Consider the following 54,678-nt stretch of genomic DNA (forward strand, 5'->3'; position numbering starts at 1 on the left):
CGGCCTGGCCGTGCTGCGCGCGCTGCGCGACGGCGGGCCGGCCGTCCAGGCGCTCGTCGACCTCACCCACGAACTGGCCCGGCTGCTGCGCGAGGACGTGGTGGTGCGGGCCGGCGTGCTGCTCGGCCTCGGCGGCCGGCCCGCGGGCTGCGCGGACGGCGCGGTGGTGGCCCCGGCCGGCTCGCCGCCGGAGCCCTCCACGGACGCCTGGCGGAGCCTGACCGCCGTCTTCCGCGCCCTGCTCGACCGGGCCTCGGCGGCCGGCGAACTGCGCCCCGGGCTCGACCGGGAGCAGACGGCCGGGCTGCTCACCACCCTGGCGGCCGGGCTGGTCCTGTTCGCCGCCGAGTCCACCGGCCGGCTCGCCCCGGCCGCGATCAGCGGCCTGTGGTCGGCCGCCCTCCCGTCCCTCGTCCCGGCCGACCGCCTGGCGGACTACCGGGTCTAGGGCGTGTCCGACCAAGCGCGCCGCACGCCCGGCGGGAACGGTCAGACACGCCCGAGGCCGAGCGGGCGCCCGGCGCAGCGGTCGACGGTGTCCAGACGGGTGAGGGTGGGCGGGGCGACCAGGCCGGGCAGCAGCAGGGCCCAGAGGTCGGCCATCCGCGGCAGCAGGTCCTCGCGGTCCGTCAGCACCTGCGAGCTGAGCTGGATACCGGTCACCGCGCCGGTGATCACCCCGGCGGCGGCCGCCGGCCGCACCCCCGGGCGGAGCTCGTCGGCCTCCAGCGCGCGCTCCAGCAGCTCGCGCGCCGCGTCCGTCCAGCCCTGGTAGGCGCCGATCTGCGGCTGGGTGAAGCTGCCGTGCTCGATGGTCAGCCGGATCGCGCCGCGCAGCAGCGGGTCGTCCAGCAGCGCGTGCGCGAAGGCGTAGCCGAGGTCGATGACGGTCTGCATCGGGCTCTCGGAGGCCGGCTGCCAGGTGGCCAGCCAGGCCTCCTGGCCCTCGATCACGGCGAGCGCCAGCTCCTCCTTGGAGGGGAAGTGGAAGTAGAGCGCGCCCTTGGTGACGCCGGCCCGTTCCAGGATCTCGGCCATGGTGGCGCCCGCGTAGCCGCGTTCGTCGAACACCTCGGCCGCGGCGCACAGCACCGTCTGGCGGGTCGCCAGCGCCCGGGCCTGCCTGGGCATCGCAGCCTCCCTGATCTCTGTCGTCGGCAGCTGCTGGATCCTACGGCGGCGGGCCGGGCGGCGGCCCCCGTACCGCGCGGTAGCGATCCTTTCGAGCCGCGCCGGGCGCCGGTGCGCGCCCGGCGCGCGCGGACGGCCGCCGGGGGAGGAACGCCGCCGGCCGGCCACCCCTGTGCGGGGGTGGCCGGCCGGCGGTCGGACGGGTGTCGTCCGGGTCCTCGGGCGAGCCGTCAGGCGGCCCACTGCCAGCTGACCGGCGAGTAGTACGCCGGGCGGCGCTCCAGGCGCTGCCAGTTGGCGATCGGCTCGACCGGCGAGGCGGCCGCCGCCGCCTGCTGGGCGGCCGCGGCGCGGGCCATCAGCACGGCGGTCAGGGCGGCGAGCTCCTCGTCGGAGAGCGAGCCGCGGACGATGCGGACGAGTGGTTCGGCGGAAGCGGTCATGGTCCGGTTCTCTCCCGGCGGATGGTGGTGGTCGGTCGTCGTCGGCGTGCCCGGCGGTGCGGTGCCCGGCCGGGCGGCGTTGCTACATCGGCGGGTTGCCGTGCTTGCGGCTCGGCAGGTCCGCGTGCTTGGTGCGCAGCATGGCCAGCGAGGACGCCAGGACCTGGCGGGTCTCGGCGGGGTCGATGACGTCGTCCACGAGGCCGCGCTCGGCCGCGTAGTACGGGTGCATCAGCTCGCTCTTGTATTCCTTGATCTTCTGGGCGCGCATCGCGTCCGGGTCGTCGGCGGCGTTGATGTCCCGGCGGAAGATGACGTTGGCGGCGCCCTCGGCACCCATGACGGCGATCTCGTTGGTCGGCCAGGCGAAGGAGAGGTCGGCGCCGATCGAGCGCGAGTCCATGACGATGTAGGCACCGCCGTAGGCCTTGCGCAGGATCAGCTGGATCCGCGGCACGGTCGCGTTGCAGTAGGCGTAGAGGAGCTTCGCGCCGTGCCGGATGATGCCGTCGTGCTCCTGGTCGACGCCGGGCAGGAAGCCGGGCACGTCGAGCATGGTGACCAGCGGGATGTTGAAGGCGTCGCACATCTGGACGAAGCGCGCGGCCTTCTCGCTGGCGTTGATGTCCAGGACGCCGGCCAGCGACTGCGGCTGGTTGGCGATGATGCCGGTGACGTGGCCGTCGATCCGGGCGAGCACGCAGAGCACATTGGTGGCCCAGCGCTCGTGGACCTCCAGGTACTCGCCGTGGTCGACGATCTCCTCGATCACCTTGCGCATGTCGTACGGCCGGTTGCCGTCGGCCGGCACCAGGTCGAGCAGCGACTCGTTGCGGCGGTCCACCGGGTCGTCGTTGACGGCCGCCGGCGGCATCTCGCGGTTGTTCTGCGGCAGCAGCGACAGGAGGTAGCGGACCTCCTCGATGCAGGACTGCTCGTCGTCGTAGACGAAGTGCGAGACGCCGGAGACCCCGGCGTGCACGTCGGCGCCGCCGAGCCCGTTCTGGCTGATCTTCTCGCCGGTGACGGCCTGGACGACGTCCGGGCCGGTGATGAACATCTGCGAGGTCTCGCGGACCATGAAGACGAAGTCGGTCAGGGCCGGCGAGTAGGCCGCGCCGCCGGCGCACGGGCCGAGCATCACGGAGATCTGCGGGATGACGCCGGAGGCCCTGGTGTTGCGCTGGAAGATGCCGCCGTAGCCGGCCAGCGCGGTGACGCCCTCCTGGATGCGGGCGCCGGCGCCGTCGTTGAGGGAGACCAGCGGGGCACCGGCCGCGATGGCCATGTCCATGATCTTGTGGATCTTCTGGGCGTGGGCCTCGCCGAGCGCGCCGCCGAAGATCCGGAAGTCGTGGGCGTAGGTGAAGACCGTCCGGCCGTGCACGGTGCCCCAGCCGACGACGACGCCGTCGGTGTGCGGCTTCTTCGCCTCCAGGCCGAAGCCGGTGGCCCGGTGCCGGCGCAGCGGCTCGACCTCGCGGAACGAGCCCTCGTCGAGCAGCAGGTCGATGCGCTCGCGGGCGGTCAGCTTGCCCTTGGCGTGCTGGGCCTCGGTGGCCTTCTCGCTCGGGCCGCGCCGGACCTGCTCGCGCAGTTCGTGCAGTTCCGCGACCTTGCCCCGGACGTCCGCGGGGACGTCGGGGACGTCCGGGGCGTCGTCGTCGACCGGCGCCTGGTGCACAACCGTCATCTCGAACCACTCCAAAGGTGAGGGAACTGTCCGACAGCCAACGTCTGCGATGCCCCCGGCTGCGAATCACTTCTTCACTTATGACTGTACGAGGGGCCGCACGCTGGTTTCGGCGTCGATTCCGTACAAGGTCACGTCCGTTTAGATGTCAGGGCTGCACAGAAACCGAAGCGTTTCGGCCCGTGCGCCCGGTAGCCGTTCGATTACCCCGAGCTGTCGCCCGGATGACCCCAAGGTGAGCTGAACATGAGGAAACGCGCAGGTCAGGGCTGTCTCGGTGAATGCTGCCAGGCGTGGCTCAAGGGGCGCTCAAGTGATGCTTGGTGCGGTGGTGAAGACCGTGCCGACGGGCCGGTGCCGCCCTCCCAGTCGTAGGGATGCACCAAAAACACCGCAGCCCACCCGGTGGATGCCGGGTGGGCTGTCCGAGCGATCCGGGGTCAGGCCCGCCGTCCCTCGTCCGGGTCCTCCTTGCCGCGCAGCTCGTTCTCGCGGCGGCGCAAATCCGCCTCCCACTGCTTGAGCATGTCCTCGTGCTCGTTGGTGTGCTTCTTCAGCGAGGCGAGGAACTCGGGATCGTCGTCCGGGGCGAGCGGGCGGCCGTCGCGGCGGCGGTCGTGCGCCGGGCCGCTCGCGCCCTGGCCGCCGGCCGGGGCGGTGCGGACGACGCGCTGCTTGCCGGCCACCAGCCAGGCGATCGAGCCGACGAGCGGGAAGAGCAGCACGATGATCACCCAGACCACCTTCGGGAGGTGCTTCACCTCCTCCTCGGGGGTGGTCAGGCAGTCGATGAAGGCCCACACCCACAGGGCGAGCGGGAGCACGAAGGTCAGGATCCTCAGCACGGCGGCGTTCTCCCCCGGGCGGCGTCGGTGGCGGTCGGGCCCCTCGACGCGGGCGGCCGCTGGTGGTGCGCCGCTTCGAGGGGGCCCTTGACACAGGTCAGGCTATCGGGTGGCGGATACTGACAGGCATGGCATACGACGATCTCCGCTCGTTCCTGCGGGCCCTCGACCGCGAAGGCGACCTCAAGCGCATCAAGGCGGAGGTGGACCCCTATCTGGAGATCGGCGAGATCGTCGACCGGGTGCAGAAGGCCAAGGGCCCGGCCCTGCTGTTCGAGAACGTCAAGGGCTCCACGATGCCGCTGGCGATGAACGTCTTCGGCACCGAGCGCCGGCTCGCCAAGGCGCTCGGCCTCAAGGGCCCGGAGGAGATCGGCGACAAGATCTCCGGCTTGCTGAAGCCGGAGCTGCCGCAGGGCTTCACCGGCTTCCGGGACGCCTTCGGCAAGCTCGCCTCGATGGCCCACGTGCCGCCGAAGCACGTGAAGGCCGGCGACGCCCCCGTGCAGGAGGTGGTGCTCACCGGCGAGGACGTCAACCTGGACGAGCTGCCGGCGCTGTTCACCTGGCCGCTGGACGGCGGTTCCTTCTTCAACCTGGGCCTGACCCACACCAAGGACCCGGACAGCGGCATCCGCAACCTCGGCCTGTACCGGCTGCAGCGGCACGACCGCCGCACCATCGGCATGCACTGGCAGATCCACAAGGACAGCCGCAACCACGCCGCGGTGGCCGCCCGGCGCGGCGAGAAGCTGCCGGTCGCGATCGCCTTCGGCTGCCCGCCGGCCGTCACCTACGCGGCCACCGCGCCGCTGCCGGGCGACATCGACGAGTACCTGTTCGCCGGCTTCGTCGCGGGCGAGCGGGTGCGGATGGTCGACTGCAAGACCGTCCCGCTGCAGGTCCCGGCCGACGCCGAGGTGGTCCTGGAGGGCTGGCTGGAGCCGGGCGAGCTGCTGCCCGAGGGGCCGTTCGGCGACCACACCGGCTTCTACACGCCGCAGGAGCCGTTCCCGGCGCTGACGATCGACTGCGTGACGATGCGCCGCCGGCCGATCCTGCAGTCCATCGTGGTCGGCCGCCCGCCGACGGAGGACGGCCCGCTGGGCAAGTTCACCGAGCGCTTCTTCCTGCCGCTGCTGAAGATCATCATTCCGGACATCGTCGACTACGACCTGCCCGAGGCCGGCGGCTTCCACAACTGTGTGATCGTCTCGATCGACAAGAAGTACCCGAAGCACGCGCAGAAGACCATGCACGCCATCTGGGGCGCGCACATGATGTCGCTGACCAAGCTGATCATCGTGGTGGACTCCGACTGCGACGTCCACGACTACCAGGAGGTCGCCTGGCGGGCCTTCGGCAACGTCGACTACAGCCGCGACCTCACCGTGGTGGAGGGCCCGGTCGACCACCTCGACCACGCCTCCTACCAGCAGTTCTGGGGCGGCAAGGCGGGCATCGACGCGACCCGCAAGCTGCCCGAGGAGGGCTACACCCGCGACGGCGGCTGGCCCGAGATGGTCAGCTCCGACCCGGCGACCGCCGCCCTGGTGGACCGGCGCTGGAAGGAGTACGGGCTGTGAGCACCGCCGCCGCGCTCCCCGAGGTCCCGCCCGGCAGGGTCAGATCCTTCCTGCGGCTGGTGATGATCGAGCACTCGGTCTTCGCCCTGCCGTTCGCCTACATCGCGGCGCTGACGGCGATGTTCCTGGCCGACGGACGGGTGCACTGGGGCGAGCTGTTCATCGTCACCGTGTGCATGGTCGGGCTGCGGACCTTCGCGATGGCCGCCAACCGGATCATCGACCGTGAGATCGACGCCCGCAACCCCCGTACGGCCGGGCGCGAACTCGTCACCGGCGCCGTCTCGCTGAAGACGGCGTACGTCGGCTCGGCGATCGCCCTGGTGGTCTTCCTCGGCGCCGCGGCGCTGCTCAACCCGCTCTGCCTGGCGCTCGCGCCGGTGGCCGTGGTGCCGATGGTGGTCTACCCGTACGGCAAGCGGTTCACCGACTTCCCGCAGGCGATCCTGGGCCTGGCCCAGGCGATGGGCCCGGTGGGCGCCTGGCTGGCCGTCACCGGCACCTGGTCCTGGGACGCGGTCGTGCTCGGCGCGGCCGTCGGCATCTGGATCGGCGGCTTCGACCTCGTCTACGCCTGCCAGGACGTCGCCTCCGACCGGGCGGACGGCGTGCGTTCGGTGCCGGCGCGCTTCGGCGTCCCGGCCGCGATCCGCGGCGCCCGTGCCTGCCACGTGATCACCACGCTGCTGCTCGGCTGGTACGCGGTCCTCACCGACGCGGGTGCCGCGTTCTGGATCGGCCTGGCGGTGGTGGCGGGCGCGTTCGTCTACGAGCACACCATCGTCAAGCCGAACGACCTGTCGCGGCTGAACCGGGCGTTCTTCCAGACCAACGGCTTCGTCGGCATCTCGCTGTTCTTCTTCGCGCTGGTGGACCTGATGGTGCGCGGCCTCGGCGTCTGAGGCCGCGCCCCGCCCGGCCCCTACTTCCCGCCCTCGTCGAGCGTGTGCTTGACGAGGGCGTTCGCGTGCCCGTGGCCGAGGCCGTGCTCGGCCTTGAGCCAGGCGACCAGTTCCATGTGCCTGGTCAGCGGGGAGGAGCGGATCAGCTCCTTCCAGTGGGCGATCGGGTGCCCGTACTTCTTCTCGATGGAGGGGAAGTAGCCGGCGGGGCCGTTGGCGGGGGTGGCGGTCATGGGGGCTCTCCTTCGTTCGCTGCTCATAGGACCGGGCCCGGCACGGAAACCCATCGGCCTTCGAAGGTGATCCGCGTCACGGCCTCCTGGGGGGGCTCTGCGCCGACCGGGCCGGGGGCTCGGATCCGGCCAGTCCGAACGGTCCGTCGGCCCGTGCGGCCGCCCGACTCGTGGCTCGACGTCCCTTCGCTCCCCGGCTGCCGGTTCGTTCCGGCCGGAACCGCCGCAGGTCGGCCGCGTGGAGGGCGGCGCGCGTGGGAGGTGGCTGAAAATCTCATGCAATATAACCTGTGACATTGTTCTCATCACCGGCCGGTGACAGGATCCACGCCACATCTCCTTCCTTCAGTCCGACCCCACGTCGGGCTGCCCCCACTCGACGAAGGATTCGGCGTGCTCCTGCGCACCAGACTCTCCATGCTCGCGGCAGGCGTCGTCGCCTGTTGCGCCACGGCCACCGCCGTGCTGCCGACCCAGGCCTTCGCGGCGCCGCCCGCCGCTGCCGCCACCCCGACCCCGACGGCGCCCGCCGCCGCACCGGCTGGTCCGGTCGGACCCGCCGCCCCGACCCCGGCCGAGACGGGCTCCGAGGAACCCGCCGAGCCCGCCGCCCCGCGCTCCCCGGCGCTGATCGGCGCGACGCGCCTGCTGGAGGAGCCGGCCGACGCGGCCGGGGCGGGCGCCCCCGCCCAGTTCAAGTCCCTCGCCGTACAGAGCTGCGCCCCGGCCGACTTCGCGGCCCTCACCGGGGCCGACCTGGTCGCCTTCATCCGCAGTTCGACCCCGGAGTGCGTCAACTCGCTGTACGACAGCGCCGGCGCCGACCCGACCATCTTCAACCAGGCCCGGATGCTGTCCGTCGCGGCCGCCCTCAAGGGCCTGGCGGCGAACTACGCCGGCGACAACACGACCGGCATCGCGCAGCTGGTGAAGTACCTGCAGGTGGGCTACTACATCCAGTTCAAGCACCCCGTCACGACCGGCGAGTACACGTCCGAGCTCGCCACCGCCGTCTCCACCGCCCTGGACACGTTCTTCGCCGGCCCCCGCTGGCGCGACGTCACGGAGAACAACGGCCGCATCCTCAAGGAGGTGGTGTGGCTCACTGACAGCGCCAACCTCCAGGCCCGCTACATCGGCGCCTACAAGCGGATACTGGACGAGTACGACAACACCTACAACCAGTTCCCGCAGATGCGCAGCGCGGTCAACTCGGTGCTGTACTACCCGCTCTGGTTCGGCTACCGGAACGCCGGCTTCGTCCAGGCGCTCGCGGCCGACCCGGGCCTCGTCAACTCGCTCGCCGACTTCGCGATCAAGCACCGGGACCTGCTCAGCGGGCCCTACACCACCCTCGACACCAACGCGGGCAACGACCTGGCCAAGTTCGCCGGAATGAGCTCCGCCGCCGAGGCCGTGGCCAAGCCGCTGGTCAAGAAGGTGCTGGACTCCGCGCCGCTGGTCTCGTCCTTCTCGTCGCTGTACCTGTACACGGCCCGCCAGGCCGAGTACTTCAACAACGGCCAGTGCTCGTACTACGGCATCTGCGACCTGAACAACAAGCTCATCTCGGTGATCCTGCCGAACCAGCTGGTCTGCGACAACCGCATCCTCCAGGCCCAGGCCCTGTCGGCCGCCGAGCTGGCCGCCGTCTGTGAGAGCCTGCGCAGCCAGGACGCGCTCTTCCACAGCGTGTCCAAGGACAACGGGCCCATCCCGAACCAGTACGCGAAGACCGTCACCTTCGGGATCTTCGCCAACAAGGCCGAGTACAACGCCTACTCGTGGGCGATCTACGGCAACGGCACCGACAACGGCGGCCAGACCGTCATGGACGCGACCGACCCGAACCGGCGGGCCGTGACCGTGATGTACCAGAAGGCCTGGAACGTCAACGACACGGCCCGGGTGTGGAACCTCAACCACGAGTACACCCACTACCTCGACAGCATCTACAACCTGAAGGGCGACTACGACACCCAGTCGTCCGTCCCGAACAAGTGGTGGGTCGAGGGCCTCGCCGAGTACGTCTCGTTCCGCCACCGCGGCGCCACCGACGTCGACGCGATGAACCAGGCGGCCAAGCACACCTACAAGCTCAGCACCCTCTTCCAGAACACCTACGCCAACTCGGACTCGACCCGCATCTACCCGTGGGGCTACCTGTCCGTCCGGTACATGCTGGAGAAGCACCCGGCCGACGTCCAGGCCATGCTGGAGCGCTTCCGCGCCGGTGACTACCCGGGCGGCTACGCGGTCTACAACAACCTCGGCACCTCCTACGACGCCGACTTCGACGCCTGGCTGGACGCCTGCACCGCCGGCGCCTGCTACGTGGACGGTCCGACCGCCCGGTTCGACAACTCGGTGAACGGATCGACCGTCAACCTGACCGAGCGGTCCGTGCAGACCGGCCCGGGCCGGATCACCGGCTGGCACTGGAACTTCGGCGACGGCACCACCTCGGACGAGCGCAACCCGAGCCACACCTACACGGTCCCCGGCATCTACGCCGTCGCCCTGACCACCACCGACGACACCGGCCGGACCGGCACCACCTCGGTCAACGTCACCACGACCGCCACCGCCCTGCCGGCCTGCCCCGAGCAGCGCGCCGACGCGATGGGCCGCAACTGCTCGCGCAGCGGCCGCGCCGCGACCGCCGGCAACACCGACTTCCTGTACGTCTACCTGCCGGCCGGGACCACCACGTTGAAGGTCAGCACCTTCGGCGGTACCGGTACCGCGTACCTGTACTACAACGCCGACACCTGGGCCTCGCCGAAGGCCTACACCGCCGCCTCGACGGCCACCGACAGCACCCAGTCCATCACCGTCACCAACCCCACGGCCGGCTACCGCTACCTCGGCCTGTACGCCGCGACCGACTTCAGCGGGGTCACGGTCACCACCGAGTTCTGATCCCCGGAGCAGTGCGACTGGCGCCCGGCCGGGACTCCCCGGCCGGGCGCCGACTCGCTGTGTGCGGGCGGCGACCCGGTGCGGGCGGCCGAACTGGTTGGATCGGATCACCCGATGATCATCTGTCACTAGCATCGGCCCATGACCGACACCAGCGACTGGAAGTCCGACCGCATCGGCAGCGCACTGCGCGGCGAGAACCCCACCGTCATCCGGCGCCTGGACGCCGGGTTCGTGGTGGCCGGGGACGTGCAGTTCCTGCCCGGGTACGCGATCCTGCTCACCGACGAGCCGGGGGTGCAGCGGCTCTCCGACCTGCCCCGCCCCCGCCGGATCGCCTACCTGGAGGACCTCGACCGCCTCGGCGAGGCCGTCGAGCGGGCCTGCCGGGCGGCCGACCCGGCCTTCCGCCGGGTCAACCTGGAGATCCTCGGCAACACCGACCCGATGCTGCACGCCCACGTCTGGCCCCGCTACGACTGGGAGCCCGCCGACCTCGTCCGCCTCCCCGTCTGGCTCTACCCCCGCACCCACTGGACCGACCCGGCCCACACCCTCACCCCCGCCCACGACCCGATCCGCACGGCCATCGGCGCGGAGCTGGATGCGCTGCGGTAAAGGCCGGTGGTGCAGACCACTCGTTCTCGTGAATCCGCTGACCGGGGCCGGGACGGGTGGCCGACTCGCCCCTACGCTGCGGGACATGGACATCGTCATCGCGCTCTTCGACGACTTCGAGCCGCTCGACGCGATCGGCCCGTACCAGGTGCTCGGCCATCTGCCGGGGGCCGCCGTGCGGTTCGTGGCGGCGGGGGAGGCGGGGCCGGTGGCCGACAGCATCGGGGGGATGCGGCTGGACGTGCCCGCCCGGTACGCGGACGTCGAGGCGTGCGATGTGCTGCTCGTCCCGGGCGGGCACGGCACCCGGCCGCTGATGGACGACCAGGCGTTCCTCGACTGGCTGCGCCGGACGCACGCGACCACCCGGTTCACCGCCTCCGTGTGCACCGGCGCGCTGCTGCTCGGGGCCGCCGGGCTGCTCGACGGCCTCGCCGCCACCACGCACTGGGCGGCCGCCGGCGAACTGGCCGCGTTCGGCGCCGCCTACACCCCCGAGCGGGTGGTGCGCCGGGACCGGATCGTCACCGCGGCCGGTATCTCCGCCGGGATCGACATGGCGCTCCACCTCGCCGCCCTCCTCACCGATGAGACCACCGCCCGGGCGATCCAGCTGCACGCCGAGTACGACCCCCGGCCGCCCTTCGACAGCGGCTCCTGGGCGAAGGCCTCGCCCGCCGTGCGGGAGCGGATCAGGGAACTCGGGTAGTACGGGCCCGAGTTCACCTTCGCGCACGCCTTCGAGCGGGAGTTCGGCCTGCCGCCGGGCCGCTACGCGCGCAGGAAGGACTCCAGGGCGGCGGCCAGGGCGAGGGGCGTCTCGTGCATCGGGTAGTGGCCGGAGGCGGGCAGCTGTTCCACCTCGGCGTTGGGGTAGTGGACGAGGAAGGTGCCGCGCATCGCGTCGGCGGTCAGCAGGAGGTCGTGCTCGCCCACGAACACCCGCACCGGCACGGGGTTCCCGGCGATCCGGTCCACCAGGTCGGCGGTGGTCCAGTCCCGTACGTAGCCGCCGAAGGCCTCGCGGGTGGACAGCTCCAGCGAGCGGTCCACCATCCGGTCGAGCCAGACCCGGCCGGCCCGCCGCCCGGTCACCCGGTCGAGGATCTCGTAGCGCTTCGCCCGGTCCTCGGCCGCGCCGTAGAACAGCGCCTCGCCGTCCGTGTCCATCGGGTACGGGCCGGCCGGGACGGGCGCGAGCCCGGCCAGCTTCCGCACCCGGTGCGGCGCCCGGGCGAGCACCTGCTGGACGGCCTTGCCGCCCATCGAGTGCCCGACCAGCGAGAACTCCGGCCAGCCGAGCTGGTCGGCCAGCGCGAGCGCGTCGTCGGCGATCTCGGCCAGCGTGTAGGCGCCGGGCACGTCCTTGCGGTCGCCGTAGCCCCGGTAGTCGAGGAACGCGTAACAGAAGGCGGAGCCGTCCAGGTAGTCGGGGAACGGGCCCCAGCCCGCGCTGGTGCCGAACCAGTCGTGCAGGACCAGGACCTTGTGGGCGCCGGTGCCCACCAAACGGTGAGGGATCGTCATGCGGGGCTTGATGCCCGCTGCGGGCGATCTCCGAACCCGGCACCCGGAGCGCGCGCCGGAAGGCCGGGGGAGACCGTCCGGCTGCTGGTGTACGACGGTGCGCGATGGGCCCCGCGTGCCGACTTCCCGTTGGGCTGAAAACCCTTCGACAGCGGGGCGCCGGCGCGCTGGACTGTCAGGTGTGACATCAGGGACACAGCGGTTCCCGCAGTGGGCCCGCCTGCCGTTGCGGCGGGTCACCCGTCACCAGATCGAGGCGGCGCCCTGCGAGCCGCTCCGGCCCCCCGAAGGAGCTCCGATGATCGGCCGACTGCAGTGCATCGTCCTGGACTGCCCGGACCCGGCCGTGCTGGCCCGGTTCTACGCCGGGCTGCTGGGCGGGGAGGTGGACCGGCCGGATCCGCGCTGGTCGCTGAACGACGACTGGTCCACCCTGCACACCCCGGGTGGCCCGGTGCTCTGCTTCCAGCGCGTCGCCGACCACCGCCCGCCCCGCTGGCCCGACCCGGCGCACCCCCAGCAGGCCCACCTCGACGTCGACGTCCCCGACCTGGCCACCGCCGAACCGGCCGTCCTCGCCCTCGGCGCCACCCTCCTGCGCGACGCCGGCGGCTGGCGCAGCTACGCCGACCCCGCCGGCCACCCTCTCTGCCTCCTGCCGGCCCGCCGCTGAGCGCTCGGGAGGTCAGTCGGTCGGAGCCCAGAAGTCGGTCAGCCGCGCGAGAGAGGGGCCGAGGCTCTGCCAGGGGCCGTCGACAGTGAGGACGGCGACGGCGGCGGTGGGGAATCCGGAGCGCGCCACCCGCTGGGACAGTTCGTCCTCCGCCGCGTCCCGGCCCCGTACCGCGAGGACGTCGACCAGGTCGTGGAGGCTCGGGTTGTGGCCGACCACGACCAGGTCGCCCACTTCCTCCGGCGTCTGCCGCAGGATCGCGATCAGCTCCTCGATCCCGGCCTCACGGCGGTGGATGTCGACGCTGACGTCGTAGATCCGCCGCTCGTGGACGGTTTCGGGGGCCCGGGGGAGCGCCGCGCGGACGCGCTCCCAGGTCTCGCCGGTGCGCCGGGCGCTGGACACGCGGGCGAGAGCGGGGGCGATGCCGGTTGCCGCGAGCCACCGTCCCGCCGACGAGGCCTCGGTGCGGCCCCGCTCGTCCAGACGGCGCTCGTGGTCGACCGCGGTCTCCCGCTCGGCCTGCGCGTGGCGGACCAGGACGAGCCTTCGGACGGCGTCGGCGGTCATGGTGCCCTCTCCTTCCACCGACCGGAACAACCGGACGTGCACGACCCGGTCGGTTCACGGATGCTACCAACGGCCCGTCAGGACACGCTGTCCCGCCCGAGACTCAGGCGATGCGGCGGACACGGCGGATGGCGAGGCCGACGAGGAGGGCGGTCAGGGCGAGGAAGATGCCGGTCTCGATGGCCTGGAAGGTCCAGAAGCGGTCGGCCGGCTGGTACTCCTGCCAGTTGGTGTAGGGACCGGGGCCGAAGCCGTCCTGGACGAAGCGGGCCACGCAGCGTGAGGTGTCGCCGCCGCCGTCGGGTCCGCAGCCGACGCGGGCGTCGGGCAGGACGAGGGTGCCGGCGCCGTTGCGGACGCCCTGCTGGTAGACCCAGTCGCCGGTGAAGCGGTTGGCCATGACCGGGCTGTCGACCGCGTAGGTGAGCGACTTGGCCGGCAGGAACACGGGGCGGGCGAGGAGTTCGACGAGGGCGCGGACGGCGATGAACGCGGCGAGCGAGAGGCCCATCGCGGGCAGCACCCGGCGGGTCAGGGTGCCGGCGAGGATGCCGAGCGCGACCGCGAACAGCGTGTAGCCGATCGGCGCGATGCCCTGGACGTCGAAGAACAGGTAGCGCAGGCGGCCGAGCCCGTTGTCGGCGAGCGGGGTGAGCCACCAGGCGGCGCCGAGCGCGAAGCCGACGGACAGCACCAGCGCGACCGCGCCGACCAGGCCGAACTTGGTGAGGATCCAGCGCCGGCGGCTGATGCCCTGGGTCCAGACCAGCCGGTGGGTGCCGTTCTCGACCTCCCGGGCGACCAGCGGGGCGCCGAGGAAGAGGCCGGCGAGGAGCGGCAGCAGCACGAAGAGGATGGCCAGGAAGGCGGTCGAGTCGTGCTGGTTGGCGAAGCGCTGGCTCAGCGCCTCGCAGCCCTCGCCGCCGACGAATTGGGCGTGGCCCAGGGCACGCAGGCAGGCGCCGAGGCCGGAGTCCTCGAAGGACGAGCGCATGGACAGGCCGGTGGGGACGAGGACGGCGGCGAGCACGGCGAGTGCCACGGCCGTCCACAGGGCCTGCTTGCGGTGCTGGCGCCAGGTCAGCCAGATCACGCGGCCACCTCCGGGAGGGAAACGCCGGCGGAGGCGCCGAGGTGGGCGAGGACGAGGTCCTCCAAAGTGACCTCGTGCACGGCCCAGCGGGTCTCGTCGACCGGCCCGTCGGTGCGCACCAGCAGGGTGGACTGCCGCTCGGTGTGGCTGGCCCGGATCACCGAGGCCACGCCGGGGACGGCGGCGCCGTCGGCGATCCGGGGGCCGATCAGCCGGCAGTGCCCGGCGAGCAACTCCTCCACCGGGGCGGCGAGGTGGACGTGCGAGGTGTGCAGCAGCACCAGGTGGTCGCAGACCCGTTCGAGGTCGGCGAGCAGGTGGGAGGAGAGCAGGACGGTGGTCCCGTACTCGCCCACGGCGCCCATCAGGGCCTGCATGAACTCGTGCCGGGCGAGCGGGTCCAGGGCCGCCACCGGCTCGTCGAGCAGCAGCAGCCGGGGCCGCTTGGCCAGTGCCAGCGCCAGCGCGACCTGGGCGCGCTGGCCGCCGGAGAGCTTGCCGACGGGCTTGTCGGACGGGATGCCGAGCCGGGTGAGCCGGTCCCGGGCGATCGAGTCGTCCCAGGTACCGCGGCGGTTGAGCCGCCCGCCCATGGTGATCAGCTCGGCGCCGGTGAAGTCGGGGTAGAGCGGGGTGTCCTGGGCGACGAAGCCGAGGTCGGCCAGGGCGCCGGGGTCGTGGCGCGGGTCCCGTCCGAAGACCCGGACCTGCCCGGCGTCGGGCTGCAGCAGCCCGACGGCCAGGTGGAGCAGGGTGGACTTGCCGGCGCCGTTGGGCCCGACCAGGGCGGCGATCCGCCCGGCGGGGAGGTCCAGCGAGCAGTCCTGGAGGGCCCAGGCGCGCCCGTAGCGCTTCCCCAACCCCTCGGTGTGCAGAGCGACTTCCGTCATGTGTGTTCCCCCAAGATGACTGTCAGACCGGTTCGGTCCCGCTCGTGGGCGGCCGGTCGGGCGTGGCCCGCAGGGTGGTGTCGAAGAGCGCGGCGATGTCCTCGCGGGCGAGTCCGGCGGCCTGGGCCTTGGCCAGCCAGACGACCAGCTCCTCGCGCAGCTCGGCCTGATGGGCCAGCGAGGGCCCGGCCAGGGTGCGGACCAGGAAGGTCCCCACCCCGGGCCGGCCCTCGGCGAGCCCCTCCAACTCCAGCTCCCGGTAGGCCTTGAGCACGGTGTTGGGGTTGATCGCCAGGGCCTGGGCCACCTCCCGCACCTTGGGGAGCCGGTCCCCCGGTTGCGCCAGGCCGACCCGCAGCGCCTGCTTCACCTGCAGCACCAGCTGCATGTACGTGGCCACGCGTGAGCGGCCGTCGAGCACGAACTCGATCACCAGTTGTTCTCCTGTCTTACGACAGTAAGACAGGATAGTCGTGGGTCAGTCAAGTGCGGAAGGCGAAACGGGATTTGACGGGTGGTGGGGAAGGGTGGTCAGACCAGCGCCAGCGTGTCGCCGACCGCGAGGCGGCCGGGGGCGGCGACCTCGGCGAGGGCGTCCAGACGGGAGTCGTGGAACTGCGCGAGGGCCTTGAGGATCTCCGGGGCGTGCGGCAGTCCGGGCTGGGCGGCGGTGGTCATCGCGCAGCGCTCGCTGGAGCGGACGAAGGCGAGCCGGGCGCCGGAGCGCGCGGAGCCGTGCGCCTCGCGGCCGAACCAGGCGTCCTCGACGAACGGCGGGGTGCCCGGCGGGGTGCGCAGCAGGACGTTCGGGCGGAACCGGCGGACGTCCACCACGGCGGACGGCGCGGCCTCGGCGACCCAGTCCAGGGTGGCGGTGGTGAGCACGCTGACCGGGAGCTGGTCGAAGTGCGAGACGGCGTCCTCGCGGGCGAGTTCGACGTCCTCGCGCTGCAGGTAGGCGCGGAGGAAGGCGGTCGGGTCGACGACCGGCCGGCCGAGCGGGTCGAGCAGCTCGGGGCCGTCGAGCCGGTGGCCGAGCCGGGCGGAGAGGCGGAGCAGGCCGTCCATCCGCCGGAAGCGGCGGGTGTTCTTGCCGGAGCCGAGCCTGCCCGCGCCGTCGCGCACGGCGTAGAGGCGGTCGCCCGCGAGGCCGCGGTCGTCCACCTCGACGGAGTCGAGCCGCTCGCCGCCGGTGGACTTCACGGGGTAGCGCCAGAGCTGCTCGATGACTCCGATGATCTCTGCCATGGCCGGACAGCGTACCGCCGCCCGTCGATGATGGTCTAGACCAAGTAGCCGGTGTGGCAAGGGGGGCGTCCCGGCGGCTCACCCCAGCCGGGCGACCGCCCGCACCGGGGCCCCGTCCGCCGCCACCAGCCGCAGCGGGAAGAGCGACACCTCGACCGGCCGGCCGTCCTCCTGCGCCGCCAGCAGCGGCCGCAGATCGGTCAGGTTCTCCGCGATCACCCCGCCGCCCGGCGCCCCGAGCAGCACCCGGTGGGCCGCAAGCGTGGGCTCCTCGGCGGTCGGCCGGTCGTGCTCGTCGGTGAGGTCGGCGAGCAGCGCGGCGACCGCCGGGTCGCCCGGGCCCGGGTCGGGCGTCGGGTCGACGCTGAGCGCGTCCACCCCGACCGTGCGCACCCCGGCGGCGACGATCGCCTCGGCGGCCCGCGCGGTCAGGCTCGGGTGGGCGAGGTAGGCGTCGGTGCCCCAGTGCCGGGTCCAGCCGGTGGCGAGCAGCAGGACGGTGCCCTCGCCGGCCCGCTCCAGCGCGGGCGCGAGCTGCTCGGCGGTGATCGCGGCGCGCGGCTCCAGTCCGCGCAGGTCGGCGATGACCGCCGCCCCGGTGAACCGCTCCAGCGGCAGGCCGTCCAGCGTCGGCCAGGTGACGTCGACGTGGTACGGCGCGTCCACGTGGGTGCCGGACTGCGAGCCGAGGTGCAGGGCGAGCACGTTCACCCCGGCGGTGGCGGTGGTGAGGGCGGGTTCCAGGAGGACGGCCGGATCGCCGGGGTAGACCGGCATCGCGGTGGTCACCTGGTGGGTGAGGTCGACGAGGGTGGCCATGCCGCCCATCCTCCCAGGGCGGGCCGGGGCGGGGTGAGGGGCGGAGTGGAGATAGAAAGGAGGCACTATGGAAAAGCCTGAGCAGCCTGTCCGCCGTCCCTGGGTCGTGGGGGTCTCCGGCGCGTCCGGCACCCCGTACGCCGCCGCGGTGATCCGCGCTCTCCTCGCCGCGGGCGAGTCGGTCGACCTGGTGGTCAGCCGTGCGGCCCGGCTGACGATCCTCGACGAGACCGGCATCGCCTTCCGGGACGCGCACTGGCGCACCGACCTGGCCGCCTGGCTGGGGCTCGCGTCGAGCGGGTCGGCGAGCGGGTCGGCGGGCGGGCCGGCGGGCACGGCGGGCGTCGCGGCGGACGGGTCCGGGGACGGGCTGGAGGACGTCCGGTACTGGCCGGCGGGGGACTTCGCGGCGGGCCCGTCCAGCGGCTCGTACCCCGCCAAGGGGATGCTGGTGGTACCGGCGACCACCGGCGCGGTGGCCGGGATCGCGCTCGGCCTCAGCAAGGACCTGCTCCAGCGGGTGGCCAGCGTCACCCTCAAGGAGCGGCGTCCGCTGGTCGTCTGCGTCCGCGAGACACCACTCAACGGGGTGACGCTGAAGCACTTGGTGGAGCTGGACGCGCAGGGCGCCGTCGTGCTCCCCGCCTCGCCCGGGTTCTACGCCGGCGGCTCCACCGTCGGCGAGCTGGTCGGTTTCGTCGCCGGACGGGTGCTGGACGCGGTCGGCGTACCGCACACGCTGTACCGCCGCTGGGAGGGCGAGTTGGGTGCGGCGGCGCGCGCGACCGAACGGTCGGCCTGAGGGGGAGTGAGATACCGCAGGACGGGAGAGTATGTTCTCTGCGATATCCGGGTTGGTCCGCGCACGGCGCCTTTGAATCCGGATAATGATCTGTGGGTCTGGTGAGGTTCGGAAGGACGCGGACGGTATATGGACACGGTGGACAGACAGCTCATCCAGGCGCTGCGGGAGAACGGCCGCGCCTCCTACGCCGAGTTGGGCCGGCTGGTCGGCCTCTCCGGGCCGAGCGTCACGGACCGCATCAACCGGCTGGAGCAGGCCGGTGTCATCACCGGCTACCGGGCGACGGTCAACCCGGCCTCGCTCGGTTTCGGGGTCACGGCGCTGATCGGCCTCCAGCTGACCGACGCGGCGGACCACGAGGACGTCGCGTTCCGGCTGAAGGACCTCGGCGAGGTCGAGGACTGCTGGTTCATCGCCGGTGACGACTCGTACATGCTCAAGGTCCGGGTGCCGGACGTCCAGGGCCTGGAGTCGGCGGTGAAGCGGATCTCGGGCACCAAGGGTGTGGCCCGCACCCGGACGACCGTCGTACTCTCCACGAAGTGGGAGAGCCGGGTCAGCGAGCTGCCGCTCGCCGAGGCCGAGTAGCGCACCGGGGAAGTGACGGCATGGCACTGGTCGGTCTGGAGGAACTGCACGCGGCCCGGCGGCGGATCGCGGGCGTCGCGGTGCGCACCCCGCTGGTCCCCGCCCCCTGGGCGGCGGACGGCGAGCGCCGGCTCTGGCTCAAGCCGGAGAACCTCCAGCCGACCGGCGCGTTCAAGGCCCGCGGGGCGTACAACCGGCTCGCCGCGCTGAGCGGCGACGAGCGCGCCCGCGGCGTGGTCGCCCAGTCCAGCGGCAACCACGCGCAGGCGGTGGCGTACGCCGCGAAGCTGCTCGGGATCAAGGCCGTGATCGTGATGCCGGACACCTCGCCGGCGGTCAAGGTCGAGGCCACCCGGTCGTTCGGCGCCGAGGTGCTGCTGGTCACGCCGGAGGAGCGGGACACCGTGCCCGGCGAACTGGCCGAGCGGCACGGCTACGTCTGGGTGCCGCCGTACGACGACCCGTTCATCATCGCGGGCCAGGGCACGGTCGGCCTGGAGATCGCCGAGGACGCCCCGGCGGAGCTGGACACCGTGCTCGTCCCGGTCAGCGGCGGCGGGCTGATCGGCGGCACCGCGGCCGCGCTCAAGCTGACCCGCCCGGGCATCCGGGTGGTCGGCGTCGAGCCCGAGCTGGCCGCCGACGCGCAGGCCAGCCTGCGGGCCGGCGAGCGGATCACCTGGCCGGTCGCCGACACCTACCGGACGATCGCCGACGGCCTGCGCACCCCCTCGGTGGGCGTGCTGCCGTACGAGCACCTCACCGCCTACGTGGACGACATCGTCACCGTCACCGAGGACGAGATCCGCGCCACGGTGGCCCTGCTGGCCCGGCGCGGGCGGATCGTCGCCGAGCCGTCCGGCGCGGTCGCCCCGGCCGCGTACTTCCACCGGGCCGCCGGGCTCGGCGGGCAGGCCGTGGCGGCCGTGGTGAGCGGCGGAAACATCGAGCCGGCGCTGCTGGCGGAGCTGCTCGCCGGCTGACCCGCGCGGGGGCGGCTGCCCGCGAACCCTCCCCGGCGGGGGCGTACGCTCGTTCCGGCAAGGATTCGAAGTCGGAGGAGGCGGGGCACCGCATGGACGCAGGGCTCAAGCGCGAGCTGGAGGCGAAGGTCTACGCGGGGGAGCGGCTGACCCGGGAGGACGGGATCGCGCTCTACGAGAGCGACGACCTGGCCTGGCTGGGAGGCCTCGCCCACCACGTGCGGACGCGGAAGAACGGCGACGTCGTCCACTTCAACGTCAACCGCCACCTCAACATGACCAACGTGTGCAACGCGTCCTGCGCGTACTGCTCGTTCCAGCGCAAGCCGGGCGAGAAGGACGCCTACACGATGCGCATCGAGGAGGCCGTCCGCCTCGCCAAGGCGATGGAGGTCGACTCCCTCACCGAGCTGCACATCGTCAACGGCCTGCACCCCACCCTGCCGTGGCGCTACTACCCGCGCTCGCTGCGGGAGCTGAAGGCGGCGCTGCCGAACGTCTCGCTCAAGGCCTTCACCGCCACCGAGATCCACTGGTTCGAGCGGATCAGCGGCCTGCCCGCCGACGAGATCCTCGACGAGCTGATCGACGCCGGCCTGGAGTCGCTGACCGGCGGCGGCGCGGAGATCTTCGACTGGGAGGTCCGCCAGCACATCGTCGACCACGACACCCACTGGGAGGACTGGTCGCGGATCCACCGGCTCGCCCACAGCAAGGGCCTCAAGACGCCGGCCACCATGCTGTACGGCCACATCGAGGAGCCCCGCCACCGGGTGGACCACGTGCTGCGGCTGCGCGAGCTGCAGGACGAGACCGGCGGCTTCCAGGTCTTCATCCCGCTGCGCTACCAGCACGACTTCCACGACTCCAAGGACGGCGTGGTGCGCAACAAGCTGATGGCGCGCACCGAGATGGCCACCGGCGCCGAGGCGCTGAAGACCTTCGCGGTCTCCCGGCTGCTGTTCGACAACGTGCCGCACGTCAAGGTCTTCTGGGTGATGCACGGCGTCACCACCGCCCAGCTGGCGCTCAGCCACGGCGCGGACGACATGGACGGCTCGGTGGTCGAGTACAAGATCACCCACGACGCGGACAACTTCGGCACCCCGAACAAGCTGGGCCGCGAGGACCTGCTCGGCCTGATCCGGGACGCCGGCTTCCGCCCGGTGGAGCGCAACACCCGCTACGAGGTCATCCGCGAGTACGACGGCCCCGACCTGAACCGCCGGGAGACCCCGCAGGCGATGCGCCTCTGACCGGTCCCGCGACCGCGGGCCGCCGCCCGGGCCCAGCGCGGCCCGGGCGGCGGCTTCTTCACGGGGCCCGCACAGGACCCCGGCTTTCGCGACCCGTCCTCCGTTTGGCAGGATCGGCCCCATGCCCGGTCACCGTCGCACCTCCCCGTACCCGTCGTACGAGCCGGTGTACGAGGTGCCGCAGCAGTCGTACGCGGTACCGCAGCCGCCCTACGGCGCACCGCAACAGCCGTACGGCGGCCAGCAGGAGGACGACGGCCCGCTGTACGAGGGGCAGGAGCCCGGGTACGGCTACCGGAGCCTGGCCGAGCACGATGTGTACGACCAGCCGTTCCAGGCGCACCCCGCCGGGCCGCAGTTCCCACCGGAGCCGTCGCCGGCGCCGCTGCCGGGTCAGCGGCGCGCCGCCGCCGCCGCGGCCGGGGGCCGCACGGCCGCCCGGGGCCACCGGCGCAAGCCCAAGAAGAAGCGCACCGGCCGCGCCGCCGTCGCCGGCACCGCCCTGCTGCTGGCGGCCGCCGCCGGCTGGTACACCGTCGGCGAGGACGCCGCCAAGCCCGGCGTGACCACCGCCGACGGCCCCGGCCCCGAGGGCGTCGGCACCCCGGACCGCCCCGCCGGGCAGCCGGTGGCCGACCAGGCCTCGCCGACCGCCCCGGCCGCGCAGGCCGCCGACACCCGGCAGACCGAGACCCCCGCGGCGGGTCGCAGCGAGGCCCGCGCCGACGGCTCGGTCGAGGCGATCCCGGGCCTCGGCCCCGGCTTCGCCGGCCGGGTACCCGCCGACACCACCCAGGTGGTGGTGGCCACCGGCGAGGGCAAGGACACCAACCGGACCAGCGTCACGCTGTGGACCCGCACCGCCGAGGGCCACTGGCTGAGCGGCGAGAGCTGGCAGGGCCACAACGCGTTCAAGGGCTGGACCACCGACCACAACGAGGGCGACCTGCGCAGCCCGATCGGCGTCTTCTCGCTGACCGACGCCGGCGGCCGCAAGCCCGACCCGGGCAGCCGGCTGCCCTACGACAAGGACGCCGCCTTCGTGGTCTCCGGGACGGGCTTCGCCGGCGAGCAGCTGGCCGGCTCCTTCGACTACGTCGTCGCGATCGACTACAACCGGGTGCCCGGCAACTCCCCGCTGGACCCGCGCCGTCCGAACGGCTCGACCAAGGGCGGCGGGATCTGGATCCACGTCGACCACGGCGGTCCGACGCACGGCTGCGTGTCCATCCCGGAGGACAAGATGGCGCAGCTGATCCGCACCCTGGACCCGGGCGCCCGCCCGGTGATCGTGATGGGCGACGCGGCCTCGCTGGCGGTCTGACCGGCCCGCCGGGCCGGACAATTCCTTCGAGTTCCGCCTCCGGGCGGATTCCGCCGCCCGTGTGCCGCAACGGCCCTTGTCGGCCTCCTACAGCTTCCTGGCACGGATCCTGTAGCCGGTCGAGACCCGCTGACCAGCGGGTAACCGGGTTGAGTGGCAGTATGAGCGGTTCGCGCATCGTGGCACTCGGCCACTACCAGCCCCCCAAGGTCCTCACCAACGACGACCTGGCGAAGCTGGTCGACACCGACGACGAGTGGATCCGCAGCCGGGTGGGCATCCGGACGCGGCACATCGCGGAGGGCGAGACCGTCGTCGACCTCGCCACCGAGGCGGCGCAGAAGGCGCTGGCCAACAGCGGCCGGTCGGCGTCCGAGGTCGACCTGGTCGTGGTCGCCACCTGCACCGCGGTGGAACGCAGTCCCAACACGGCCGCCGCCGTCGCCGCCCGGCTCGGGGTGCGCGCGCCGGCCGCCTACGACATCAACACGGTCTGCTCGGGCTTCTCGTACGCGCTGGCCACCGCCGACCACGCGATCCGGGCCGGAGCGGCCCGGACGGCGCTGGTGATCGGCGCGGAGCGGATGTCGGACACCCTCGACTGGACCGACCGGTCGACCTGCGTGATCTTCGGCGACGGCGCCGGCGCGGCGCTGGTCGAGGCCCAGGAGGAGGGCGCCGAGCCGGGGATCGGCCCGGTGGTCTGGGGCTCGGAGCCGGAGAAGGGCGACGCCGTGGTGATCAGCGGCTGGGACCCGGTGATCAGCCAGCAGGGCCAGTCGGTGTTCCGCTGGGCGACCACCCAGATCGCCCCGCTGGCCCGGCAGGCCTGCGAGCGGGCCGGGATCGACCCGTCCGAGCTGAAGGGCTTCGTGCCGCACCAGGCCAATCTGCGGATCATCGACGCGATCGCGGCCCGGCTCGGGGTCACCGACGCGGTGGTGGCCCGGGACGTCGTGGACTCCGGCAACACCTCGGCGGCCTCCGTCCCGCTGGCCTTCTCCAAGCTGGTCGAGCGCGGCGAGCTGTCGCCCGGCGACCCGGTGCTGCTGTTCGGCTTCGGCGGCGGCCTGGCGTACGCCGGACAGGTCGTCCGCTGCCCGTGAGGCCCTGCCGGGACCCCGCCGAGGCCCTCCTGGGGGCCTCTGGGGCCCGCTGAGGCCCGCTGGAGCCCCTGTGGGGCTCCGTGCCCGACCGGCTCCTGCCGACATGCCTGTGGGCGGTCACCCTCGACGGGTGACCGCCCACAGGCATGTCGTGGCGCGCTGCGGACCGCCGGCGGACCTCCCCCGAGGACACGGCCGCCGTCCGTCGTACCCCGGACAGGAGGCCGGGGCGCGCGCGAAGCGGAAGGTGGGTCGGAGCGGATCGGTCTACTTGGGCGCCTTCTTGCCGGTGACGCCCAGGTACACCAGGGGAGCGAGGTTGGGCTTGAGGTCCTTGACCTTGACGCCCCAGGAGGTGAAGGCCTTCTGGTGCTCGGCCGCCGAGGCGAGCAGCGAGACCAGCGACCCGGCGACGGCGGCCGGATCCAGCGTTTTGTCGGCCTGGCCCTTCGCCTGGAGTTCCTTGACGGCCTCCGTGAGCGGCTTGGCCACCGCGTTGAGGACGGTCATGCGGATCTTGAAGAACCGCTTGTCCCCTTCGGCGGCACCGAGCGTGACCACACGGAGAATGGCGTCGTTCTTGCGCCAGAAGGCGAGGAATCCGTCGACCAGTTCTTCCGAAGTGGCCGTGCCGGACTTCCCTGCCCAGGACTTTCCGGCCACCAGCTCTTTGAGCGTGTCGGCGTCCTTGGCCATTTCCTCGGCGATTTCGAGGACGGCGCCCTCGACATCCGGGAAGTACTGGTAGAAGGTCGCGGGGGAGGTACCCGCCATACGGGCGACGTCGATGACCTTGACGTCCCGATAGGGCGACGTGCTGAGCATCTCGCGGAGGCAGTCGAGCAGCTTCTGCCGCGTCTCCTGTCCGCGTCGCCCGGCGACGCGACCGTCGACGGTGCGAACTTGTCCTGTCATGCCGTCAGCTTACCGTGGCCCGATCTTGGCGCGATTCGGTGATGTGACAATTACTCCGCACGGGGGTTGGTATAGCCGCTCGGGGCCCTTCGGATGGATATTCATCGACCTCTGCGGCCCCCCTTGACGCCCCCCCGTGCACCGGCGACGCCGCAGGGTGACGAAGCCTTCGCTGAGGGGTTATCGAGTAACGGAGCGTGACCGTCTACGGGGCAGTGTGACCTGCCCCTCGTGGCACTCCCGGGCGTGTCGGGCGCAAGCCGGAGCCGGAGCGGACGTCAGAATCCGGCCGTTCCGGAGCCGCTGATCGGCCAGTGGACCCGCCCGCCGGGCGGACAGCGCTCTGGGCGGGGGAGGTTGGAGATGGGCCGGGCGGCATTGGAGAATCGGGTCCGGCACCACGCGGTGGGTGCGCGGCACCACGCGGGCGGTGCTCAAGACGGGGAGGTGGCAGCGGGTGGACCAGCTGACGGCGCACGATCCGAGGCGGATCGGGCCCTTCGAGGTGCTGGGGCGGCTCGGGGCGGGCGGCATGGGCCTGGTCTACCTGGCGCGGTCCGCGTCCGGCCGGCGGGTGGCGATCAAGACCGTCCGGGGGGAGCTGGCCGAGGACGAGCTGTTCCGGGTCCGGTTCGCGCGGGAGATCGAGGCCGCCAAGACGGTCGGCGGCTTCTACACGGCGGCCGTGGTCGACGCCGACGCCGACGCCCGGGTGCCCTGGCTGGCCACCGCGTACGTCCCGGCGCCGTCCCTGGAGGACCTGGTCACCGAGTGCGGGCCGCTGCCGGCCGGAGCGGTGCGCTGGCTGGTGGCCGGCATCGCCGAGGCCCTGCAGTCCATCCACGCCGCCGGGCTGGTCCACCGCGACCTCAAGCCGTCCAACGTCCTGGTCGTCGAGGACGGCCCCCGGGTGATCGACTTCGGCATCGCCGCCGGGGTCTCCAGCACCCGGCTCACCATGACCAACGTCGCGGTCGGCACGCCGGCGTACATGTCGCCGGAGCAGGCCCGGGACAGCCGGGGCGTCACCGGCGCCAGCGACGTCTTCTCGCTCGGGTCGCTGCTGGTCTTCTGCGCCACCGGCCACCCGCCCTACCGGGGCGCCAACCCGGTGGAGACGGTCTTCCAGCTGCTGCGCGACCAGCCCGACCTCTCCGGTCTGCCGCCGGAGCTGGCCGACCTGGTGCGCGCCTGCATGCGGCCGGCGCCCGAGCACCGGCCGACCCCGGAGCAGATCCAGGTCGAGCTGGCCCCGCACCTGTTCTCCCGGGACGACGCCTCCGGGGAGGCCGGGGACTGGCTGCCGCCCGACGCGCTCGCCCTCATCGAGCGCAAGCGGGGCCGCCGCCAGCCGCCGCCCGCCGTCCCGCCGCAGCCCGTGCCGCACCACCCGCCGCACCCGCCCGCCCCGCACCCGCCCGCTCAGCACCTGCCCGCTCCGCAGCCGCACCCGGGCCAGGACGACCCGCGCACCCGGGCGGTCGCCGGGCACGCCCCGCCGTCCGCCGGGCCGGTGCACCACGCGCCGCCCGGGCCGGACACCGAGGCCGCCACCGAGAAGCTGGCCGCCCCCAGCCGGCACCGCCGGCCGGTCGTCGAGGAGGGCGACGAGGTGCGGCTGCCCGGCGCCTCGGTCCGGATAGGGCCGGGGCCGCGCGCCGAGCAGGCCGGCCCGGGCGCGCCGCCCGCCGAGACCGACTGGGTCCGGCGGATCACCCCGCCCCCGGCCCGCGCGGCCCGCTGGCGCCCCTGGCGGTTCCGGATGTCCAACGACGTCTGGGGCACCCCGGTGGTCGCCGCCGGCACGCTGTTCGTCTCCAGCTTCGAGGTGCACGCCCTGGACATCGCGTCCGGGCAGCGCCGCTACAAGACCCGGGACGTCGCCTGGGCGCTCGCCGTCGACGCCGGCCGGGTGCACGCGGCCGACGGCCCGCACCTGTACACGGTGGACGTCGCGGACGGCACCGAGCGCTGGCGGCACTCGCTGGACGGCTGGGTGTACTCGCTGGACGCGGCCGGCGGGGTGCTCTGCTGCGGCGTCCGGGGCGGCGGCGTCCAGCTGCGCTCGTCGGCCACCGGCGCCGAGCTCTGGCGCGCCGACGACGCCCAGCAGGAGTTCGAGAACCCGCAGTCCGGCCCTGCCCTGGTGGGCGGCGCGGCGTACTACTACGGCGGCGGGCGGCTGCGCTGCGTGGACCCGCGCGGCTCGGGCCTGCGCTGGTCGGTCCAGGTCGGCGAGGACGTGCCCTCCCGCCCGGTCGAGCGCTCCGGCGTGCTCTACGTGACGGCCGGCACCCGGGTGTACGCGCTGGACGCGGCGAGCGGCGCCGAGCGCTGGCGGTTCGAGGCCCCGGTGGTGCTGTTCACCCCTCCGGCGCTGGACGCCGACGCGGTCTACGTCGCCGACTACCTCGGCACCGTCTACGCGCTGGACGCGGCCACCGGCCGGGACCGCTGGCGCGCGGCCACCGGCACCCGGCAGGGCGCCGAGCCGGTGGTGGTCGGGGACGGCATGGTGCTGGTCGGCAGCGGCGAGGTGCTGTACGCGTTCGAGGCGGGCAGCGGCCGCGAGCGCTGGCGGTACACCGCGCGCGGCGAGATCGTCGGCTCCCCGGCGGTCGCCGACGGGCTGGTCCACCTGGGCAGCCGGGACCACTCGCTGCACACCGTGGACCTGGCCAGCGGCCAGCTGCGCTGGGAGCTGGGCACCAAGGGCGAGCTGACCGGCTCGCCGGTGGCGGTCGGCGGGAAGGTCTTCGTCGGCAGCAGGGACCGCTGCGTCTACGCGCTGGACGCCTTCTACGGCACGGCGGTGCCCTCGCACTGAGCGGGAGGGCCGGGGCGGGGCGGGGTCCGTCAGGCCGGGCGGCGGGCCCCGGGACGGCGGGCGCCGGGGTGGCGGGCGCACCAGCCCTCCCAGGCCGAGGCGACCATCTCCTCGACCCCGTGCCGGGCGGTCCAGTCCAGCTCGCGGTGGATCAGCTCGGCCGAGGCGACCACCCGGGCCGGGTCGCCGGGGCGGCGCGCGGTGATCTCGGGGGTGGTGTCGTACCCGGTGACCGCGCCGATCACGTCCAGCATCTCCCGGACGCTGACGCCCTCGCCGCGCCCGATGTTCAGGGTCAGCCGGGTCCGCCCGGCCGGGTCGGCGGCCAGCCGGCGGGCCGCCGCGACGTGCGCCGAGGCGATGTCGGAGACGTGGATGAAGTCGCGGACGCAGGTGCCGTCCGGGGTCGGGTAGTCGGCGCCGAAGACCTGCGGCGCCCGGCCGGCGGTGAGCCGCTCGAAGACCATCGGGATCAGGTTGTGGGCGCCCGCGTCGGAGAGCTCCGGCGAGGCGGCCCCGGCCACGTTGAAGTAGCGCAGCGAGACGGTGGACAGGCCGTGGGCCCGGCCGGCCGAGGAGACCAGCCACTCGCCCGCCAGCTTGGTCTCCCCGTACGGGTTCATCGGCGTGCAGGGGGCCGACTCGGTGACCAGGTCGACGTCCGGCATGCCGTAGACGGCGGCGGAGGAGGAGAGCAGGAAGCGCCGCACCCCGGCCTCGACGGCCGCCTCCAGCACGTTCTGCAGGCCGGTGAGGTTCTCCCGGTAGTAGTGGAACGGGCGCGCGACCGACTCGCCGACCTGCTTCTTGGCGGCGAAGTGCAGCACACCGCGCACCTCGTGCCCGCGCAGCGCCGCGTCGACGGCCGCCCGGTCCAGGGTGGAGCCGACGATCAGCGGGACGCCGTCCGGCAGCCGGGCCCCGGGGGCGGCCGTGCTGAGGTCGTCCAGCACCACGACCCGCTCGCCGGCCGCCACGAGCTGCTGCACCACGTGCCTGCCGATGTATCCGGCACCACCGGTGAGCAACCAAGTCATGGCCGAAATCCTAGGGCCTGCGCGTCGGAGCCGAAGATTCGGACATACAGGTGAAATGCTGACAAAAATCTCTGCGTCGCGTCCGAGCGGCCCGTCGTGGCCGCGCGCTGAGGAATCCGGAGGCCGTCACGGTGAACCGCAAGAAGGAGCCCACCCGTCCGATTCCGGCCGGACCGCGTCCGACCGGGCCCGGGACGTCCGGCGGGCGGCTGCTCGCGCCGGGAGCCGTCGCGGTGCTGACCGCGCTCGCGCTGGCCGGGTGCAGCAGCGGCTCGTCCTCGGACTCGTCCTCGGGGGAGAACGGCCCCCGGGCCGCCTCCGCCTCGGCCGGCGGCAGCCCCACCGCCCAGCCGGGCGGCGGCAACCAGCTCCAGTCCGACTACCAGCGGGTGATCAAGGACGTCCTGCCCTCGGTGGTGCAGATCACCACCGCGAGCGGCCTCGGCTCCGGGATCGTCTACGACGACAAGGGCGACATCGTCACCAACGCCCACGTGGTCGGCACCGCCACCACCTTCACCGTCACCCTGGCCGGCAGCACCAAGCCGCTGGACGCCACGCTGGTCGCCAGCTACCCGGACTCCGACCTCGCGGTGATCAAGCTGAGCAGCACGCCGAACGGTCTCAAGCCGGCCTCCTTCGGCGACTCCACCAAGGTCGAGCTGGGCCAGATCACCCTCGCCATGGGCAGCCCGCTCGGGCTCTCCAGCAGCGTCACCCAGGGCATCGTCTCGGCCACCGGCCGGACCGTCAGCGAGCCGTCCACCCAGGGCTCGCCCGGCGCCGTCATCGGCAACATGGTGCAGACCTCGGCCGCGATCAACCCCGGCAACAGCGGCGGCGCGCTGGTCAACCTGGACAGCCAGGTGATCGGCATCAACACGCTGGCCGCCACCGAGCCGCAGTCCAACGGCGCCGCCGCCCCGGGCATCGGCTTCGCCATCCCGGCGTCCACCGTGACCAGCATCGCCGACCAGCTGATCAAGGACGGCAAGGTCACCAACTCCGGCCGGGCCGCCCTCGGCATCACCGCGCGGACCTTCTTCGACCAGAACTTCCGCCCGGCCGGCGCGGTGGTGGTCGCCGTCTCGCCCGGCGGCCCGGCCGACTCGGCGGGCCTCCAGGTGGGGGACGTGATCACCAGGATCGACGACACCGCGGTCGACTCGCTGAACTCGCTCACCACCGCGCTGGCCTCGCTCGCGCCGGGCAGCAAGGTGACCGTCACCTACACCCGGGACGGCCAGAGCAAGACCGCCGACGTCACCCTCGGCAGCCTCGAAACGCCCTGACCCCACCAGCCCCCGGACGGCGGGCGGCCCGCACAACCGCGCAAGGGTTCCGCGGGGCCGGCCGCCGTCCGGGATCGGGGGGCGCCGTCAGCGGCGGGCGGTGCGGGTCCGCCAGGGGAGCTCGACCGTGACCGTGCTCGGCCCGCCCTCCGGGCTCTCCACCAGGAACACCCCGTCCACCGCGCGGATCCGCTCGGCCAGTCCGGCCAGGCCGCTGCCCGGGTAGGGGGCCGCGCCGCCCTTGCCGTTGTCCTGGACCAGCAGCATCAGCTGGTCGTCGGCCCGCCAGACGTCCACCGTGGCGGAGCGGGCGCCGGAGTGCTTGGAGATGTTGGTCAGCAGCTCGCTGACCGTGAAGTAGGCGATGCCCTCCACCGCCGAGTCCGGCCGGTCGGCGCTGCCGTCCCGGGCCTTCAGGTCGACGTTCACCTTGACCCCCTCCGGCACCGTGCAGCGCGCCGCCACCGAGGAGAGCGCCGCGTCCAGGCCGCGGTCGGTGAGCACCGCCGGGTGGATGCCCCGGGCCAGGTCGCGCAGCTCCTGGAGGGCCAGCTTCACCTCGCCGTGGGCGTTGTCGACCATCTTCGCGGCGGCCGCCACGTCCTCGGGCGTCTCGGTCTCCCGCAGCCGCTCCTTGGCCATGCCGAGGTCCATCGCCAGCGCCACCAGCCGGGCCTGGGCGCCGTCGTGCAGGTCGCGCTCGATCCGGCGCAGGTCGGCGGCGGCGGTGTCGACCACGGTGCCGCGGTCGTCCTCCAGCTCGCGGACCCGCTCGGACAGGGCGCCCGGGTAGAGCAGGATCTCCACCAGCATCCGGTCCACCGCCGACTGGGCGCGGACCGCCCAGGGCAGGAGCGGCCAGCCGACCAGCACGAAGACCGTGGTCAGCGCGAAGCTCAGCACGCCCCAGGGCAGCATCAGCACGTTGTAGAGGGCCGAGCGCCAGGAGAGCGCGTCGGTCAGGTGGGCGATCGCGTAGCCGGTGATGCCCGGCCGGCGGCGCTGCACCGGCTCCGGCTCGTGCACCTCGGCGCCGTACAGCGCCCGGGCCCGGCGGCGGGCGAAGCCGCTCATCGACCGGCAGCCGGCCAGGCCGGCGGCCAGCAGCGGCAGGCCGACGACGGTGACCGAGAGGGCCAGGCCGATCGACAGCGTGGCGACCGTGAAGAGGAAGCCGGCGATGCCGAGCGGCAGGTTCAGCAACAACCGCCCGGCCTGCCGCCACATCCGCGCGCCGTACAGCGAGGTGTGCCCGGCCCCCTCGGCCGTGCCGTCCGTTCGCTTCATCTCGGTCTACCGTCCTTTTCCGGTCGAGCTGTGGTCCTTAGCTTGGCTGGTCACGGGCGGGTGGGGCCATGGGGGTGATACGTCTCCCCGGTCGGGGGTTATCCCCACCCCGGACGGGGCCGCCCGCCGTTGCCCGTCTTCGCCCGTCTTCGCCCGCCGGTGTCCGCGGGGTGACGGCGCGGGGCGCCGGGTGTCCACCGGCTGTCCATCGGGTGTCTTGCGGAGCGGGCAGGATGCGGGGCACCGGTGCCGTGCACTTAGACTCACGCCTTGGCGATGGTTATGAGTGCGTAAAGGATTGTCGTAGAACCTCCTTGAAGGAGGGTTCCGCGGCCGATGTGGAGGCGAGGGCATGGTGGGGCAGCAGGCGGCTTCGGTCGCGGCCGACCCGGCGGCCGGCAGCGGCTACTTCGACGCGTACGCGGCGGTCGGCCTGCTCGCCGTCGTCGGCGTGCTCTTCGTGGCGGTGGCGTTCACCGCGAACCGCCTGCTGCGGCCGGTGGTGTACTCGCCGGAGAAGCTCCTCGCCTACGAGTGCGGCGTGGACCCGGTGGGGGAGGACTGGGCGCACACCCAGGTCCGCTACTACGTCTACGCCTTCCTGTACGTGATCTTCGCGGTCGACGCGATCTACCTGTTCCCGTGGGCGACCGTCTTCGCCTCCGCCGGGTACGGGGCCGGAACGCTGGTCGAGATGTTCGTCTTCATCGGCTTCCTCGCGGTCGGACTGCTCTACGCCTGGAAGAAGGGCGTTCTGGAATGGACGTGACGCACACCCACTCGCACGGGCACGGCGCCTTTGGCGGCCCGGTTCCACTGGGCGTGCCGGACCCGTCGAGCCCCGGTGCCGCCGTCGAGCGGCGCGGCATCGGCCCGCTGGCCCGGCTGGCGCCGGACCCGGTGAAGGTCGTCCTCAACTGGGGGCGGCGCTACAGCCTGTGGTGCTTCAACTTCGGCCTGGCCTGCTGCGCGATCGAGTTCATCGCGGCCTCGATGGCCAAGCACGACTTCATCCGGATGGGCGTCATCCCGTTCGCGCCGGGCCCCCGACAGGCCGATCTGATGATCGTCTCGGGGACGGTGACCGACAAGATGGCGCCCGCCGTCAAGCGCCTCTACGAGCAGATGCCCGAGCCGAAGTACGTCATCTCCTTCGGCGCCTGCTCCAACTCCGGCGGGCCCTACTGGGACTCCTACTCCGTGACCAAGGGCGTCGACCAGATCATCCCGGTCGACGTCTACGTGCCCGGGTGCCCGCCGCGCCCGGAGGCGCTGCTCCAGGGCATCCTCAAGCTCCAGGAGAAGATCGCCGCCGAGTCGCTGCCCGGCCGCTACACCGCGCCCGCGGCGGCGCTGCGGCGTCCGCCGGTGCCCGGGCCCGGTGCCGAGGGCGCCGCCGGTGCCACCGGTGCTGCCGGTGCCGCCGGTTCCGGTTCCGTCGAGGGAGGGGCCTCGTGACCACGGCCGAGCAGTACGCGGCGTCGGTCGGGGAGTGGGCGACCGGCGCCGAGGCGTACGGGCTGATCACCGTCGACGTGCCGGCGGAGCACTGGACCGAGGCGCTCACCGCCGCCCGGGACACCCTGGGCCTCACCTTCTTCGACTGGCTCAGCGCCGTCGACGAGCTCGCCGAGGGCTTCTCGGTGGTCGCCCACCTCGCCGCCGTCGACGCCCCGGGCGTGCGCCACCTGGCGCTGCGCACCCGGGTGCCGCGCGACGCGGCCGCGCTGCCGACCGCCGTCCCCGTGTACGCCGGGGCCGCCTGGCACGAGCGCGAGACGCACGAGATGTTCGGCATCGACTTCACCGGGCACCCCCACCTGATCACCCTGCTGCTGCCGGACGGCTTCGAGGGCCACCCGCTGCGCAAGGAGTTCGTGCTCGCGGCCCGGGTCGCCAAGGCCTGGCCGGGTGCCAAGGAGCCGGGCGAGTCCGACCACGGCGACGGGCCGGCGCGGCGCAAGATGCAGCCGGCCGGGGTGCCGGACCCGAACGAGTGGGGGCCGCTCAAGGGCACCCTGCCGCCGGTCGCCGAGCGGCCGGCGCGCGGGGCCCGGGCGGCCGGGGCCGCCGGTGCGGCCCGCACGCCGCGTGCGGCGGGTGCGGCGGGTGCGGCCGGTGCCGCCGGTGCCGAGGGCGCCGCCGCGGTGCGGGCCGACCGGCCGCGGCGGACCAGGTCGGTCTCCGCGGGGTCGGCGAGCCAGGCGGACGCCGCTGCGGCGGAGGGTGCTCCGGCCGAGGGCGCTGCGGCGGAGGGGACGCCCGCGGTGCGGGCCGACCGGCCGCGGCGGACGCGTTCGGTCTCCGAGGGATCGGTGAGCCAGGCGCCCGACGAGGCCGCCGCGGCGCCCGCCCGGACGCAGTCCTCCGACGCGCCGTGGCACAACCCGGTGCCGGCCCACGACGAGCCCGGGAAGCCGGCCGCCGGGGAACCCGCCGCCGAGGAAGCCCCCGCCGAGGAGCCCCCCGCCGAGGAGAAGACGAGCAAGCCGCCGGCCGAGTCGGCCGGCCAGGACGGAGACGGCGCGTGAACCTGTTCGACACGGTGCTGCGCTGCGTCGCCACGCTGGTCGTCTTCCTCACCCTCCCCCTGGTCATCGGCCAGACCGAGCACAAGGTGATGGCGCACATGCAGGGCCGCCTCGGCCCGATGTACGCCGGCGGTTTCCACGGCTGGGCGCAGCTGATCGCGGACGGCGTGAAGTTCGTCCAGAAGGAGGACATCGTCCCGTCCGGCGCGGACCGGCGGATCTTCCAGCTGGCACCCGCCGTCTCGCTGCTGCCGTACCTGCTGGTGCTGCTGGCGATCCCGGTCGGACCGGGCGGCTTCGTCGGGCAGGCGGTGGACGCCGGCCTGTTCTTCGTGCTGGCCGTCATGGGCGTCGGCGTGATCGGCAAGCTGATGGCCGGCTGGGCCTCGGCCAACAAGTTCTCGCTGCTCGGCGGTCTGCGGACGGCCGCGCAGCTGATGTCCTACGAGCTGCCGATGGTGCTCGCCGCCGCCTCCGTGGCGATGGCCGCCGGAACGCTCTCGCTGCCCGGGATCATGGACGCCTGGCAGTGGTACTGGATCCCGTGGCAGCTGATCGGCGGGTTCGTGTTCTTCACGGCCGGCCTGGCCGAGCTGCAGCGCCCGCCGTTCGACATGCCGATCGCCGACTCCGAGATCATCTTCGGCGCGTACACCGAGTACACCGGTCTGCGCTTCGCGCTGTTCCTGCTCTCCGAGTACGCGGGCATCCTGGTGGTCTCCGCGCTGACCGCGGTGCTGTTCCTCGGCGGCTGGCACGGCCCGCTGCCGGACCAGCTCGGCTGGCTGTGGACCCTGCTGAAGACCTTCGCGCTGGCCTTCGTGGTGATCTGGCTGCGGGTCACCTACCCCCGGCTGCGCGAGGACCAGCTGATGCGCTTCGCGTGGACGGTGCTGATCCCGCTCGCCCTCGTCCAGCTGGCCCTCACCGGCATCATCAAGGTGGCGATCTCATGAGTTTCCCCGGTGCGGGCCTGGCCAAGGGCCTGGCCGTCACCCTGCGGACGATGACGAAGAAGAGCATCACCGCGCAGTACCCCGACGTGCAGCCGGTCCTCCCGCCGCGGTCGCGCGGCGTGATCGCGCTGCTGGAGGAGAACTGCACGGTCTGCATGCTCTGCGCCCGTGAGTGCCCGGACTGGTGCATCTACATCGACTCCCACAAGGAGACGCTGCCGGCCGCCGACCCGAACGCGCGCGCCCGCACCCGCAACGTGCTGGACCGCTTCGCCATCGACTTCTCGCTCTGCATGTACTGCGGGATCTGCATCGAGGTGTGCCCGTTCGACGCGCTGTTCTGGTCGCCCGAGTTCGAGTACGCGGAGACCGACATCCTGGAGCTGACCCACGAGCGGGACCGGCTGCGGGAGTGGATGTGGACGGTGCCGGTGCCGCCGGCGCTGGACCCGGCGGCCGAGGAGCCCAAGGAGGTCGCCACCGCGCGCAAGGCCGCCGACAAGCTGGCCGCCGCGGCCAAGGCGGCGCAGGAAGCGGAGCCGGCGCAGGACGGTGGTGACGCGTGAGGGGCACCGCCACCCTGCTCGCCGCGACCGGGTCGCTGGACCCGGCCGCGCGCTCGTTCCTCTCCCCGACCGGGGTGGAGATCGTCTTCCTGCTGGTCGGCATCGCCGTGCTCGGCTCGGCCCTGGTCGCCGTCACCACCCGGCAGCTGGTGCACGCCGCGCTCTGGCTGGTGGTCGCGCTCGGCGGTCTGGCGGTGGAGTTCCTGCTGCTCACCGCCGAGTTCATCGCCTGGGTGCAGGTGCTGATCTACCTCGGCTCGGTGGTCGTGCTGGTGCTGTTCGGGCTGATGCTCACCAAGGCGCCGATCGGGCGCTCGCCGGACGCCGACTCCAAGAACCGCTGGGTCGCCCTGGTGGTCGCGCTGGCCACGGCCGGAACGCTGGTGACGCTGGTCGTGGACGCCTTCCGGACGTCCTGGATCGACCTCGGCGCGGGCGGCGGCTCGGCGGCGGTGATCGGCGCGAGCCTGTTCCGGACCTGGGTGCTGCCCTTCGAGGCGCTCTCGGTGCTGCTGCTGGCCGCGCTGGTCGGCGCGATCGTGCTGTCGCGCGGCAACGGCCGGCGGGTGCCGGCGCCCCGGGCCGGGCGGATCCGGGCCGGGCGGCCGGTGGGCTCCAACAGCCCGGTCGCCCGGACCGCGCCCAAGGCCGGGCCGGTGGCCGGGCCCGAGGCCTCGCCCGCGCCGACCACCACCGAGCAGGAGGGCTGATGCACCTCGCCTACCCCGTCGTCCTCGCCGCGCTGCTGTTCGGCGTCGGCGTCTACGGCGTGCTCGCCCGGCGCAACGTCATCCTGGTGCTGATGTCCGTCGAGCTGATGCTCAACGCCGTCAACCTCAACCTCGTCGCCTTCGACGCCTGGCTGCGCGACTCGCTGCACGCCGGGCAGGCGCTGACCCTGTTCACCATCACCGTCGCCGCCGCCGAGATCGGCCTCGGGCTCGCCATCGTCCTGCTGCTGTTCCGGGCCCGGGGCACCGCGGACGTCGACCGGGCCACCGCGCTCGGCGATCCGGCCGAGTCCACCGCCGATCCCGAGGAGGCGCCGGCCGGAGCCGAGGCGCTGAAGGGCCGGGCCACCGCATGAACCTCGCCCTGCCCGCCCTCGTTCCCGCGCTGCCCGCGCTCGGCGCGGCGGCCACCCTGGCCGCCGGCCGGCGCGCACCCGGCCTCGCCCGGCCGCTGGCGATCGTGCCGGTGGCCGTCTCGGCGGTGCTCGCGCTGGTCGTCGCGCTCCAGCTCGGCACCGGCCGGACGCTGGACGCCGCCACCCGGCTCACCCCGACCGGCGGCCCGGACATCGCGCTCGCGATCCACCTGGACGGCTTCACCTCGCTGATCTCGGTGCTGGTCGGCCTGGTCGCCACCTGCGTGCAGGTGTACTCGACCGCGTACCTCAAGGACGATCCGCGCTACCCCTCGTACGCGGCGCTGGTCTCGCTGTTCACGGCGGCGATGTTCCTGGTCGTCTACTCCGGCGACCTGGTCGTGCTGCTGGTCGGCTGGGAGGTCATGGGCATCTGCTCGTACTTCCTGATCGGCCACCACTGGGAGACCGAGGACGCCCGCTCCGCCTCGCTCAAGGCCTTCCTGGTCACCAAGCTCGGCGACGTGCCGTTCCTGTTCGGCGTCTTCCTGCTCGGCGCCGACGCCGGGAGCTTCCGGATCGAGGACGTGCTGCGGGCCGCCACCGAGGGGCGGCTCGGCCATCCGACGCTGGTCGCGCTGCTGCTGCTGGCCGGGGTGGCCGGCAAGAGCGCGCAGTTCCCGCTGCACACCTGGCTCCCGGACGCGATGGCCGGCCCGACGCCGGTCTCCGCGCTGATCCACGCCGCCACCATGGTCGCGGCTGGCATCTACCTGGTGGCCCGGCTGCTGCCGGTCTTCCTGCTCTCCGGCGCGGCGCTGGTCGTGCTGGCGGTGATGGCCGCCGTGACGATGATCGGCTCGGCGCTCTGTGCGCTCGCCCAGGACGACCTCAAGCGGGTCCTGGCCTACTCGACCGTCGGCCAGCTCGGCTACATGGCCGGCGCGCTGGCCAGCGGCGACCGTGAGGCGTCGGTCTTCCACCTGGTCAGCCACGGCGCGTTCAAGGCGCTGCTGTTCCTCGCGGCCGGTGTGGTGATCCACGCCGCGCACACCAACTCGATCTCCGCGATGTCCCGGATCCCCGGGCTGCGCAAGCGCGTCCCGGACGCCTACTGGACGATGGGCATCGCGCTGGTCGCCCTGGTCGGCCTGCCGCCGTTCGCCGGCTTCTTCAGCAAGGAGGCGGTGCTGACCGCCGCCGAGCACGCCGCCAACGGCGAGGCGCTGACCAACGGCGTCGGCCCCGCCTCGGCGGTGCCGCAGGCGGCCGGCTGGATCGTGCTGATCTCGGCCGGACTCACCGCGCTGCTCACGGCGGCGTACGCGGCCCGGCTGTTCCTGGTCGCCTTCCACAGCCCGGCGGGCGCGGCCGCGGCGGCGCCCGTGGTGCTGACCGCCGACGACCGGGGCACGGTCGTCGCCGACCACGAGGCCGGCGCGCCGTACTCGCCCGAGCCCGACGAGGCCGACCCGGCCGTCGCCGAGCCGCCCGCGATGCGCTGGCCGCTGTGGGTGCTGGCCGTGCCGACCATGGGCTTCGGCGTCACCGGCCTGCGCTCGGACTGGCTGCCCGCGCTGCTGGACGGCGGCTCGCTGCGGCCCTCCGCGGTCACCGCCGTCATCGGCACCGGCCTCGCCGTGGTCGGCGCGCTGCTGGCCTACGGGGCCTGGCGCTCCGCCACCGCCCGGGTGCCCGGGCAGGCCGAGGCCCCGGCCGCCGAGGTGGCCGTCGCCGACCCCGGACGCGCCCTGCTCGGCCCGCTGTTCGGCCCGGCCCGGCACGGCTTCGGCGTCGACCGGCTCTACGGCGCGCTGTTCGTCCGCCCGGTCGAGGCCGCCGCCGGGCTCGTCCGCTTCCTCGACCGCGAGGTCGTGGAGACGTACGTGCGCGGCGCCGGCGCCGGGGCGGGCCTGCTCGGCCGCGCCGTGCGGCTCGCCCAGACCGGCAACGCGCAGACCTACCTCAGCGCGCTGCTCGCCGGCGTCGTCCTGCTGGCCGTCCTGGTGGCGGTGTAGCCGATGCCGTACCTCCCCTCCCCGTCCGCTGTCGTGGTTGTTGTCAGGGCGTGTCTTGTGGCTCAGCCCGGGGCCGCAGTGTCAGGGCACGCACCTCGCCGCGTTGTCGTCGGTCGCCGATGCTCCGCATGGACTCCCTCCTCCGCCTTGCGATGCACGCACCCTGACGCCGCGGCCTCATCCGACCTGAGCCACAAGACACGCCCTAGGAGCCCCCGATGAACGCGGTCCTCATCGCCCTCCTGGTGCTGCCGCTGCTCGGCGCCGCGCTCACCCTGGCCCCGGTGTTCGGCGCCGACCCGGCCGCCGCCGACCGCCGCGCGCTGCGCTTCAGCACCGTGGTGACCGGCGCCGTCCTGGTGCTCACCGTCGTCCTGGCCGCCGGCTTCGACCACGACGAGCCCGCCCGGATGCAGGCCACCACCGATGTGTCCTGGATCCCGGCCATCGGCGTGCGCCTCCACCTCGGCGTGGACGGCATCTCGCTGCCGCTGATCGTCCTGACCTCGCTGCTCACCTTCCTCTGCGCGCTGTACTCCGAGCGGCGGCTGCCGTCCGGCGCAGGAGTGCCTTCGGCCCGGGCCTTCGTCGGGCTGTTCCTCCTCCTCGAAGTCGGCATGCTCGCCACCTTCGCGGTGCTGGACCTCCTGCTCTTCTTCCTGGCCTTCGAGATCGTGCTGATCCCGATGTACTTCCTGATCGCCCGCTGGGGCAGCGGGGCGAAGGTGCCGGCCGCCAACCGGTTCATCCTGTACACGCTGCTCGGCTCGGCCGTGATGCTGCTCGGCTTCCTGCTGATCGGCGGCAAGGCGGGCACCTTCGACATGCAGGCCCTCGCCGCCGCCCACGGCTCCGGCCTGAGCCACTCCACCCAGGTGATCGCCGCGCTGGCGATCATGGTCGGGCTCGCGGTCAAGGCCCCCGCCTGGCCGCTGCACAGCTGGCTCCCCGACGCGCACACGGCGGCCCCGACCGTCGGCTCCGTGCTGCTCGCCGGCGTGCTGCTGAAGATGGGCACCTACGGCCTGGTCCGCGTCCTCCTCCCGGTCGTCCCCGACGGCACCACGACGCTCGCCCCCTACCTGGGCGCGTTCGCCGCCGTCGGCATCGTCTACGGCTCACTGGCCTGCCTCGCGCTCTCGCGCCGTGGCGCCAAGGGCGACCTCAAGCGCCTGATCGCCTTCTCCTCCGTCGGCCACATGGGCTTCGTCCTGCTGGGCATCGCCTCCCTCACCCCGGTCGGCGTCAACGGCGCGCTGTTCGCCAACATCGCGCACGGCCTGATCACCGGCCTGCTGTTCTTCGTCGTCGGAGCGCTCAAGGACCGCTACGGCACGGCGGACCTCGACACCCTCTCCGGCGCCACCGGCGCCGCCCTCTACGGACGGGCACCCCGGCTCGGCGCGCTGCTCGCCTTCGCCGCCGTCGCCAGCCTCGGCCTGCCCGGCCTGGCCGGCTTCTGGGGCGAGCTGCTCGCGATGTTCGGCGCGTTCGACCCGGCCGACGGCCTCTCGCGCCCCGCGTTCGTCACCTACATGGTCCTGGCCGGCCTCGGCACCCTCCTCACCGCCGCGTACCTGCTGATCGTGGTCAAGCGCGTCTGCATGGGCGACCCGAAGCAGCCCGCCCCGGTGCCCGAGCTCGCCGACCTGCGCCCGTACGAGGCCGTCAGCTGGACGCCGCTGGCCGCCCTCACCCTGCTCGCCGGTCTCTGGCCCGCGTTGCTGCTCGGCCTCTCCGACCCCGCCGTCAAACACCTCCTCGGGGGTGGCTGATCATGCTCGGCACCGCACTCGGACCTCACTCCACGGGGCAGACCACTGTGACCTCCCTCGCCGTCGCCAACCCGGGCAGCCTGATCCAGTCCGTGGACTGGGTGGCGATCGCGCCCCCGCTGATCGCCGCCGTGGCCGCCCTCGCCGTGCTGGTCACCGACCTCTTCCTGCCCGCGCGGCACAAGAAGTGGCTGGGCCGGCTCACCGCGGCCGGACTCGCCCTCGCGCTCATCTCGCTCCTCCCGCTCACCGGTGGATCACCCCGGGCCACCTTCTGTGCGCAGAACGTAACAGGACCCACTGACACTCCCTTGCTCAGCGGCGCTGCCGCGGCGGGCTGCTCGTACGTCGCCGACCACTTCGCCCTGGTCTTCCAGTTGCTCGCGCTCGGCGGCGCGCTGATCGCCGCGCTGCTGTCCGCCCACACCGTCGAGGACGAGAAGCTGCCCGGCGGCGAGTACTGGTTCCTGCTGCTCTCCAGCGCCACCGGCGCCGCCCTGCTGCCCGCCTCCCGCGACCTCGCCACCCTGGTGATCGCCCTGGAGGTGGCCTCGCTGCCCGCCTTCGCCCTGGTCGCGCTGCGCCGGGACGGCCGGGGCGCCGAGGCCGCGCTGAAGTTCTTCCTCTCCTCCGTCACCGCGACCGCCGTGATGCTGCTCGGCATCGGCTTCGTCTACGCGGCGAGCGGCAGCCTGCACCTGGGCGCCGTCGCCACCGGCCTGGAGCACGCGCCCGCGCAGCTGAAGCCGCTGGCCGAGGCGGGCGCCGTGCTCACCCTGGTCGGCTTCGCCTTCAAGGTCGCCGCCGTCCCGTTCCACTTCTGGGTGCCGGACACCTACACCGGCGCCCCGCTGCCGGTGGCCGGCTACCTCTCGGTGGTCGGCAAGGCGGCCGGCCTGGCCGGCCTGGCGCTGGCCACCACGATCGCCTTCCGCCCCTACGCGCACACCTGGGGCCTGGCCCTCGCGGTGCTGGCCGCCGCCACCATGACGGTCGGCAACGTGGGCGCGCTGCGCCAGCGCTTCGACACCCGCCACAGCGCGGTCCGGCTGCTCGCCTGGTCCTCGGTGGGCCAGGCCGGCTACCTGCTGGTACCGCTGGCCGCGGCCGGCTACGCGCCCACCGCGACCGACCCGCTGGGCGCCACCGCCGCGTACGCGCTGATCTACGGTGTGGTGAACCTCGGCGCCTTCGGCGTGGTGGCGGCGGTCGGCCGCAAGGCCGGGACCAGCGTGGACGACTTCCGCGGCCTGTTCGCGCGGAGCCGCTGGACGGCGCTGGCGCTGGCGTTCTTCCTGCTCTGCCTGGCCGGGCTGCCGCCGGGCGTGATCGGCCTGTTCGGCAAGGTGGTGGTGTTCCGCGCCGCCGTCGACGCCGGGCTGGGCTGGCTGGCCGTGGTGATGGCCGTCAATGTGGTCGTCGCCCTGTACTACTACCTGCTCTGGGCCGCCCGGCTGTTCGCCCCGGCGGAGGAGGCCGCCGCGGCCCCCGCCCCCGAGCGGCGCCTGCCGGTGTCGCTGACCGCCACCCTGGGGCTCACCGCCTCGGCCGCGGTGGTGCTCTCGGTGGCCCCGCAGCTGGTCCTCCAGGTGGTCGGCGGCTCGCTGTTCTGAGCCTCCTCCCGGTGTGTGCCGAGGTGGCGGGCGGTGCGGCCGGGGCACCCGGCCGGGTGTCGCGCTGGTCACAAGGGAACAAGGCCCCGGGCCCCGCCCGTTGACCGGGCAGGAGGGACGAGGCAGAAAGGGCTTCCCCACGCACCATTGGAGGGCCACCCGTGCACCGCCGGCACAACGGACTGAGGACCGCCGCCCTGCTCGGCGGCCTCTCGGCGCTGATCCTGGTGATCGGCAGCTTCTTCGGCCGCACGGGCTTCGTGATCGCCCTGCTGGTCGCCCTCGGCACCAACGCCTACGCCTACTGGAACAGCGACAAGCTCGCGCTGCGCGCCATGCGCGCCCGGCCGGTGAGCGAGATCGAGGCCCCGCGGCTGTACCGGATCGTCCGGGAGCTCTCCACCGCGGCCCGCCAGCCGATGCCCCGGCTCTACATCTCGCCGACCCCGGCCCCGAACGCCTTCGCCACCGGCCGCAACCCGCGCAACGCGGCGGTCTGCTGCACCGACGGCATCCTGCAGCTGCTCGACGAGCGCGAGCTGCGCGGCGTCCTCGGCCACGAGCTGAGCCACGTCTACAACCGGGACATCCTGATCTCCTCGGTCGCCGGGGCGCTGGCCTCGGTGGTGATGTTCCTGGTCAACTTCGCCTGGCTGATCCCGTTCGGCCGCAGCGACGACGACGACGGCCCGGGCCTGTTCGGGATGCTCGCGATCATGATCCTCGGCCCGGTCGCGGCCTCGCTGATCCAGCTGGCCGTCAGCCGCTCCCGCGAGTACCAGGCCGACGCCGACGGCGCCCGGATCACCGGCGACCCGCTCGCCCTGGCGAGCGCGCTGCGCAAGCTGGACGCCGGCACCCGGCAGCTGCCGCTGCCGCCGGAGCCGCAGATCCAGACCGCCAGCCACATGATGATCGCCAGCCCGTTCCGGCCGGGCGAGGCCGGCGCGAAGCTCTTCTCCACCCACCCGCCGATGGCCGAGCGGATCGCCAGGCTGGAGCGGATGGCCGGCCACCGGCGGTAGCGCCCGCGCGGCCCGCCGTCAGCCCGTGACCTCCTCGAAGGCCTGCCGCAGGCGGTGGACGCCCTCCGCCACCTGGGCGGAGCTCTCGGCGGCCGCGTAGCTCAGCCGCAGGTGCGGGGCCGGCGGCTCGGCCGCGTGGTACGGGCGGCCCGGGGTCACCTGCACGCGTGCCCGCAGGGCGGCCTCGGTGAGGGCGCCGTCGTCGACGCCGTCCGGGAGCCGCAGCCACAGGTGGTAGCCGCCGGGCCGGTAGGTGGTGAGCAGGCCCGGCAGCTCGCGGTGCAGGGCGGCGACGGCGGCGGTGCGGCGGCCCAGCAGCTCGGCGCCGAGCGCGCGCAGGTGGCGGGCCCAGCCGGGGTCGGCGACCAGCTCCAGCGTCGCCTCCTGCAACGGCCGGGGCACGAAGAAGCTGTCCACCACCTGGGCCGCCCGCAGCCGGGCGAGCGCAGGCCCCCGCGCGGTGAGCGCGCCGACCCGCAGGTTGGGCGAGGCGGCCTTGGTCAGTGAGCGCAGGTGCACCACCACCCCGTCGCGGTCGTCGGCGGCGAGCGGGCGCGGCAGCGCGGGGGCGTCCGCGTGGACCAGCAGCCGGGAGAAGTCGTCCTCGACGACGAACGCGCCCGCCGTCCGGGCGATCCGCAGCACCTCGGCCCGGCGCTCGGGGGAGAGCACCGCGCCGGTCGGGTTCTGGAACAGCGGCTGGCAGACGAACACCCGCGCCCGGGTGGCCGCGAAGGCGTCCGCCAGCAGGTCGGTGCGCACCCCGTCGGCGTCGACCGGCACCGGGACGGGCCGCAGCCCGGCCGCCCGGACGACCGCGAGGATCCCCGGGTACGTCGGCGACTCCACCAGGACCGGCGCGCCGGGCGCGGCGAGCGAGCGCATGGCCACGGTGAGCCCGCCCTGCCCGCCGGAGGTGATCAGGACGTCCCCGGTGGCGATCGGCCCGCCCTGGCCGCCGATGTCGCGGGCGAACCAGCCGCGCAGCTCGGTGAGGCCGTCGGTGGGCGGGCGCTCCCAGGCGCCCGGCCGCCGTCCGGCCCGGCCCAGGGCGGCGGCGAGCAGGCGCTCGGGCAGCAGCGAGGCGTGCGGGTAGCCGCTGTTGAGGTCGACGACGTCGGGCGGCGGTACGCGCAGGGTGGCGAACAGCGGGGCGGCCGGCAGGTCGCGCGGGCCGGTGTCGGCGCTGAGCGCGATCTCCTGCCAGGAGAGGTCGCCCGGGCGGGCGGCGGTGGGTGCGCCGGTGCCCGGGCCGCCCGCGAAGGCCGCCGCCCGGAACACCCCGGCGCCCGGCCGGGAGACCACCAGGCCCTCGGCGGCCAGCACGGCGATGGCGCGGGAGACCGTCCCCGGGCTGACCTGGTGGCGCTCGATCAGGGCCCGGCTCGACGGCAGCTTCCGCCCCTCCGGGTAGCGCTCCACCTCCCGGCGCAGCCTGTCGGCGAGTTCGACCACACTGCTACGCTCGTTCATGAGAGCACAAGATAGCGCTACCCCCTCCCCGGCGGTAGCGGCACGACCCGCTACGGCGCCCGCCCCGTCGGGGGCCCCGGGCACCGTACTGGCCGCCCTGGGCGTCCTCTCCTTCTCCTTCAGCTTCCCCGCGACCGCCTGGGCGCTGACCGGCTTCGGCCCCTGGACGGCCACCGGTCTGCGCGGCCTGCTGGCCGGTGTGCTCGCCGCGCTCTGCCTCGCGGCCGCCCGTGTCCCGCTGCCCGAGCGCCGCCACTGGCCCGGTCTGCTGGTGGTCTCGGCCGGCTGCGTGCTCGGCTTCCCGCTGCTCACCACGCTGGCCCTGCGCACCTCGTCGACCGCGCACTCGGCGGTGGTCATCGGCCTGCTGCCGCCGGCCACCGCCGCCGTCGCCGCGGTGCGCTCGCGCCGGGAGGGGCGCCGTCCGTCGGGGCTGTTCTGGGGCGCGGCGCTGGCCGGGGCGGTCGCGGTGCTCGGGTTCACCCTGGTGCAGAGCCACGGGCGGCCCGGCGTCGCCGACCTCTGCCTGTTCGCGGCGCTGCTGGTCTGCGCGGCCGGGTACGCGGAGGGCGGGCGGATCTCCCGGGAGCTGCCCGGCTGGCAGGTGATCGGCTGGGCGGTGGTCGCCGCGCTGCCGGTCACCGCGCTGACCACGGCGCTCGCGCTGCCCGCCGAGCCGGTGCACCCCGGGGCGAAGGCGGTGGTCGGACTGCTCTACACGGCGGCCGTCTCGCAGTTCGGCGGGTTCGTGGTCTGGTACCGGGGGATGGCGCTGATCGGGGTCCCGAGGGCGAGCCAGCTGCAGCTGGCCCAGCCGCTGATCACGCTCGTCTGGTCGGCGCTGCTGCTCGGCGAGGAGCTGCCGGCCGCCGCGCCCGTGACGGCGGTGGTGGTGCTGTTCAGCATCGCGCTCACCCAGCGGGCCCGGGCCTGACGCCGCGCCGCCCGGTCCCGCCGGGTGGGCACGGGACCGGGCGGCGTCGGCCGGGATCAGTGACCGGCCTCCGCGGGCCGGTGGACGCAGAGGGCCCAGATGATGAAGACGTCCAGCGCGATCACCACGATCGACCAGCCCGGGTAGTACGGCATCGACAGGAAGGCATCGATGGCGCTCACCGCGGTGAGGACGATACCGGCGTACCGGGCCCAGGGGGCGCCCTTGAGGAGGAAGGCGCCGACCAGCGCGACCAGCGCGCCGACGACGATGTGGATCCAGCCCCAGCCGGTGAGGTCGAAGCGGAAGACGTAGCGGTTGGTGGTCAGGAAGACCTCGTCCTCGTGGACCGCCATGATGCCCCGCAGCACCTCCATGATGCCGTTGATCAGCATCAGGACACCCGCGAACACCACGAAGCCGGGCGCCCACTCGCGGAACCCGTGGTGCGAGGCGGGTGGTGGCGGCCGGCCGGTGCCGGAGCGCCAGGGCGGGGGCTCGTCGGGCGGAGGGGTCGACGACGTGCTGCTCATGGATTCCTCCAGGGCCGGGCGCCCGGGGCCGGGCAGGTGTTCCCGGACAGCTGTTGGGGAGTGGCGGTGGGGGGTGACGTACGGACTTCGACCATGACTTCGACCGTCCGGCCCCGGCCGGTGCCCGGCAACCGGGCCGCACCTGTTCGGGTGACCCGCCCCCGGCGCCGCCCGCGCGCCCCCGCCCGGCGCGGCCGGCCGGCCGGTACTGGTGGTCCGACCCCTGTCCCGGACCCGGAAGGCGCAGCGCGTGACCCTCCTGCCGCAGGACACCGCGGAGCAGCAGCCCCCGCACCCGCCGCGCACGATCCGGCCGGAACGCCGCCGCGCTGCCCGCCGCCGGCGCGGCCGGGCCCTGGTCGGCTGGCTCACCACCACCGACCACAAGCGGATCGGCACCCTCTACATCACCACCTCCTTCCTGTTCTTCCTGTTCGGAGGGCTGATGGCGATGCTGATGCGGATCGAGCTGGCCCGCCCGGGGCTGCAACTGCTCTCGCCCGAGCAGTTCAACCAGCTCTTCACCCTGCACGGCACGATCATGCTGCTGATGTTCGCGACCCCGCTGTTCGCCGGGTTCGCCAACTGGATCATGCCGCTCCAGCTGGGCGCGCCCGACGTCGCCTTCCCCCGGCTGAACGCGCTCGCCTACTGGCTGTACCTGTTCGGCTCGCTGATCGTCGTCTACGGCTTCCTCACCCCGGACGGCGCGGCCGACTTCGGCTGGTTCGCCTACGCGCCGCTGAACGGCCTGGACCACTCCCCGGGCATCGGCGCCGACCTGTGGATCATGGGCCTGGCCCTGTCCGGCTTCGGCACCATCCTCGGCTCGGTCAACTTCATCACCACGATCGTCTGCTTCCGCGCGCCCGGGATGACGCTCTTCCGGATGCCGATCTTCGTCTGGAACATCCTGCTGACCGCCGTCCTGGTGCTCTTCGCCTTCCCGGTGCTGGCGGCCGCGCTGCTCTGCCTGGAGTCCGACCGGCGGTTCGGCTCGCACGTCTTCGACGCGGCCAACGGCGGGGCGCTGCTCTGGCAGCACCTGTTCTGGTTCTTCGGGCACCCGGAGGTCTACATCATCGCGCTGCCGTTCTTCGGCATCATCACCGAGATCATCCCGGTGTTCAGCCGCAAGCCGATCTTCGGCTACACCGGGCTGATCGGGGCGACCGTCACCATCACCGGCCTGTCGATCACCGTCTGGGCGCACCACATGTTCGTCACCGGGCAGGTGCTGCTGCCGTTCTTCTCGATCATGACGATGATGATCGCGGTGCCCACCGGGGTGAAGTTCTTCAACTGGATCGGCACCATGTGGCGGGGCTCGCTCAGCTTCGAGACGCCGATGCTGTGGGCCGTCGGCTTCCTGGTCACCTTCCTGTTCGGCGGCCTCACCGGGGTGCTGCTGGCCGCGCCGCCGATCGACTTCCACGTCTCCGACTCGTACTTCGTCGTCGCGCACTTCCACTACGTGGTGTTCGGCACGGTGGTCTTCGCGATGTTCGCCGGCTTCCACTTCTGGTGGCCCAAGTTCACCGGCCGGATGCTCGACGAGCGGCTCGGCCGGATCCACTTCTGGACCCTCTTCGTCGGCTTCCACGCCACCTTCCTGGTCCAGCACTGGCTCGGCGCCGAGGGCATGCCCCGCCGCTACGCCGACTACCTGGCCTCCGACGGCTTCACCACGCTCAACACCGTCTCCAGCATCGGCTCGTTCCTGCTCGGGATCTCCACCCTGCCGTTCCTCTACAACGTCTGGCGCACCGCCCGGTACGGGGAGCGGGTCACCGTCGACGACCCGTGGGGCTACGGCCGCTCGCTGGAGTGGGCCACCTCCTGCCCACCGCCCCGGCACAACTTCGTCACGCTGCCCCGGGTCCGCTCCGAGTCGCCCGCCTTCGACCTCCACCACCCCGAGATCGCCGAGGCCGACCGGCGGCAGAACGCCCGCGCGCCACAACCCTGATTCCCGGTCCTTTACCTTCTCGTTAGGATGACCGGCATGGCAGAGGACACCGCAGAGGGCGCAGAGGACACCAGCACCCCGGTGGCCGGCGACCCGCGGGCCCGGCGGCGCGGCCAGGGCGAGCTGGAGGCGCAGGTGCTGGCGGTGCTCCAGCGGGCACCCGGCCCCGTCACCGCGGGCTGGGTCCAGGAGCGCCTCGACGGCGACCTCGCCTACACCACCGTGATGACCATCCTCTCCCGGCTGCACGCCAAGGACGCCGTCACCCGCACCCGCTCCGGCCGCTCCTACCTCTGGCAGGCCTCCTCGGACGCGGCCGGCCTCGCGGCCCTGCGGATGCGCCGCGTCCTCGACGGCGAACCCGACCGGGACGCCGTGCTCGCCAGCTTCGTCACCGCCCTGCTCCCGCACGACGAGGAGCTGCTGCGCACCCTGCTCGACAGCGCCTGCGCCCCGGCCCCCGACCGCGAAGGCTGACCTCCTCGCCGTGGGCGTCTTCGTCTTCCTCCCCCTCGTCCTGCCGCTGACGGCGCTGCCCATCGCCCGCCTCACCGAGCAGCACCTCCACCCGCGCGGCGCCGCCCGGCTGCTCACCGCGATCAGCATCGTGATGGCCCTGTGCAGTGCGGTCTGCCTCGCGCTGATCGGCGTCGTCGGCACCGCGCAGATCCCCGGCAACCCGCTGCCCGACAGCTGGTCCGACCCCGAGGTCCGGGCCGCCCTGCCGTACCACGAGACCGTCGGCACGGCCGCGCTGCTCGCGCTCGCCGCCGTGCTGTTCGCGGTCGGCCGCACGCTCGCCCGCCACCTGCGGATCCGTGCCCGCGCCCGGCGCGCCCTCGGCCGCGCGCTGCCCGGCCCGCCCGACGTCGCCCTGCTGCCCGACCCGGCCCCGTACGCCTACGCGCTCCCCGGCTCGCCGCGCTCGCCCGGCCGGGTCGTCGTCTCCACCGGCATGCTGGCCGGCCTCGCCGAGGACGAACGCGCCGCCCTGCTGGCCCACGAACGCGCCCACCTGGCCCACCGGCACCACCGCCACCTGCTGGCCACCCAGCTGGCCGGCTGCGTCAACCCGTTCCTGCGCCCGCTGGAGCGCGCCGTCGCCTACAGCGCGGAGCGCTGGGCCGACGAGGAGTCCGCGCAGGCCGTCGGCGACCGCCGGGTCACCGCCCGCGCCGTCGCCCGCGCCGCCCTCGCCTCGCACCGCCCGCCCGCCGCCTACGCGGCCTTCCCCGCTTTCGCCGCCCCGGGCCCCGTCCCCCGCCGCGTCGCCGCCCTCCTCGGCCCCGTCCCCACCACCCGCAACTGGCCCCCCGCCCACACCCCCGCCGGCCTCGCCGCCCTCGTCGCCGCCCTCGGCACCGCCGCCTCCGCGCTCTCCGCCCTCAACGCCGCGGTCGCCCTCCTCCTCGTCCTCAAGGCCGTCACCCCGCTGTAGGGGCACCGCGCCGCCCGGTACGGAGGGTGAGGTGACGCCGGATCACGAACGGCCTCCACCGGTAGCGCTTCGTGCGCGAGCGTGTGCGAATGGTCATGGCCGGCTTTCCTGCCGGGATGAGAATCGATGCCTCGAAAGGCTTCTTCCATGCGCACCATGCACCGCTTCCTCGCCGTCTCCGCCGTCGTCCTCCCGCTCGCCGTCTGTGGCGCCACCTCCGCCTTCGCCGACGCCGAGGGTGAGCCCGTCCCCGTCGCCCACTTCGACAAGGGCGCCTTCACGGCCGGCCCTGAGGGAAGCGCCCTGCACATCGTCGAGGCGAAGTTCGGCCCCGACGGCGCCAGCTTCTTCGAGGGCACCCTGGCCGTCAGTGAGCACGGCGTGTCCGGCTCCTTCGTCGACACCGGCATCGGCATCGAAGGCTGACCGGTTCCGCCCCGCTCCGCGTCGTCCGGGCCTCCCCGGGCGGCGCGGAGCCGCATGTCCGGGCGCCCGCCTCCCCGTTCGCGAGGGTGGCACCGGGCCCGCAGGAGGCGCGGCTCGCCATCACGGCCGAGTGGTGGGACCGGTCTCCTCCGTGAGGAGGGGAAGGACCCGGAGCGGTCCCTGAGGTGTGGCCTCCGAACGCGTAGACACGCAGATCAGCGGGCATCCGGGTCGTAGGGGGCAGTCGTCGCGCGTGAGAGGGTGCCAGGCATGAAGGTGATCGGGTTCGTACTGAACGTGCTCTGGCTGGTCTTCTGCGGGTTCTGGATGGCGATCGGCTATGTGGTCGCCGGCATCATCTGCTGCGTTCTGATCATCACCATCCCCTTCGGCATCGCGTCGTTCCGGCTGGCGGGGTTCGTGATCTGGCCGTTCGGGCGGACGGCCGTCGAGCGGCCGGATGCCGGGGCGCCGTCGTGCGTCGGGAACGTGATCTGGCTGGTCTTCGCCGGGTGGTGGCTGGCGCTGATGCACCTGATCACCAGCATTCCGCTGTTCCTGTCGATCATCGGGATTCCGTTCGGGTGGGCGAACCTCAAGCTGATCCCGGTGTCGCTGATGCCGCTGGGGCGGGAGATCGTGTCGACGGACGAGCCGTGGGGCGGGCGGTAGGAGAAGGCGTAGAAGGGCCGGCGGGCGTTCCCGCCGGCCCTTCCGTGTTTCAGGCGGTCGCGAGGGTGGTCACCGCCGTGCTGGCGGCGGTGAGCGAGGTGGCGGCGAGGTCGCGGCAGGGGGCGAGGGCGGGGATGTCGGCGGCGGAGCTGAGGCTGCTGGACTAGCGCGGCTCGTCGGCGAGCTGGACGATCATCTTGCCGGTGTTGGCGCCGCGCAGCATGCCGAGGAAGGCGTCCACGACGTGCTCGAAGCCCCGGACGACCGTCTCGTCCGAGGTGACGGCGCCGGAGCGCAGCTGCGGGACGAGGAAGTCGTACAGCTCGGGGCGGGCGTCCAGGTGGTCGCGGACCAGGAAGCCCTCCAGCCGCAGGCTCTTGCCGACGACGTCGAACAGGTTGCGCGGCGCGGGCGGCGGTGCCTGGAGGTGGTTGTACTGGGCGACCGCGCCGCACCAGGCGATCCGGCCGTGGTCGCGCAGCGCGCCGATGGCGGCCTCCAGGTGGTCGCCGCCGACGTTGTCGAGGTAGACGTGCAGGCCCTCGGGGGCGGCCTCGCGCAGGCGGTCGGCGAGCGGGGCGTCGTGGTGGTCGAAGGCGGCGTCGAAGCCGAGGTGCCCGGTGAGGTGGGCGACCTTGGCGGCGGACCCGGCGCTGCCGACGATCCGGCCTGCGCCGAGCAGGCGGGCGATCCGGCCGGCCGCGGTGCCGACGCCGCCCGCGGCCGCCGAGATGAAGATCGTCTCGTCGGGCCGGAGCCGGGCGATCCTGGTCAGACCGACCCAGGCGGAGAGCCCGGTGCCGCCGAGGATGCCGAGGTGGGCGCTGAGCGGGACGCCCGCGAAGTCCGGCAGGACGGTGGTCTCGTCGGGGGTGACCACGGAGAGGGTGCGCCAGGCCCGGCGGTGGTGGACGAGGGTGCCGACGGGCAGGGCGGGTGTGCGGGACTCGACGATCCGGCCCAGAGTGCGGCCCTCCAACGGGGCGTGCAGCTGCCAGCCGCCGGTCTCGTCCATCTCCTCGCGCATGTACGGGTCGACGGACTGGTGGATGTTCTCGACCAGCGCCTCGTCGGCGGCGAGCGGCGGGACGGTCTCGTCGAGGAAGGCGAAGTTGCCGGCGGTCGGCTCGCCGTCGGGGCGGGAGACGAGGTGGACGACGCGGGCGGTGGGGCGGGACACGAGGACTCCTGGCGGATGTCGGCGGGCGGTGATGATCACGGTAGGGAGCGGAGCCGGGGCCGGGCAGGGGCCGGCGTCGATGGGTGGGGACGTTCCATGAGCGGGATCGATGGATCCGGTAGCGTCATCCGTATGACCGATCTCGCCCCGCACGAGCTGCGGGTCCTGGTCGCCGTGGCGGAGGAGCGGGGGTTCACGGCCGCCGCCGCGCGCCTGGACAGCAGCCAGTCCGCCGTCTCGCACGCCGTGCGCGCCTGCGAACGGAAGCTCGGCGCGGTGCTGTTCGAGCGCGGGCGCCACGGCGCGCGCCCCACCGAGGCGGGCGAGCGGGCCGTCGCGTACGCCCGGCGGGTCCTGCGGCTGCTGGCGGCGATGGGCCCGGAGGTCCGGGCGGCCGGAGCGGGGGACGCGGCCGGGGAGGTCACCGGTGTGCTGCGGATCGCCGCCTTCCGCAGCGTCGCCGCCCATCTGCTGCCGCCCGTCCTGGCCCGGCTGACCGCCCGCCACCCGGGGCTCACCCCGCAGGTGCGGATCGTCCGCGAGCTCGGCCGGGGCACCGCCGGCGAGGTCGCGGACGGCCGCGCCGACCTGGGCCTCGCCACCCTCGACCCGGCCGCGCCGCCGTCCGTCCCCGGACTGGTCGCCGCCCGGCTGTTCGAGGAGACGTACGCGCTCGCGCACCCGGCCGGCCACCCGGCGCCGCGCGGGCTGCCGCTGGTCGACTGGGACGAGAACTGCGGCTCGTACACCCGCGACTGGTGGGACCGGCAGGACTGGATCCCGCCGTCGACCATCGACGTCGAGGACGACACGGTGGCCGCCTCCCTGGTGTCCCAGGGCCTGGGGATGGCGATCATGCCCCGGACCGCCCTGCTCGGCGCGCCCGCCGGGCTGGAGGTCACCGACCTCGGGCCGCACCCGCCGAGCCGCTGCGTCGGGTACGTGACGACACCGGAGCTGGCGGGGACGGCGGCCGTCCGGGCGCTGATCCGCGAGCTGCGGGAGCTGCGCGGGCGGGGGCTGCCGGAGGGCCTGACGGCGGTCTGAAGCGGCCCCGGCCCCGGCGCGGCCCGGCCTCAGCGCGCGGCCGCGGTGACCGGCCGGGAGCGCAGCGCCCAGGCGGCGGCCGGGGCGGCGCAGACGGCGGCGAGCACCAGCGCGCCGACGCTCACCGCGGCGACCGGGCGCCAGGGGAGGACGAGCGGCGCGGGCACCCGGAGCACGGCCAGCGCGGCGTACAGGGAACCGAGCTGGACGGCCGCGACCAGGCAGCCGAGCACCGCGCCGACCGCCGCCACCAGCACCGATTCGGCGGTCACCAGGCGCACCACCTGACCGCGGGTCGCCCCGGCCAGACGGAGCAGCGCGAGTTCGCGCCGACGGTCGGCGGTGGCCATGAGCAGGGTGTTGGCGAGCGCGATGCCCGCGTAGACGAGGGCCAGGCCGAGCACGAGGGCGATCCGCAGCCACACGGTCCGGGTCGGCGCCCCGGTGGCGAGCCACTCCTCGCGGGTCAGCACGGTGGCGCCGTACGGCAGGGCGGCGGCGCGGACGTCCGCCGCGCGGGCGGCGGGCCCGAGGCGGACCTCGACGCGGTCGACCCGGGCCCCCGGGGCGTTGGCGGCGGTCACGTACAGGCCGTTGTCGCCGAGCCCGTCGCGCAGCACGGCGGCCACCCGCAGGGTCGTCCGGCTGCCGTCGGCGCGCACCACCGGGACCTGCCCGCCGACCGCCGGGTGCCCCCACTCGGCGGGCAGCACGAGGGAGCGGTCGTCGAGCGCGGCCGTCGAGCCGGCCAGCAGGGGCAGCCGGGCGAGGGCGGCGAGACCCGCCGGGTCGGCGGCCATCCGGGCCCCGGCGCGGACCGTTACGCCGTCCGGCTCGACGAGGGCGAGCGCGGTCGGCGCGGTGGGGGAGAGGGCGGCCACGCCCGGGACGGCGCGCAGCGCGGCGAGCAGCGGGCCCTCGTCGTGTCCGGGGGCGGGGACGACGACCAGGTCGGCGGCGGTGCGGGCGCGTGCCTCGGCGGAACGGGCGGCGCCCATCGTCGCCGGTGCGCCAGCCAGGGAACCCGTCAGCGCGACCGAGACCAGCACGGGGGCGGCCACCGCGCCCGTGCGGCGCAGCGCGGCGGCGGCGTTGGCGGGCACCAGGCGGCCCGCGTACCCGGTGAGCCGGACGGGGAAGGCGCGGCCGAGGAGGCGGACGAGCGGCGGGGCGAGCAGCGGGGAGAGCAGGCCGGCGGCGGAGGTCAGCCACATCGGCTGGGTGGTGTACGTCTTGCGGTGCAGCAGGTCGGCGGGGTCGGTGGCGAGCGCGGCGCCGGCCAGGACGGCGGCGGTGAGCAGCAGGCCGAGGCCGGTGAGGAGGCGGCCCGCGGTCAGCACCCCGGTGTCGAGGTCGGCCGCGCGCAGGGCGTCCAGCGGTCCGACCCGCCCGGCCCGGTGGGCGGCCACGGCGACGCCGGCGAGGGCGACCAGCAGCCCGGTGCCGAACGCGACGGGCAGCGGCCAGCCGGCGGGGGCGAGGGCGAAGCCGGGCGGGGCCATGCCGACGTCGGACAGCCACCCGACGAGCGCGGGCGCGCCGAGCCGGCCGAGGAGGCAGCCGGTGGCGGAGGCGGCGGCGCCGAGCAGCAGCGCCTCGGCGAGCACGCTCCGGCGGACCTGCGCACGGGTGGCGCCGGCGAGGCGGAGCAGGCCGAGTTCGCGGCGGCGCTGGGCGACGGCGTAGGAGTAGGTGGAGGCGACGACGAACGCCGAGACGAACGCGCTCACCCCGCCCGCGGTGCCGAGCGCGGCGACCAGCGACACCAGTTCCTCCCCGCCGGGCACGCCCGCGGCGGAGGCGAGGCCGAGCAGCATGACGGTGGTCATCGCGACGCCGAGGGCGAGCGCGAGGAAGGCGCCGAGCAGCGGGACCTGGCGGGCCTTCAGGGACTTGAGCGCGATCCGCAGCATTCTCGTGCCGCCCGGCGAAGTTCTCATGCCGCCCAGCGAACCGCCGCCGCACGGGGCGGCGCAGCAGGCCGGGGGCCACTGCGGAAGGTAGGGCGGGCCCTACCGACGGGCCGCGGCCCGGGCCCTAGGGTGGGCGGGCGTACGGGGGGAGGGACGCGATGGACAACGGCTGGTGGGGCCCGGCGCTGCGGCCGGGGTTCCTGCGCTCGGCGGCGCCCTGGAGGGCGGCCGGGTACCTGCTGGCGACCGGGCTGACCGGGCTGCTGCTCTGCGCCGGACTGCTGGTGTCGGTGGCGGCCGGCGGGGCGCTGGCGGTCCTGCTGGTCGGGCTGCCGCTGCCGGTGGCGCTCGCCCTGGTCGGGCTGCCGGTCGCGGCCTGGGAACGGCGGCTGGCCCGGTTCCTGGACGGCGGACGGGTGCCGGACCCGCACCGCGTCCCCGACCGCCCCGGCCTCGCGGCCTGGCTGCGGCTGCGCTACCGCGAGCGGGCGACCTGGCGCGAGCTGGGCTTCACCGTGCTGGCCGGGTTCGTGCTCTGGCCGGTCGACCTGGCCGTGGCCGGCTGCGCCCTGGCCGTCCCCGGTTGCCTGCTGGCCGCCGTCCCGCTGCTCCTGCTGGACGGCGAGCAGGTCAACGTCCTCAAGCTCTGGCAGGTCCACTCGCTGGGGACGGCCGCCCTGTGCGGACTGGCCGGCCTCGTCCTGCTGCCGCTGCTCTGCTACCCGCTGGCGCTGGTGGCGGCCGCCCGGGCGGGGCTGGTCCGGCTGCTGCTGGGGCCCGGCCGGCAGGAGCGGCGGATCGGTGAACTGGTCAGCTCCCGGGCCCGGTTGGTGGACGCCTTCGAGGCGGAGCGGCGCCGGATCGAGCGCGATCTGCACGACGGCGCCCAACAGCGCCTGGTGGCCCTGC

At 73.8% G+C, this 54,678-nt stretch carries 53 protein-coding genes (2 of these 53 only partly in view); 34 read left to right on the plus strand and 19 right to left on the minus strand.

Going from position 1 to position 54,678, the window contains the following annotated elements:
• A protein-coding gene (locus ACFCLZ_RS22030; RefSeq protein WP_380278515.1) for a ScbR family autoregulator-binding transcription factor crosses the window boundary here: on the plus strand, positions 1 to 448 show its 3' portion. It extends 203 nt beyond the left edge of the window; only the last 448 of its 651 coding nucleotides appear in the window; its start codon lies off the left edge, out of view; its stop codon occupies positions 446 to 448.
• Positions 449 to 489: 41 nt separating this feature from the next.
• On the opposite strand, the gene ACFCLZ_RS22035 is transcribed toward ACFCLZ_RS22030, so the two are convergent.
• From ACFCLZ_RS22035 to ACFCLZ_RS22050, 4 genes are all read right to left on the minus strand, one after another.
• On the minus strand, positions 490 to 1,131 hold the full coding sequence (locus tag ACFCLZ_RS22035; RefSeq protein ID WP_380278516.1) for a ScbR family autoregulator-binding transcription factor: 642 nt from the start codon (positions 1,129 to 1,131) through the stop codon (positions 490 to 492).
• Between the two features lie 230 nt (positions 1,132 to 1,361).
• Positions 1,362 to 1,574 (minus strand): acyl-CoA carboxylase subunit epsilon, encoded by a 213-nt coding sequence (locus tag ACFCLZ_RS22040; protein WP_350542409.1) that lies wholly within the window; start codon positions 1,572 to 1,574, stop codon positions 1,362 to 1,364.
• 82 nt (positions 1,575 to 1,656) lie between these two features.
• Positions 1,657 to 3,267 carry an acyl-CoA carboxylase subunit beta gene (locus ACFCLZ_RS22045; RefSeq protein ID WP_380278518.1) on the minus strand — a complete coding sequence of 537 codons (1,611 nt, stop codon included), beginning with the start codon at positions 3,265 to 3,267 and terminating at the stop codon, positions 1,657 to 1,659.
• A 440-nt stretch (positions 3,268 to 3,707) separates the two neighbouring features.
• Positions 3,708 to 4,112, minus strand: a complete 405-nt coding sequence (locus tag ACFCLZ_RS22050; RefSeq protein ID WP_380278520.1) for a PLD nuclease N-terminal domain-containing protein — start codon at positions 4,110 to 4,112, stop codon at positions 3,708 to 3,710.
• Positions 4,113 to 4,240: 128 nt separating this feature from the next.
• Between ACFCLZ_RS22050 and ACFCLZ_RS22055 the strand changes: the two genes are divergently transcribed.
• Positions 4,241 to 5,698, plus strand: coding sequence for a menaquinone biosynthesis decarboxylase (locus tag ACFCLZ_RS22055; RefSeq protein ID WP_380278522.1), 1,458 nt, complete (start codon positions 4,241 to 4,243; stop codon positions 5,696 to 5,698).
• Positions 5,695 to 6,600 carry a menaquinone biosynthesis prenyltransferase MqnP gene (mqnP, locus tag ACFCLZ_RS22060; protein ID WP_380278523.1) on the plus strand — a complete coding sequence of 302 codons (906 nt, stop codon included), beginning with the start codon at positions 5,695 to 5,697 and terminating at the stop codon, positions 6,598 to 6,600. Before ACFCLZ_RS22055 ends, mqnP begins: the two co-directional genes overlap by 4 nt.
• 20 nt (positions 6,601 to 6,620) lie before the next feature.
• On the opposite strand, the gene ACFCLZ_RS22065 is transcribed toward mqnP, so the two are convergent.
• Positions 6,621 to 6,833 carry a DUF4287 domain-containing protein gene (locus ACFCLZ_RS22065; protein ID WP_380278525.1) on the minus strand — a complete coding sequence of 71 codons (213 nt, stop codon included), beginning with the start codon at positions 6,831 to 6,833 and terminating at the stop codon, positions 6,621 to 6,623.
• A gap of 393 nt (positions 6,834 to 7,226) precedes the next feature.
• On the opposite strand from ACFCLZ_RS22065, the gene ACFCLZ_RS22070 reads away from it, so the two are divergent.
• From ACFCLZ_RS22070 to ACFCLZ_RS22080, 3 genes are all read left to right on the plus strand, one after another.
• On the plus strand, positions 7,227 to 9,755 hold the full coding sequence (locus ACFCLZ_RS22070; protein WP_380278527.1) for a collagenase: 2,529 nt from the start codon (positions 7,227 to 7,229) through the stop codon (positions 9,753 to 9,755).
• 141 nt (positions 9,756 to 9,896) lie between these two features.
• Positions 9,897 to 10,373 (plus strand): HIT family protein, encoded by a 477-nt coding sequence (locus tag ACFCLZ_RS22075; RefSeq protein ID WP_380278528.1) that lies wholly within the window; start codon positions 9,897 to 9,899, stop codon positions 10,371 to 10,373.
• Positions 10,374 to 10,458: 85 nt separating this feature from the next.
• Positions 10,459 to 11,082 carry a DJ-1/PfpI family protein gene (locus ACFCLZ_RS22080; RefSeq protein WP_380278530.1) on the plus strand — a complete coding sequence of 208 codons (624 nt, stop codon included), beginning with the start codon at positions 10,459 to 10,461 and terminating at the stop codon, positions 11,080 to 11,082.
• A 62-nt stretch (positions 11,083 to 11,144) separates the two neighbouring features.
• On the opposite strand, the gene ACFCLZ_RS22085 is transcribed toward ACFCLZ_RS22080, so the two are convergent.
• Entirely contained in the window at positions 11,145 to 11,900 is a 756-nt protein-coding gene (locus ACFCLZ_RS22085) for an alpha/beta fold hydrolase (RefSeq protein WP_380278532.1), read from the minus strand.
• Positions 11,901 to 12,198: 298 nt separating this feature from the next.
• Here ACFCLZ_RS22085 and ACFCLZ_RS22090 point away from each other — a divergent pair, with 298 nt between their 5' ends.
• The gene (locus ACFCLZ_RS22090) at positions 12,199 to 12,573 is read left to right on the plus strand and encodes a VOC family protein (RefSeq protein ID WP_380278534.1); all 375 of its coding nucleotides are present in this window, start codon (positions 12,199 to 12,201) and stop codon (positions 12,571 to 12,573) included.
• Positions 12,574 to 12,585: 12 nt separating this feature from the next.
• On the opposite strand, the gene ACFCLZ_RS22095 is transcribed toward ACFCLZ_RS22090, so the two are convergent.
• The 6 genes from ACFCLZ_RS22095 to ACFCLZ_RS22120 form a co-directional block, all read right to left on the minus strand.
• Positions 12,586 to 13,143, minus strand: a complete 558-nt coding sequence (locus ACFCLZ_RS22095; RefSeq protein WP_380278536.1) for a SixA phosphatase family protein — start codon at positions 13,141 to 13,143, stop codon at positions 12,586 to 12,588.
• Between the two features lie 103 nt (positions 13,144 to 13,246).
• Positions 13,247 to 14,236 (minus strand): ABC transporter permease, encoded by a 990-nt coding sequence (locus ACFCLZ_RS22100; RefSeq protein ID WP_380278538.1) that lies wholly within the window; start codon positions 14,234 to 14,236, stop codon positions 13,247 to 13,249.
• The gene (locus tag ACFCLZ_RS22105) at positions 14,233 to 15,126 is read right to left on the minus strand and encodes an ABC transporter ATP-binding protein (RefSeq protein ID WP_380278540.1); all 894 of its coding nucleotides are present in this window, start codon (positions 15,124 to 15,126) and stop codon (positions 14,233 to 14,235) included. Before ACFCLZ_RS22105 ends, ACFCLZ_RS22100 begins: the two co-directional genes overlap by 4 nt.
• 22 nt (positions 15,127 to 15,148) lie before the next feature.
• Positions 15,149 to 15,559 carry a GntR family transcriptional regulator gene (locus ACFCLZ_RS22110; protein ID WP_380278542.1) on the minus strand — a complete coding sequence of 137 codons (411 nt, stop codon included), beginning with the start codon at positions 15,557 to 15,559 and terminating at the stop codon, positions 15,149 to 15,151.
• A gap of 98 nt (positions 15,560 to 15,657) precedes the next feature.
• Positions 15,658 to 16,374, minus strand: a complete 717-nt coding sequence (locus tag ACFCLZ_RS22115) for an MOSC domain-containing protein (protein ID WP_380278544.1) — start codon at positions 16,372 to 16,374, stop codon at positions 15,658 to 15,660.
• Between the two features lie 78 nt (positions 16,375 to 16,452).
• Positions 16,453 to 17,193 carry a cyclase family protein gene (locus ACFCLZ_RS22120; protein ID WP_380278546.1) on the minus strand — a complete coding sequence of 247 codons (741 nt, stop codon included), beginning with the start codon at positions 17,191 to 17,193 and terminating at the stop codon, positions 16,453 to 16,455.
• Positions 17,194 to 17,260: 67 nt separating this feature from the next.
• Here ACFCLZ_RS22120 and ACFCLZ_RS22125 point away from each other — a divergent pair, with 67 nt between their 5' ends.
• The 6 genes from ACFCLZ_RS22125 (at position 17,261) to ACFCLZ_RS22150 (ending at position 23,255) form a co-directional block, all read left to right on the plus strand.
• Positions 17,261 to 17,995 (plus strand): UbiX family flavin prenyltransferase, encoded by a 735-nt coding sequence (locus ACFCLZ_RS22125; protein ID WP_380278548.1) that lies wholly within the window; start codon positions 17,261 to 17,263, stop codon positions 17,993 to 17,995.
• 129 nt (positions 17,996 to 18,124) lie between these two features.
• The gene (locus tag ACFCLZ_RS22130; RefSeq protein ID WP_380278550.1) at positions 18,125 to 18,586 is read left to right on the plus strand and encodes an Lrp/AsnC family transcriptional regulator; all 462 of its coding nucleotides are present in this window, start codon (positions 18,125 to 18,127) and stop codon (positions 18,584 to 18,586) included.
• Between the two features lie 20 nt (positions 18,587 to 18,606).
• A complete protein-coding gene (locus tag ACFCLZ_RS22135; RefSeq protein ID WP_380278552.1) occupies positions 18,607 to 19,569 on the plus strand; it encodes a threonine/serine dehydratase in 963 nt (320 codons plus the stop codon).
• A 92-nt stretch (positions 19,570 to 19,661) separates the two neighbouring features.
• Positions 19,662 to 20,825 (plus strand): aminofutalosine synthase MqnE, encoded by a 1,164-nt coding sequence (mqnE, locus tag ACFCLZ_RS22140; RefSeq protein WP_380278554.1) that lies wholly within the window; start codon positions 19,662 to 19,664, stop codon positions 20,823 to 20,825.
• A gap of 121 nt (positions 20,826 to 20,946) precedes the next feature.
• Positions 20,947 to 22,149, plus strand: a complete 1,203-nt coding sequence (locus ACFCLZ_RS22145) for a L,D-transpeptidase family protein (protein WP_380278556.1) — start codon at positions 20,947 to 20,949, stop codon at positions 22,147 to 22,149.
• A 161-nt stretch (positions 22,150 to 22,310) separates the two neighbouring features.
• Positions 22,311 to 23,255 carry a beta-ketoacyl-ACP synthase III gene (locus ACFCLZ_RS22150; RefSeq protein ID WP_380278558.1) on the plus strand — a complete coding sequence of 315 codons (945 nt, stop codon included), beginning with the start codon at positions 22,311 to 22,313 and terminating at the stop codon, positions 23,253 to 23,255.
• A gap of 267 nt (positions 23,256 to 23,522) precedes the next feature.
• Here ACFCLZ_RS22150 and ACFCLZ_RS22155 read toward each other — a convergent pair whose 3' ends face one another.
• On the minus strand, positions 23,523 to 24,170 hold the full coding sequence (locus tag ACFCLZ_RS22155) for a TetR family transcriptional regulator (protein ID WP_030304705.1): 648 nt from the start codon (positions 24,168 to 24,170) through the stop codon (positions 23,523 to 23,525).
• A gap of 457 nt (positions 24,171 to 24,627) precedes the next feature.
• Here ACFCLZ_RS22155 and ACFCLZ_RS22160 point away from each other — a divergent pair, with 457 nt between their 5' ends.
• Complete coding sequence (locus ACFCLZ_RS22160; RefSeq protein ID WP_380286238.1) at positions 24,628 to 26,997, plus strand: PQQ-binding-like beta-propeller repeat protein; 2,370 nt, start codon at positions 24,628 to 24,630, stop codon at positions 26,995 to 26,997.
• A gap of 29 nt (positions 26,998 to 27,026) precedes the next feature.
• On the opposite strand, the gene galE is transcribed toward ACFCLZ_RS22160, so the two are convergent.
• Positions 27,027 to 28,034, minus strand: coding sequence for a UDP-glucose 4-epimerase GalE (gene galE / locus ACFCLZ_RS22165; RefSeq protein ID WP_380278560.1), 1,008 nt, complete (start codon positions 28,032 to 28,034; stop codon positions 27,027 to 27,029).
• 161 nt (positions 28,035 to 28,195) lie between these two features.
• Here galE and ACFCLZ_RS22170 point away from each other — a divergent pair, with 161 nt between their 5' ends.
• Positions 28,196 to 29,326: a S1C family serine protease gene (locus tag ACFCLZ_RS22170; protein ID WP_380286239.1), complete on the plus strand. Its 1,131-nt coding sequence runs from the start codon at positions 28,196 to 28,198 to the stop codon at positions 29,324 to 29,326.
• A gap of 87 nt (positions 29,327 to 29,413) precedes the next feature.
• Here the strand turns inward: ACFCLZ_RS22170 and ACFCLZ_RS22175 are convergent, their stop codons facing one another.
• A complete protein-coding gene (locus tag ACFCLZ_RS22175) occupies positions 29,414 to 30,553 on the minus strand; it encodes a sensor histidine kinase (protein WP_380286240.1) in 1,140 nt (379 codons plus the stop codon).
• Between the two features lie 412 nt (positions 30,554 to 30,965).
• On the opposite strand from ACFCLZ_RS22175, the gene ACFCLZ_RS22180 reads away from it, so the two are divergent.
• From ACFCLZ_RS22180 to htpX, 11 genes are all read left to right on the plus strand, one after another.
• A complete protein-coding gene (locus tag ACFCLZ_RS22180; RefSeq protein ID WP_380278562.1) occupies positions 30,966 to 31,382 on the plus strand; it encodes an NADH-quinone oxidoreductase subunit A in 417 nt (138 codons plus the stop codon).
• Complete coding sequence (locus ACFCLZ_RS22185) at positions 31,373 to 32,071, plus strand: NADH-quinone oxidoreductase subunit B (RefSeq protein ID WP_380278564.1); 699 nt, start codon at positions 31,373 to 31,375, stop codon at positions 32,069 to 32,071. The genes ACFCLZ_RS22180 and ACFCLZ_RS22185 overlap by 10 nt, the downstream gene beginning before the upstream one ends.
• Positions 32,068 to 33,144 carry an NADH-quinone oxidoreductase subunit C gene (locus ACFCLZ_RS22190; RefSeq protein WP_380278566.1) on the plus strand — a complete coding sequence of 359 codons (1,077 nt, stop codon included), beginning with the start codon at positions 32,068 to 32,070 and terminating at the stop codon, positions 33,142 to 33,144. Before ACFCLZ_RS22185 ends, ACFCLZ_RS22190 begins: the two co-directional genes overlap by 4 nt.
• Positions 33,141 to 34,100, plus strand: coding sequence for an NADH-quinone oxidoreductase subunit NuoH (gene nuoH, locus ACFCLZ_RS22195; protein WP_380278568.1), 960 nt, complete (start codon positions 33,141 to 33,143; stop codon positions 34,098 to 34,100). The genes ACFCLZ_RS22190 and nuoH overlap by 4 nt, the downstream gene beginning before the upstream one ends.
• On the plus strand, positions 34,097 to 34,666 hold the full coding sequence (locus tag ACFCLZ_RS22200; protein WP_380278570.1) for a NuoI/complex I 23 kDa subunit family protein: 570 nt from the start codon (positions 34,097 to 34,099) through the stop codon (positions 34,664 to 34,666). Before nuoH ends, ACFCLZ_RS22200 begins: the two co-directional genes overlap by 4 nt.
• Entirely contained in the window at positions 34,663 to 35,376 is a 714-nt protein-coding gene (locus ACFCLZ_RS22205) for an NADH-quinone oxidoreductase subunit J (RefSeq protein WP_380278572.1), read from the plus strand. The genes ACFCLZ_RS22200 and ACFCLZ_RS22205 overlap by 4 nt, the downstream gene beginning before the upstream one ends.
• Positions 35,376 to 35,753 (plus strand): NADH-quinone oxidoreductase subunit NuoK, encoded by a 378-nt coding sequence (nuoK, locus tag ACFCLZ_RS22210; RefSeq protein ID WP_380278574.1) that lies wholly within the window; start codon positions 35,376 to 35,378, stop codon positions 35,751 to 35,753. The genes ACFCLZ_RS22205 and nuoK overlap by 1 nt, the downstream gene beginning before the upstream one ends.
• Complete coding sequence (locus tag ACFCLZ_RS22215; RefSeq protein ID WP_380278576.1) at positions 35,750 to 37,771, plus strand: NADH-quinone oxidoreductase subunit L; 2,022 nt, start codon at positions 35,750 to 35,752, stop codon at positions 37,769 to 37,771. Before nuoK ends, ACFCLZ_RS22215 begins: the two co-directional genes overlap by 4 nt.
• Positions 37,772 to 37,989: 218 nt before the next feature.
• Positions 37,990 to 39,546 (plus strand): NuoM family protein, encoded by a 1,557-nt coding sequence (locus ACFCLZ_RS22220; protein ID WP_380278578.1) that lies wholly within the window; start codon positions 37,990 to 37,992, stop codon positions 39,544 to 39,546.
• A gap of 47 nt (positions 39,547 to 39,593) precedes the next feature.
• Positions 39,594 to 41,159: an NADH-quinone oxidoreductase subunit N gene (locus ACFCLZ_RS22225; protein WP_380278580.1), complete on the plus strand. Its 1,566-nt coding sequence runs from the start codon at positions 39,594 to 39,596 to the stop codon at positions 41,157 to 41,159.
• 161 nt (positions 41,160 to 41,320) lie between these two features.
• Positions 41,321 to 42,184 (plus strand): zinc metalloprotease HtpX, encoded by an 864-nt coding sequence (gene htpX, locus ACFCLZ_RS22230; protein ID WP_380278581.1) that lies wholly within the window; start codon positions 41,321 to 41,323, stop codon positions 42,182 to 42,184.
• Positions 42,185 to 42,202: 18 nt separating this feature from the next.
• Here the strand turns inward: htpX and ACFCLZ_RS22235 are convergent, their stop codons facing one another.
• Entirely contained in the window at positions 42,203 to 43,657 is a 1,455-nt protein-coding gene (locus tag ACFCLZ_RS22235) for a PLP-dependent aminotransferase family protein (protein ID WP_380278583.1), read from the minus strand.
• Here ACFCLZ_RS22235 and ACFCLZ_RS22240 point away from each other — a divergent pair.
• Entirely contained in the window at positions 43,656 to 44,591 is a 936-nt protein-coding gene (locus ACFCLZ_RS22240) for a DMT family transporter (RefSeq protein ID WP_380278584.1), read from the plus strand. The genes ACFCLZ_RS22235 and ACFCLZ_RS22240 overlap by 2 nt on opposite strands.
• Positions 44,592 to 44,647: 56 nt before the next feature.
• Here ACFCLZ_RS22240 and ACFCLZ_RS22245 read toward each other — a convergent pair whose 3' ends face one another.
• Positions 44,648 to 45,124, minus strand: coding sequence for a hypothetical protein (locus ACFCLZ_RS22245; RefSeq protein WP_380278586.1), 477 nt, complete (start codon positions 45,122 to 45,124; stop codon positions 44,648 to 44,650).
• Between the two features lie 307 nt (positions 45,125 to 45,431).
• Between ACFCLZ_RS22245 and ctaD the strand changes: the two genes are divergently transcribed.
• The 5 genes from ctaD to ACFCLZ_RS22270 all read left to right on the plus strand — a co-directional run bounded on the left by ctaD (position 45,432) and on the right by ACFCLZ_RS22270 (position 49,629).
• Positions 45,432 to 47,093 (plus strand): cytochrome c oxidase subunit I, encoded by a 1,662-nt coding sequence (ctaD, locus tag ACFCLZ_RS22250; protein WP_380286242.1) that lies wholly within the window; start codon positions 45,432 to 45,434, stop codon positions 47,091 to 47,093.
• Between the two features lie 36 nt (positions 47,094 to 47,129).
• Positions 47,130 to 47,570 (plus strand): BlaI/MecI/CopY family transcriptional regulator, encoded by a 441-nt coding sequence (locus tag ACFCLZ_RS22255; protein ID WP_380278588.1) that lies wholly within the window; start codon positions 47,130 to 47,132, stop codon positions 47,568 to 47,570.
• Positions 47,571 to 47,580: 10 nt separating this feature from the next.
• Positions 47,581 to 48,531: a M48 family metalloprotease gene (locus tag ACFCLZ_RS22260; RefSeq protein WP_380278590.1), complete on the plus strand. Its 951-nt coding sequence runs from the start codon at positions 47,581 to 47,583 to the stop codon at positions 48,529 to 48,531.
• Between the two features lie 147 nt (positions 48,532 to 48,678).
• Positions 48,679 to 48,957: a hypothetical protein gene (locus ACFCLZ_RS22265; RefSeq protein WP_380278592.1), complete on the plus strand. Its 279-nt coding sequence runs from the start codon at positions 48,679 to 48,681 to the stop codon at positions 48,955 to 48,957.
• Between the two features lie 270 nt (positions 48,958 to 49,227).
• Positions 49,228 to 49,629, plus strand: a complete 402-nt coding sequence (locus ACFCLZ_RS22270) for a YccF domain-containing protein (RefSeq protein WP_380278594.1) — start codon at positions 49,228 to 49,230, stop codon at positions 49,627 to 49,629.
• Positions 49,630 to 49,792: 163 nt separating this feature from the next.
• Here the strand turns inward: ACFCLZ_RS22270 and ACFCLZ_RS22275 are convergent, their stop codons facing one another.
• The gene (locus ACFCLZ_RS22275) at positions 49,793 to 50,809 is read right to left on the minus strand and encodes an NADP-dependent oxidoreductase (RefSeq protein WP_380278596.1); all 1,017 of its coding nucleotides are present in this window, start codon (positions 50,807 to 50,809) and stop codon (positions 49,793 to 49,795) included.
• A 132-nt stretch (positions 50,810 to 50,941) separates the two neighbouring features.
• Here ACFCLZ_RS22275 and ACFCLZ_RS22280 point away from each other — a divergent pair, with 132 nt between their 5' ends.
• A complete protein-coding gene (locus ACFCLZ_RS22280; protein WP_380278598.1) occupies positions 50,942 to 51,856 on the plus strand; it encodes a LysR family transcriptional regulator in 915 nt (304 codons plus the stop codon).
• 29 nt (positions 51,857 to 51,885) lie between these two features.
• Here ACFCLZ_RS22280 and ACFCLZ_RS22285 read toward each other — a convergent pair whose 3' ends face one another.
• Positions 51,886 to 53,796, minus strand: coding sequence for an FtsX-like permease family protein (locus tag ACFCLZ_RS22285; protein WP_380278600.1), 1,911 nt, complete (start codon positions 53,794 to 53,796; stop codon positions 51,886 to 51,888).
• 131 nt (positions 53,797 to 53,927) lie between these two features.
• Between ACFCLZ_RS22285 and ACFCLZ_RS22290 the strand changes: the two genes are divergently transcribed.
• Positions 53,928 to 54,678: the 5' portion of a sensor histidine kinase gene (locus ACFCLZ_RS22290; protein ID WP_380278602.1), read on the plus strand. The gene runs 539 nt beyond the window's last position; 751 of the gene's 1,290 nt are visible here — the first part of the coding sequence; it begins with the start codon at positions 53,928 to 53,930; its stop codon lies beyond the right edge, outside the window.

This window comes from Kitasatospora purpeofusca (assembly GCF_042691725.1).
Lineage (GTDB): Bacteria > Actinomycetota > Actinomycetes > Streptomycetales > Streptomycetaceae > Kitasatospora > Kitasatospora purpeofusca_B.

Bases quoted from the DNA above. Each gene is read 5' to 3' on its own strand.
- ACFCLZ_RS22125 (WP_380278548.1), top strand. From the start codon at position 17,261: ATGGAAAAGCCTGAGCAGCCTGTCCGCCGTCCCTGGGTCGTGGGGGTC.
- ACFCLZ_RS22245 (WP_380278586.1), bottom strand. From the start codon at position 45,124: ATGAGCAGCACGTCGTCGACCCCTCCGCCCGACGAGCCCCCGCCCTGG.
- ACFCLZ_RS22090 (WP_380278534.1), top strand. From the start codon at position 12,199: ATGATCGGCCGACTGCAGTGCATCGTCCTGGACTGCCCGGACCCGGCC.
- ACFCLZ_RS22040 (WP_350542409.1), bottom strand. From the start codon at position 1,574: ATGACCGCTTCCGCCGAACCACTCGTCCGCATCGTCCGCGGCTCGCTC.
- ACFCLZ_RS22185 (WP_380278564.1), top strand. From the start codon at position 31,373: ATGGACGTGACGCACACCCACTCGCACGGGCACGGCGCCTTTGGCGGC.
- ACFCLZ_RS22215 (WP_380278576.1), top strand. From the start codon at position 35,750: ATGAACCTCGCCCTGCCCGCCCTCGTTCCCGCGCTGCCCGCGCTCGGC.
- ACFCLZ_RS22240 (WP_380278584.1), top strand. From the start codon at position 43,656: ATGAGAGCACAAGATAGCGCTACCCCCTCCCCGGCGGTAGCGGCACGA.
- ACFCLZ_RS22155 (WP_030304705.1), bottom strand. From the start codon at position 24,170: ATGACAGGACAAGTTCGCACCGTCGACGGTCGCGTCGCCGGGCGACGC.
- ACFCLZ_RS22045 (WP_380278518.1), bottom strand. From the start codon at position 3,267: ATGACGGTTGTGCACCAGGCGCCGGTCGACGACGACGCCCCGGACGTC.
- ACFCLZ_RS22095 (WP_380278536.1), bottom strand. From the start codon at position 13,143: ATGACCGCCGACGCCGTCCGAAGGCTCGTCCTGGTCCGCCACGCGCAG.
- ACFCLZ_RS22035 (WP_380278516.1), bottom strand. From the start codon at position 1,131: ATGCCCAGGCAGGCCCGGGCGCTGGCGACCCGCCAGACGGTGCTGTGC.
- ACFCLZ_RS22105 (WP_380278540.1), bottom strand. From the start codon at position 15,126: ATGACGGAAGTCGCTCTGCACACCGAGGGGTTGGGGAAGCGCTACGGG.
- ACFCLZ_RS22220 (WP_380278578.1), top strand. From the start codon at position 37,990: ATGAACGCGGTCCTCATCGCCCTCCTGGTGCTGCCGCTGCTCGGCGCC.
- ACFCLZ_RS22075 (WP_380278528.1), top strand. From the start codon at position 9,897: ATGACCGACACCAGCGACTGGAAGTCCGACCGCATCGGCAGCGCACTG.
- ACFCLZ_RS22055 (WP_380278522.1), top strand. From the start codon at position 4,241: ATGGCATACGACGATCTCCGCTCGTTCCTGCGGGCCCTCGACCGCGAA.
- galE (WP_380278560.1), bottom strand. From the start codon at position 28,034: ATGACTTGGTTGCTCACCGGTGGTGCCGGATACATCGGCAGGCACGTG.
- ACFCLZ_RS22255 (WP_380278588.1), top strand. From the start codon at position 47,130: ATGGCAGAGGACACCGCAGAGGGCGCAGAGGACACCAGCACCCCGGTG.
- ACFCLZ_RS22175 (WP_380286240.1), bottom strand. From the start codon at position 30,553: ATGTGGCGGCAGGCCGGGCGGTTGTTGCTGAACCTGCCGCTCGGCATC.
- nuoK (WP_380278574.1), top strand. From the start codon at position 35,376: ATGCACCTCGCCTACCCCGTCGTCCTCGCCGCGCTGCTGTTCGGCGTC.
- ACFCLZ_RS22235 (WP_380278583.1), bottom strand. From the start codon at position 43,657: ATGAACGAGCGTAGCAGTGTGGTCGAACTCGCCGACAGGCTGCGCCGG.
- ACFCLZ_RS22285 (WP_380278600.1), bottom strand. From the start codon at position 53,796: ATGAGAACTTCGCCGGGCGGCACGAGAATGCTGCGGATCGCGCTCAAG.
- mqnE (WP_380278554.1), top strand. From the start codon at position 19,662: ATGGACGCAGGGCTCAAGCGCGAGCTGGAGGCGAAGGTCTACGCGGGG.
- ACFCLZ_RS22130 (WP_380278550.1), top strand. From the start codon at position 18,125: ATGGACACGGTGGACAGACAGCTCATCCAGGCGCTGCGGGAGAACGGC.
- ACFCLZ_RS22150 (WP_380278558.1), top strand. From the start codon at position 22,311: ATGAGCGGTTCGCGCATCGTGGCACTCGGCCACTACCAGCCCCCCAAG.
- ACFCLZ_RS22135 (WP_380278552.1), top strand. From the start codon at position 18,607: ATGGCACTGGTCGGTCTGGAGGAACTGCACGCGGCCCGGCGGCGGATC.
- ACFCLZ_RS22180 (WP_380278562.1), top strand. From the start codon at position 30,966: ATGGTGGGGCAGCAGGCGGCTTCGGTCGCGGCCGACCCGGCGGCCGGC.
- ACFCLZ_RS22265 (WP_380278592.1), top strand. From the start codon at position 48,679: ATGCGCACCATGCACCGCTTCCTCGCCGTCTCCGCCGTCGTCCTCCCG.
- ACFCLZ_RS22080 (WP_380278530.1), top strand. From the start codon at position 10,459: ATGGACATCGTCATCGCGCTCTTCGACGACTTCGAGCCGCTCGACGCG.
- ACFCLZ_RS22270 (WP_380278594.1), top strand. From the start codon at position 49,228: ATGAAGGTGATCGGGTTCGTACTGAACGTGCTCTGGCTGGTCTTCTGC.
- ACFCLZ_RS22065 (WP_380278525.1), bottom strand. From the start codon at position 6,833: ATGACCGCCACCCCCGCCAACGGCCCCGCCGGCTACTTCCCCTCCATC.
- ACFCLZ_RS22120 (WP_380278546.1), bottom strand. From the start codon at position 17,193: ATGGCCACCCTCGTCGACCTCACCCACCAGGTGACCACCGCGATGCCG.
- ACFCLZ_RS22085 (WP_380278532.1), bottom strand. From the start codon at position 11,900: ATGACGATCCCTCACCGTTTGGTGGGCACCGGCGCCCACAAGGTCCTG.
- ACFCLZ_RS22200 (WP_380278570.1), top strand. From the start codon at position 34,097: ATGAGTTTCCCCGGTGCGGGCCTGGCCAAGGGCCTGGCCGTCACCCTG.
- ACFCLZ_RS22145 (WP_380278556.1), top strand. From the start codon at position 20,947: ATGCCCGGTCACCGTCGCACCTCCCCGTACCCGTCGTACGAGCCGGTG.
- ACFCLZ_RS22115 (WP_380278544.1), bottom strand. From the start codon at position 16,374: ATGGCAGAGATCATCGGAGTCATCGAGCAGCTCTGGCGCTACCCCGTG.
- ACFCLZ_RS22280 (WP_380278598.1), top strand. From the start codon at position 50,942: ATGACCGATCTCGCCCCGCACGAGCTGCGGGTCCTGGTCGCCGTGGCG.